Source organism: Vibrio sp. McD22-P3 (genome assembly GCF_021568915.1).
Classification (GTDB): domain Bacteria; phylum Pseudomonadota; class Gammaproteobacteria; order Enterobacterales; family Vibrionaceae; genus Vibrio; species Vibrio mediterranei.
The window spans coordinates 1-57,671 of record NZ_JAKGTN010000003.1; the positions used below are offsets into that span (position 1 = coordinate 1).

General features: G+C 44.6%; 51 protein-coding genes, 3 tRNA genes and 1 riboswitch (1 of these 55 running past the window's edge). Of the genes, 25 read left to right on the top strand and 29 right to left on the bottom strand.

Features of this window, described 5'->3' with window-relative positions; genetic code table 11:
- Positions 1-5: 5 nt before the first annotated feature.
- From L2W36_RS03980 to L2W36_RS03995, 4 genes are all read right to left on the bottom strand, one after another.
- A tRNA-Ser gene (locus L2W36_RS03980) sits at positions 6-96 on the bottom strand.
- 161 nt (positions 97-257) lie between these two features.
- Positions 258-334, bottom strand: a tRNA-Pro gene (locus tag L2W36_RS03985).
- A 63-nt stretch (positions 335-397) separates the two neighbouring features.
- Positions 398-2,221, bottom strand: coding sequence for a DUF3413 domain-containing protein (locus L2W36_RS03990; RefSeq protein WP_236109397.1), 1,824 nt, complete (start codon positions 2,219-2,221; stop codon positions 398-400).
- 26 nt (positions 2,222-2,247) lie between these two features.
- Positions 2,248-2,475: a YejL family protein gene (locus L2W36_RS03995; RefSeq protein ID WP_006070060.1), complete on the bottom strand. Its 228-nt coding sequence runs from the start codon at positions 2,473-2,475 to the stop codon at positions 2,248-2,250.
- An 84-nt stretch (positions 2,476-2,559) separates the two neighbouring features.
- Between L2W36_RS03995 and yejK the strand changes: the two genes are divergently transcribed.
- The 4 genes from yejK (at position 2,560) to asd (ending at position 7,604) form a co-directional block, all read left to right on the top strand.
- Entirely contained in the window at positions 2,560-3,558 is a 999-nt protein-coding gene (yejK, locus tag L2W36_RS04000) for a nucleoid-associated protein YejK (protein WP_031494007.1), read from the top strand.
- A gap of 66 nt (positions 3,559-3,624) precedes the next feature.
- Positions 3,625-4,932 (top strand): Hpt domain-containing protein, encoded by a 1,308-nt coding sequence (locus L2W36_RS04005; RefSeq protein ID WP_236109398.1) that lies wholly within the window; start codon positions 3,625-3,627, stop codon positions 4,930-4,932.
- 177 nt (positions 4,933-5,109) lie between these two features.
- Positions 5,110-6,312, top strand: a complete 1,203-nt coding sequence (locus tag L2W36_RS04010; RefSeq protein WP_198558090.1) for a chemotaxis protein — start codon at positions 5,110-5,112, stop codon at positions 6,310-6,312.
- Positions 6,313-6,485: 173 nt separating this feature from the next.
- Positions 6,486-7,604: an aspartate-semialdehyde dehydrogenase gene (gene asd / locus L2W36_RS04015; protein ID WP_006070064.1), complete on the top strand. Its 1,119-nt coding sequence runs from the start codon at positions 6,486-6,488 to the stop codon at positions 7,602-7,604.
- 65 nt (positions 7,605-7,669) lie between these two features.
- On the opposite strand, the gene L2W36_RS04020 is transcribed toward asd, so the two are convergent.
- Positions 7,670-8,515, bottom strand: a complete 846-nt coding sequence (locus tag L2W36_RS04020) for an ion transporter (protein ID WP_006070065.1) — start codon at positions 8,513-8,515, stop codon at positions 7,670-7,672.
- Between the two features lie 143 nt (positions 8,516-8,658).
- Positions 8,659-9,297: a YchE family NAAT transporter gene (locus L2W36_RS04025; protein WP_006070066.1), complete on the bottom strand. Its 639-nt coding sequence runs from the start codon at positions 9,295-9,297 to the stop codon at positions 8,659-8,661.
- A gap of 659 nt (positions 9,298-9,956) precedes the next feature.
- Between L2W36_RS04025 and adhE the strand changes: the two genes are divergently transcribed.
- Positions 9,957-12,656, top strand: coding sequence for a bifunctional acetaldehyde-CoA/alcohol dehydrogenase (adhE, locus tag L2W36_RS04030; RefSeq protein ID WP_062457764.1), 2,700 nt, complete (start codon positions 9,957-9,959; stop codon positions 12,654-12,656).
- Positions 12,657-12,789: 133 nt separating this feature from the next.
- Here adhE and L2W36_RS04035 read toward each other — a convergent pair whose 3' ends face one another.
- From L2W36_RS04035 to sodB, 3 genes are all read right to left on the bottom strand, one after another.
- Complete coding sequence (locus L2W36_RS04035) at positions 12,790-13,464, bottom strand: SDR family oxidoreductase (protein WP_038229491.1); 675 nt, start codon at positions 13,462-13,464, stop codon at positions 12,790-12,792.
- A gap of 209 nt (positions 13,465-13,673) precedes the next feature.
- Positions 13,674-14,177, bottom strand: a complete 504-nt coding sequence (locus L2W36_RS04040) for a VC2046/SO_2500 family protein (protein WP_236109399.1) — start codon at positions 14,175-14,177, stop codon at positions 13,674-13,676.
- A gap of 122 nt (positions 14,178-14,299) precedes the next feature.
- Positions 14,300-14,884, bottom strand: coding sequence for a superoxide dismutase [Fe] (gene sodB / locus L2W36_RS04045; RefSeq protein WP_031493433.1), 585 nt, complete (start codon positions 14,882-14,884; stop codon positions 14,300-14,302).
- Positions 14,885-15,184: 300 nt separating this feature from the next.
- Here sodB and L2W36_RS04050 point away from each other — a divergent pair, with 300 nt between their 5' ends.
- Positions 15,185-15,523 (top strand): Grx4 family monothiol glutaredoxin, encoded by a 339-nt coding sequence (locus L2W36_RS04050; protein ID WP_031493434.1) that lies wholly within the window; start codon positions 15,185-15,187, stop codon positions 15,521-15,523.
- Positions 15,524-15,614: 91 nt separating this feature from the next.
- Here the strand turns inward: L2W36_RS04050 and L2W36_RS04055 are convergent, their stop codons facing one another.
- Positions 15,615-16,940 (bottom strand): Na+/H+ antiporter family protein, encoded by a 1,326-nt coding sequence (locus L2W36_RS04055; protein ID WP_038229495.1) that lies wholly within the window; start codon positions 16,938-16,940, stop codon positions 15,615-15,617.
- 25 nt (positions 16,941-16,965) lie between these two features.
- Positions 16,966-17,619 carry a ribonuclease T gene (gene rnt / locus L2W36_RS04060; RefSeq protein WP_236109531.1) on the bottom strand — a complete coding sequence of 218 codons (654 nt, stop codon included), beginning with the start codon at positions 17,617-17,619 and terminating at the stop codon, positions 16,966-16,968.
- A 342-nt stretch (positions 17,620-17,961) separates the two neighbouring features.
- Between rnt and motY the strand changes: the two genes are divergently transcribed.
- Positions 17,962-18,804 carry a flagellar protein MotY gene (gene motY / locus L2W36_RS04065; protein WP_370736765.1) on the top strand — a complete coding sequence of 281 codons (843 nt, stop codon included), beginning with the start codon at positions 17,962-17,964 and terminating at the stop codon, positions 18,802-18,804.
- Positions 18,805-18,873: 69 nt separating this feature from the next.
- Here the strand turns inward: motY and gloA are convergent, their stop codons facing one another.
- From gloA to L2W36_RS04110, 9 genes are all read right to left on the bottom strand, one after another.
- On the bottom strand, positions 18,874-19,290 hold the full coding sequence (gene gloA, locus L2W36_RS04070; RefSeq protein ID WP_038229500.1) for a lactoylglutathione lyase: 417 nt from the start codon (positions 19,288-19,290) through the stop codon (positions 18,874-18,876).
- An 18-nt stretch (positions 19,291-19,308) separates the two neighbouring features.
- Positions 19,309-19,950, bottom strand: a complete 642-nt coding sequence (gene nth / locus L2W36_RS04075) for an endonuclease III (RefSeq protein ID WP_006072937.1) — start codon at positions 19,948-19,950, stop codon at positions 19,309-19,311.
- 91 nt (positions 19,951-20,041) lie between these two features.
- Positions 20,042-20,731 (bottom strand): electron transport complex subunit E, encoded by a 690-nt coding sequence (locus L2W36_RS04080; RefSeq protein WP_171393971.1) that lies wholly within the window; start codon positions 20,729-20,731, stop codon positions 20,042-20,044.
- On the bottom strand, positions 20,728-21,360 hold the full coding sequence (gene rsxG, locus L2W36_RS04085; RefSeq protein WP_038229505.1) for an electron transport complex subunit RsxG: 633 nt from the start codon (positions 21,358-21,360) through the stop codon (positions 20,728-20,730). Before rsxG ends, L2W36_RS04080 begins: the two co-directional genes overlap by 4 nt.
- 5 nt (positions 21,361-21,365) lie before the next feature.
- A complete protein-coding gene (gene rsxD, locus L2W36_RS04090; RefSeq protein ID WP_038229508.1) occupies positions 21,366-22,412 on the bottom strand; it encodes an electron transport complex subunit RsxD in 1,047 nt (348 codons plus the stop codon).
- Entirely contained in the window at positions 22,412-25,015 is a 2,604-nt protein-coding gene (rsxC, locus tag L2W36_RS04095) for an electron transport complex subunit RsxC (protein WP_236109400.1), read from the bottom strand. Before rsxC ends, rsxD begins: the two co-directional genes overlap by 1 nt.
- A gap of 8 nt (positions 25,016-25,023) precedes the next feature.
- Positions 25,024-25,605 carry an electron transport complex subunit RsxB gene (gene rsxB / locus L2W36_RS04100; protein ID WP_236109401.1) on the bottom strand — a complete coding sequence of 194 codons (582 nt, stop codon included), beginning with the start codon at positions 25,603-25,605 and terminating at the stop codon, positions 25,024-25,026.
- Complete coding sequence (rsxA, locus tag L2W36_RS04105; RefSeq protein ID WP_006072943.1) at positions 25,605-26,186, bottom strand: electron transport complex subunit RsxA; 582 nt, start codon at positions 26,184-26,186, stop codon at positions 25,605-25,607. Before rsxA ends, rsxB begins: the two co-directional genes overlap by 1 nt.
- A gap of 429 nt (positions 26,187-26,615) precedes the next feature.
- A tRNA-Asn gene (locus tag L2W36_RS04110) sits at positions 26,616-26,691 on the bottom strand.
- Positions 26,692-27,176: 485 nt separating this feature from the next.
- Here L2W36_RS04110 and uvrB point away from each other — a divergent pair.
- The 3 genes from uvrB (at position 27,177) to luxU (ending at position 31,081) form a co-directional block, all read left to right on the top strand.
- Positions 27,177-29,207: an excinuclease ABC subunit UvrB gene (gene uvrB, locus L2W36_RS04115; protein WP_236109402.1), complete on the top strand. Its 2,031-nt coding sequence runs from the start codon at positions 27,177-27,179 to the stop codon at positions 29,205-29,207.
- A gap of 132 nt (positions 29,208-29,339) precedes the next feature.
- Positions 29,340-30,737 (top strand): quorum-sensing sigma-54 dependent transcriptional regulator LuxO, encoded by a 1,398-nt coding sequence (gene luxO, locus L2W36_RS04120; RefSeq protein WP_062462808.1) that lies wholly within the window; start codon positions 29,340-29,342, stop codon positions 30,735-30,737.
- Entirely contained in the window at positions 30,734-31,081 is a 348-nt protein-coding gene (gene luxU, locus L2W36_RS04125) for a quorum-sensing phosphorelay protein LuxU (RefSeq protein WP_006072947.1), read from the top strand. The genes luxO and luxU overlap by 4 nt, the downstream gene beginning before the upstream one ends.
- A gap of 63 nt (positions 31,082-31,144) precedes the next feature.
- Here luxU and L2W36_RS04130 read toward each other — a convergent pair whose 3' ends face one another.
- The gene (locus L2W36_RS04130) at positions 31,145-32,029 is read right to left on the bottom strand and encodes a YvcK family protein (RefSeq protein ID WP_038229524.1); all 885 of its coding nucleotides are present in this window, start codon (positions 32,027-32,029) and stop codon (positions 31,145-31,147) included.
- A gap of 171 nt (positions 32,030-32,200) precedes the next feature.
- Positions 32,201-32,338: riboswitch (molybdenum cofactor riboswitch) on the top strand.
- Here L2W36_RS04130 and moaA point away from each other — a divergent pair.
- From moaA to moaE, 5 genes are all read left to right on the top strand, one after another.
- Positions 32,327-33,316: a GTP 3',8-cyclase MoaA gene (gene moaA, locus L2W36_RS04135; RefSeq protein WP_236109403.1), complete on the top strand. Its 990-nt coding sequence runs from the start codon at positions 32,327-32,329 to the stop codon at positions 33,314-33,316. It overlaps the preceding riboswitch by 12 nt.
- 44 nt (positions 33,317-33,360) lie before the next feature.
- The gene (gene moaB, locus L2W36_RS04140) at positions 33,361-33,873 is read left to right on the top strand and encodes a molybdenum cofactor biosynthesis protein B (RefSeq protein WP_006072950.1); all 513 of its coding nucleotides are present in this window, start codon (positions 33,361-33,363) and stop codon (positions 33,871-33,873) included.
- Between the two features lie 16 nt (positions 33,874-33,889).
- Positions 33,890-34,369 carry a cyclic pyranopterin monophosphate synthase MoaC gene (gene moaC / locus L2W36_RS04145; RefSeq protein ID WP_006072951.1) on the top strand — a complete coding sequence of 160 codons (480 nt, stop codon included), beginning with the start codon at positions 33,890-33,892 and terminating at the stop codon, positions 34,367-34,369.
- A complete protein-coding gene (gene moaD / locus L2W36_RS04150; protein WP_006072952.1) occupies positions 34,366-34,611 on the top strand; it encodes a molybdopterin synthase sulfur carrier subunit in 246 nt (81 codons plus the stop codon). Before moaC ends, moaD begins: the two co-directional genes overlap by 4 nt.
- 1 nt (position 34,612) lies before the next feature.
- On the top strand, positions 34,613-35,071 hold the full coding sequence (gene moaE / locus L2W36_RS04155; RefSeq protein WP_006072953.1) for a molybdopterin synthase catalytic subunit MoaE: 459 nt from the start codon (positions 34,613-34,615) through the stop codon (positions 35,069-35,071).
- 41 nt (positions 35,072-35,112) lie between these two features.
- Here moaE and L2W36_RS04160 read toward each other — a convergent pair whose 3' ends face one another.
- The 3 genes from L2W36_RS04160 to L2W36_RS04170 form a co-directional block, all read right to left on the bottom strand.
- On the bottom strand, positions 35,113-35,916 hold the full coding sequence (locus L2W36_RS04160) for an HAD family hydrolase (RefSeq protein WP_236109404.1): 804 nt from the start codon (positions 35,914-35,916) through the stop codon (positions 35,113-35,115).
- A 169-nt stretch (positions 35,917-36,085) separates the two neighbouring features.
- The gene (locus tag L2W36_RS04165) at positions 36,086-36,670 is read right to left on the bottom strand and encodes a family 16 glycosylhydrolase (RefSeq protein ID WP_236109405.1); all 585 of its coding nucleotides are present in this window, start codon (positions 36,668-36,670) and stop codon (positions 36,086-36,088) included.
- A gap of 33 nt (positions 36,671-36,703) precedes the next feature.
- On the bottom strand, positions 36,704-36,856 hold the full coding sequence (locus L2W36_RS04170; protein WP_236109406.1) for a hypothetical protein: 153 nt from the start codon (positions 36,854-36,856) through the stop codon (positions 36,704-36,706).
- 434 nt (positions 36,857-37,290) lie between these two features.
- Here L2W36_RS04170 and L2W36_RS04175 point away from each other — a divergent pair, with 434 nt between their 5' ends.
- Positions 37,291-38,277, top strand: a complete 987-nt coding sequence (locus L2W36_RS04175; protein WP_236109407.1) for a glycosyl transferase family protein — start codon at positions 37,291-37,293, stop codon at positions 38,275-38,277.
- A 49-nt stretch (positions 38,278-38,326) separates the two neighbouring features.
- Here L2W36_RS04175 and L2W36_RS04180 read toward each other — a convergent pair whose 3' ends face one another.
- From L2W36_RS04180 to L2W36_RS04190, 3 genes are all read right to left on the bottom strand, one after another.
- The gene (locus L2W36_RS04180) at positions 38,327-39,694 is read right to left on the bottom strand and encodes a TrkH family potassium uptake protein (RefSeq protein WP_236109408.1); all 1,368 of its coding nucleotides are present in this window, start codon (positions 39,692-39,694) and stop codon (positions 38,327-38,329) included.
- On the bottom strand, positions 39,691-40,353 hold the full coding sequence (locus L2W36_RS04185; RefSeq protein WP_006072958.1) for a potassium channel family protein: 663 nt from the start codon (positions 40,351-40,353) through the stop codon (positions 39,691-39,693). The genes L2W36_RS04180 and L2W36_RS04185 overlap by 4 nt, the downstream gene beginning before the upstream one ends.
- A 193-nt stretch (positions 40,354-40,546) precedes the next feature.
- The gene (locus L2W36_RS04190) at positions 40,547-43,036 is read right to left on the bottom strand and encodes a molybdopterin oxidoreductase family protein (RefSeq protein WP_236109409.1); all 2,490 of its coding nucleotides are present in this window, start codon (positions 43,034-43,036) and stop codon (positions 40,547-40,549) included.
- A 427-nt stretch (positions 43,037-43,463) separates the two neighbouring features.
- On the opposite strand from L2W36_RS04190, the gene cobA reads away from it, so the two are divergent.
- The 5 genes from cobA (at position 43,464) to L2W36_RS04215 (ending at position 50,603) form a co-directional block, all read left to right on the top strand.
- Positions 43,464-44,270, top strand: coding sequence for a uroporphyrinogen-III C-methyltransferase (gene cobA, locus L2W36_RS04195; RefSeq protein WP_236109410.1), 807 nt, complete (start codon positions 43,464-43,466; stop codon positions 44,268-44,270).
- A 17-nt stretch (positions 44,271-44,287) separates the two neighbouring features.
- Positions 44,288-46,843, top strand: a complete 2,556-nt coding sequence (gene nirB / locus L2W36_RS04200) for a nitrite reductase large subunit NirB (protein WP_236109411.1) — start codon at positions 44,288-44,290, stop codon at positions 46,841-46,843.
- Between the two features lie 51 nt (positions 46,844-46,894).
- Positions 46,895-47,233 carry a nitrite reductase small subunit NirD gene (nirD, locus tag L2W36_RS04205; protein WP_006072963.1) on the top strand — a complete coding sequence of 113 codons (339 nt, stop codon included), beginning with the start codon at positions 46,895-46,897 and terminating at the stop codon, positions 47,231-47,233.
- A 55-nt stretch (positions 47,234-47,288) separates the two neighbouring features.
- Positions 47,289-48,758 carry a NarK family nitrate/nitrite MFS transporter gene (locus L2W36_RS04210; protein WP_124939997.1) on the top strand — a complete coding sequence of 490 codons (1,470 nt, stop codon included), beginning with the start codon at positions 47,289-47,291 and terminating at the stop codon, positions 48,756-48,758.
- 96 nt (positions 48,759-48,854) lie between these two features.
- Positions 48,855-50,603: a bifunctional protein-serine/threonine kinase/phosphatase gene (locus tag L2W36_RS04215; RefSeq protein WP_031494726.1), complete on the top strand. Its 1,749-nt coding sequence runs from the start codon at positions 48,855-48,857 to the stop codon at positions 50,601-50,603.
- 4 nt (positions 50,604-50,607) lie between these two features.
- On the opposite strand, the gene L2W36_RS04220 is transcribed toward L2W36_RS04215, so the two are convergent.
- A complete protein-coding gene (locus L2W36_RS04220; RefSeq protein ID WP_006072966.1) occupies positions 50,608-50,865 on the bottom strand; it encodes a hypothetical protein in 258 nt (85 codons plus the stop codon).
- A 253-nt stretch (positions 50,866-51,118) separates the two neighbouring features.
- Between L2W36_RS04220 and L2W36_RS04225 the strand changes: the two genes are divergently transcribed.
- The 4 genes from L2W36_RS04225 to udp all read left to right on the top strand — a co-directional run bounded on the left by L2W36_RS04225 (position 51,119) and on the right by udp (position 56,468).
- Positions 51,119-51,535 carry a CBS domain-containing protein gene (locus L2W36_RS04225; protein WP_006072967.1) on the top strand — a complete coding sequence of 139 codons (417 nt, stop codon included), beginning with the start codon at positions 51,119-51,121 and terminating at the stop codon, positions 51,533-51,535.
- Positions 51,536-51,606: 71 nt separating this feature from the next.
- The gene (locus L2W36_RS04230; protein ID WP_236109412.1) at positions 51,607-53,073 is read left to right on the top strand and encodes an MATE family efflux transporter; all 1,467 of its coding nucleotides are present in this window, start codon (positions 51,607-51,609) and stop codon (positions 53,071-53,073) included.
- A 70-nt stretch (positions 53,074-53,143) separates the two neighbouring features.
- Positions 53,144-55,456, top strand: coding sequence for a zinc/cadmium/mercury/lead-transporting ATPase (locus tag L2W36_RS04235; protein ID WP_006072969.1), 2,313 nt, complete (start codon positions 53,144-53,146; stop codon positions 55,454-55,456).
- Between the two features lie 253 nt (positions 55,457-55,709).
- Complete coding sequence (gene udp, locus L2W36_RS04240) at positions 55,710-56,468, top strand: uridine phosphorylase (RefSeq protein ID WP_006072970.1); 759 nt, start codon at positions 55,710-55,712, stop codon at positions 56,466-56,468.
- Between the two features lie 66 nt (positions 56,469-56,534).
- Here udp and L2W36_RS04245 read toward each other — a convergent pair whose 3' ends face one another.
- Positions 56,535-57,671, bottom strand: partial view of an MFS transporter gene (locus L2W36_RS04245; RefSeq protein ID WP_236109413.1) — the 3' portion only. Its footprint extends 120 nt past the window's final position; 1,137 of the gene's 1,257 nt are visible here — the last part of the coding sequence; its start codon lies off the right edge, out of view — the gene reads right to left on this strand; it ends in the stop codon at positions 56,535-56,537.

Below are 57,671 nucleotides of genomic sequence, written 5' to 3' on the forward strand. Positions count from 1 at the left end.
AAAAGTGGCGGAGAGATAGGGATTTGAACCCTAGATACGCTATTAACGTATGCCGGTTTTCAAGACCGGTGCTTTCAACCACTCAGCCATCTCTCCGTTGTTGATGCGCATAATAATAGGCATCTTACTGTTTGTAAACCCTTATTTTAACTGTTTGCTGCAATTATAAGCACTTGAATTAAAAAATAGGTCTGGGTGTCTATAAACTAAACATTTCTCTAGTAAAAAGCCCTTAGTTTTCACTAGGGGCTTGAATATGGTCGGACTGACTGGATTTGAACCAGCGACCCCCGACACCCCATGACGGTGCGCTACCAAGCTGCGCTACAGTCCGATGGGATTAATCTAAACCAGAGGATTTTCTAGGTCAAGAGTCTAGAGTTATTAAATCCTTGATTTACTGACTTTTTGCGTAGAAACGTTGTAGTTCTGTGAAGCCTTGCATCAGTATCGGCAGCTTCGGATTCTTATCGTCTAGTTTACGATAGTTGTGATCGTATAAGCTGTAGTTACCAAATTTATCGACAACAGTAGTATCTGTCGGCGTAATTAATGCGAGCTCTCTAGTGTCCCCTGCGATAATCCATTTACGTTTACGTTCATCAAACAAGTTACGACCACTGCTGTAGTTTTTCACATTCGTGGACACGCCACTTAAGTCTTGCATGATGGTTGCTGAGAGATCAAGGTGACTGGTCATATGGGTATAGTCTGCAGCCAGTTTTCCAGGCCAATGGACTACCATAGGAACGCGAAGTTGATATTGACTGTAGTTGGTATTAGAGCCCCAACTGCGCGTCTTCGTTTCGTTGAATTCAGTGCCATGATTAGACGTAAGAATAATCACGGTGTTGTTCATCAACCCTTGGTCAGCGATTGTTTGCAATATTTTAGCAAACTCACCATCCGCTGCTGTCGCTGCAGCAGAATAAGCAGCAATAAACTGCTGTTCCGGTGATAAGTCAGTGCCTTGTGGTTGATAGGCGTCGAAGTTATCAACGGTCGTAAGTTCTATGTAGCTGAACCAAGGTTTTCCGGCCCCTGATTTAATATCAGCTTGCCAACGTTTGATGGCAGTGAGGTCAGAGACGACAGGTGGGTTCGTTTCACCTTCTTGCTGAACGGTTAGGTCTACCATAGGGAATTTGCGGAATATGGTGTCTCTATAAATATCATCTTCAAAATTATCACCGCTATAGAGTTTGAAACTATAGCCTTGGTCGCGAAGAATTGACATAAACAGAGGCGCAGTCCCTTGAGCTTTGATGCTACTTGCGTAGCTACTTGGCAGACCATACATCAAACCAAATACACCAAAGTCGTCATTGCTAGAACTATAGTGATTAGTGAAATTCTGGTTGTTTAGAGCAAAGCCATAACTAACAGGCATGGTCTCCGCAGTTAACATATCGCTGCGTAAGTTATTAATGCTTACGACAAGTACGTTTAAATTTTCTGAGCGACGATTGAACTCTATCTCTGTTAATGGGTAGCTAACAAGGTCTACCGCACCTTCATTCTCTTTCAATTTTTGAAGGTATTCTTCTCTATCCAATAGACCATGCTTTTCCATGAATGACTTGGCTGTCATTGGGTAAGAAAGCGGGAAGTTCGCTTTTTGAATGGTAATTGGATTATAGAAATAAGCATCTGCCCAGATAAAAATCAGGTGGCTAGAAATAAAGCACAAGAAGAACAGCGCCGTGAGTGGGCGTCCGACATGCTTGTGGGAGAGTTTACGTTGTTTCTTCCAAACCCACTCTGAAAGTGCCAACTGCGCTAAGAATATTGGCGGTAGCACAATAAATAGATGTTGTAGGTCCGAACTTATCGGGCTACTTTCGTCATTGAACAGTAGCTCCCATACCACCGGAGAAAGGTGTAAGTTGATTGACTGGTATGCTTGAGTATCAATGAGTAGGACTGTGAGTCCGAACGTTGCGAAACAAACGGCAAGCAGCCTAAAGAGCTTGCGCGAAGGAACAATAAACGTTAGCGGAAATAACACTAAAAGATACAAGGCAAATACTAAAAAGCCAAAATGCCCAATCCACGAGGTCAGCAGATAGATCTGCCCCAACAGTGTATCTGGCCATGGCGACGCGGCGATATAACGCGTGCCAACCAACATAGCTGCGATAATATTGAAGAACGCAAACCAGTGTCCCCAACCGACTAGTCGTGAGACTCGTTCACCATATGAATTTTCGCTATCTACCATCTGCCGTTTTTTCTGTCCGTAGTTGATTAGTGTTGGTCTTTAGTTTCTAGAGAAGAAATCAGAGCCTTAGAGAATTTTTCCGCAATTGCTTGGCGTTGTGAAGGAGCAACGTTCTGATTTAAGACATTGGTTGCGATATTGCCTGCAATCATAAGTGAAAGTTCTGCACTTGCGCCATGCTTATCAAGCACTGCTGCAACTTCAGAAAGGATATCTTCAACTTGTTGATCGGTATATTTAGATGTAATTGGCATAAAGACTCTGCTAATGATAATGAAAGCGGCTTATGATACCCTACTCTGCATCACAAACGAAACAGCAACGATAATAATTTCACTATGAGTTTGAACCTATCTAACGTTATTTTACACCAGTTGGCGATAAATGAGCAGGAAGAACTGGTTGTTCATTACCGTGAGGCCCTTTTACCAAACGATAATTCAACCGAGAGCCTTGTTGCTGAGCTTCATCGCGTATTTAATTCGAAAGCAGGAAAAGGATTTGGTTCCTTCACTCAAGAAAGTGACTTCCAAGTTTGGCTGGGTGAGCTGCTAAAAGGTGATAAAGACTTTTACGCATTCTCGCAAGACAGCGCCGAGCGACTAAAAACTGAGTTAGCTAAATACCCATTTGCAGAAGCGGGTACCTTGGTAATGGCACAGTATCAGTCTTTAGCAACCGACTATCTGTTCATCGGTTTGCTGCCTTCATACAATAGCTTGCAAATAACCGAAGGGTTGAACATCGGTTCAATTGATTATCTCGATATCGCCAAGATGGACATTGCAGCACGCATTGACCTAACCAGTTATGACTTAGATAAAAGCTCTAACCGTTATCTCACCTACATCAAAGGTAGGGTAGGTCGCAAAGTAGCAGACTTCTTCCTCGACTTTTTGCAGGCACAGGTGGGGCTGGATACTAAACAGCAAAATACCATTTTGATGCAAGCGGTAGAGGATTATTGTGCGGATGCTCAGCTTGATAAAGATGAAACCGTTAGTTACAAGAAGCAGGTCTTTGATTACTGCAGTGATCAGTTGAAGACTGGTGATGAAGTTCAAATAAAAGAACTGTCCGGAGAGTTACCTAGTAATGAAGGCGCGAGCTTTTTAGATTACACTCAAGAACAAGGCTATGATCTTGAAGACAGTTTTCCAGCAGATCGCTCCACAGTTCGCAAGCTAACAAAATTTGTTGGTGCAGGTGGTGGACTGAACTTAAGCTTTGATAGTCTATTACTGGGTGAGCGCGTATTTTACGATCCAGAAACTGATACATTGACGATCAAGGGGACACCTCCTAATCTCAGAGATCAGTTGACTCGGAACCGATAAAATAACGAAAGCGCTGCCTTGTGTAGCGCTTTTTAGATCGCAAGAACCAAGGAAGGGGAACGGTTGTTGAATTCTTATAAACGTCTTTTTACTGTCGTTGCCATTATTGGCATGATGTGGGCGCTGGCCATTTCGGTTGTCGTTTACCTGACTTCTAAAGAAGATCAAATTAACCATTTAATGGATGAGATATCCATTAGTATCAATAAGCTGCAGCAGACTCTCTTTCTCCCTCAACCTTATCGCTCTAAGTTTTCGGAACAGATAGAGCTTGATATTCAGTTAATACATGCGCAAGCGATTCAACTTAAATCTCTAACCAGCTCAGATCTACTTTCCGACGTATCACACACTGTATATTTGCTAGAACGGTTTGTTGAGCAGGCAGAATTGCTTGCAAGTGATGAAACTCGTCTTGATGAGTTTATCGCGCGAGTTAGCGAGCAAACGCCAACATTTAGTGCAAGTGCAAAAGCGCTAAGTAATCAATTGTCTTATGTAGTATTGGACACATTGTTTAATGAATCTATCGAGCCAAGACAAGTCTATCTGCGTCTAGAAGAAATTCAGCGTGCGGCGTATCAACTACCAGAAGAGGATAGGTTGGAGCTATTAGCTCTGAACTCTCAAGCATCGGTACTACTCTCACAATCTGCGAATACTGAGTTCCTAATCGAACGAGTTGTAAATCACCCGGTGATGCGCGAGCTTTCTCAAAGAACGGATCAATCTAAGCTTATCGTTAATCATCAAATATTAATGATAGTAATGCTAAGTATTGTCGCGATGGCTCTAATCATCCTAATTGCGATCCGGACAATGCGTGTCGCTCAGGATAGTCAATTGCAGCCTACTACCCAGTCATTGGCGACGGAAAGCTCGGTTGAGCAGGAGCTGCACATCTCAGAACCTGAATTAGCACTCGCTGTGGAAATTGAATCACAAGCCGTGCCTAATCAACCCAAAACCGCGCTGAATGTGGAGACTGAGGTAGAAACTGAGCAGCAAGCTCCAGTTCAAAGGAAGGAGCTTTCTGAGGCGATAGATTTCTCAAAGATGTTGAACACTCTTGACGGTGACCGAGAGTCTATGTTGTTGCTATTGGGGGTATTTGTTTCAGAGCACGCGCAAGATGCAGAAAGATTACAACAACATTTAACCGACGACATTGAACAAGCCACGCGTATTGCTCATACGTTGAAAGGCGTTTCTGGAAGTATTTTTGCTGATGAACTTCGTAATGTTGCGACAGTAGCGGAAAAAAGCTTGAAAGAGAGTCAAACACTATCTGAAACAGTGCTCGCTGAGCTGGACAATAATTTACAGCAAGCGATAGTGTCAGCTCAGGCCTACATTGCGAAATCGACGACCTAGTACTTTTAATTAGCGAAAACAGCCTAAGGCTCTCACGCATTTAGGTTAAAGGCTGAAAATGCACCTTGAAAAGAGTTTGTCAAAATCACTCAAAAATACTGACACTTAGCGAGAACTTTGTGTTTTAGAAGTATAATGGATGTGTTGTACATTTATTCACGATCAGAGGCTTTTTTGATGAACGCATTGCGCGCCACTCGCAATTTTCTTTTACTACTGCTCATGGTAGCTCTCTCTGGCTGCTCACTTCTCGAGGTTCAACTCGATAGCCAAACGACCCCGCTGACGAAGCAAGAATTGAATATGCGCTTGATGACGCGAGAATACAGTCGTGAGTTTTTTAGCCAAGTTGAATCAACAGCGGACTCACTTGCGGCTCAGTATCCTGAAAATGACGTGATGAACCAATCGTACGTGTTACTTTGGAAAATCCATGCAGAAGAGGGCCTACAACAAGCTGCTTATCAAGTTTCGCCGACTGCAGGGTTGATCGATTCGTGGGTGTTTACGATCCAGATGAATAACTTTTTCAACCAAGGTAATGGTCAAGCTCTGTTTACAAGTGATGACGCTAAACAAGTGTCTCAGCAACTTAGCAGCGAAATTGATCAGTTAGCAAAATCGTTGTTCAAAGGCGATAGCTACGCAACTAGCAAAGAGTTTGTCGAGAAATTTGCCGCGTTACACCCTTTTGAAAATCTAACTTTTTCTAGAACACCGGCTTATCGTGAGTGGTTAAAAGCGCAGGGGATTGACGAAAGTGAAGTTACAACAACGCTTGGAACCATGCCAGAAGCACTATCGGATGTCTCGGACCGTTTATCTCTTATGTCGGAACAAACACCAAAGCTAATGACGTGGAAAGCGCAGCTGATTGCATTAAATAGCAACGTAAATGGTGATGACATTCGAGGAGCTATCCAGAGCTTCCAATTAAGTGCAGACGCGTTTCAGGACTTTGTTAACAATAATCCAGAGTACATGAGAGATCTAGCGCAGAAGATGGCGATTGAATTGCAGCCACTACTCAATGATCTGGATGCTAAGACTCAAGATAAGTTGACGCAGTTAAGCGCGGAAAGACAAGCCCTTGATGATATGGTGGCGAGAGAGCGTGAAGAGTTAATTAAAATGGTTGAACGTGAACGGAAGGAAATTGCGCTTATCGTTAATCAAGAGAGAGAACTGTTTGCTCAAGACCTCGACAAGATTTCTCAAGATGTCGTAACGTTAGCTGTAGAAAAACTTATCCAACTGATTAAGAGCACTATTGTTTACTTTATCTTGTTTATTTTGGTGATCTTTTTTGCGCCTCTCGGGCTTGGTTACATCCTTGGTAAGAAGGTTCAAGCAAGAAAAGAAAGTAAAACAAGCGCGTAAATTTATAGAAGCCCCGTATTGGGGCTTTTTTACAACTTAATCTTCTCAAATTAGCAAAACTGGTAGGGTTAGTTAAAAAAAGACACACTTATTGTTACTTTGCTCTTGTGTTATGGCTCGGAAAATTTTATAGATGGAGTAGCCTTTTTTAAATTCACACGGAGAGTAATTCAATGAGAGTAGGTTTAGTTGGTTGGCGCGGCATGGTTGGTTCGGTATTGATGCAGCGTATGGTCGAAGAAAAAGACTTCGACGTTATCGAACCAGTATTCTACAGTACCTCTCAAGTAGGTATCCCTGCCCCTAACTTCGGCAAAGATGCCGGTATGCTTCAAGATGCTTTTGATATCGAAAGCTTGAAACAACTTGATGCAGTCATTACCTGTCAAGGTGGTAGCTACACAGAAAAAGTCTATCCTGCATTACGTCAAGCTGGTTGGAAAGGCTATTGGATTGATGCAGCTTCTACTCTCCGTATGGACAAAGACTCTATCATTACTTTAGACCCAGTGAACTTAGGTCAGATTCAAGATGGTCTAATTAAAGGCACAAACACTTTTGTTGGCGGTAACTGTACCGTGAGCTTGATGTTGCTTGGTTTAGGTGGCCTGTATGAAAAAGGCATGGTCGAATGGATGAGTGCCATGACGTACCAAGCGGCTTCTGGTGCCGGTGCCAAAAACATGCGTGAGCTTATTTCACAAATGGGTGTAGTTAATGATGCTGTCTCTTCAGAGCTTGCAAACCCAGCTAGTTCGATTCTAGACATCGACCGTAAAGTGGCTGAGACTATTCGTTCGTCTTCTTTCCCAACGGATCAATTTGGTGTGCCTTTGGCTGGCTCTCTCATTCCATGGATCGACGTAAAACGCGATAACGGTCAAAGTAAAGAAGAGTGGAAAGCTGGCGTTGAAGCCAACAAGATCCTTGGTACGGATGGCAACCCAATTGCTATCGATGGTACTTGTGTTCGTATCGGCGCGATGCGTTGTCATGCTCAAGCACTCACAATCAAGCTTAAGCAAGATGTACCAATGGATGAAATCGAAGAGATCATCGCCACTCATAATGACTGGGTTAAAGTTATCCCGAATGAGCGTGACATTACCGCTCAAGAACTAACTCCGGCGAAAGTTACCGGCACGATGTCTATCCCTGTTGGTCGTCTAAGAAAGATGGCGATGGGTAATGACTTCTTGAATGCGTTCACTGTAGGTGACCAGTTACTTTGGGGGGCTGCGGAACCGCTACGCCGTACACTGCGCATTATTCTTGCAGAAAAAGCATCGTAATCAATGCATTGAACAATAAAAAAGCCCTCTAGATGAGGGCTTTTTTGGTATTGGGGGGGCGGAAATTATTCTTCTGAACTGGCAGTCACACGCTCGTCTGGTGGAGCAAGTTCACTGCCACAGTGCTTGCAGTGCAAAGCATCACTTTCGTGTCCCGCCTTTGAGCAATTTGGACACTTTACCAGGTTCCTATGTGTCTTCATTTCTTGATTTAGCTCCGCCGTAATAATACCAGTAGGCACTGCAAGAATAGAGTAACCGAGTAGCATGGTTAATGATGCCAGCGCTTTGCCAAGAGGTGTACTTGGCACCAAATCGCCGTAGCCAACCGTCGTTATAGTGACGATCGCCCAGTAAATACTTTGTGGGATGCTAGTAAAACCATTCTCGGGGCCTTCTATAACGAAGATTAAAGCACCAAATATGGTGACTAGAATTGCTACTGTGCTGAAGAATACAAAGATTTTACGTCTCGACATGAGTAGAGAACGCAACAAAATATTTGAATCTTGAAGATAGCGCACGAGCTTTAAGATTCGGAATATTCTCATGACTCGAAGCAGCCTGATTACCCCCATAAACGAAGCCGATGGAAAAAGAAGGGCTAGGTAGGTCGGTAAAATGGCAAGGAGGTCAACCACACCGTAAAAACTTGTGGCGTACGCTTTGGGTTTTGGAGAACAATACAGCCGGAGTATATATTCCACTGTAAATAATGCAGTAAAGAAGTACTCGAGTAGTTGAAATTCTTGATCCCATTCTGTCGCAAGCCCTTCGATTGAGTGAAGGATTAACACTGTGAGCGAAAGAAGAATGGCAATAATGAGCGCAATATCAAACGCTCGTCCCGCTCGGGTATTATGGCCAAATATGATGACGTAAAGCTGATGCTTTAACCGATTGTTTTCCATAGCAAGTACATTTCGTTAACGACTAAAAACTAGTATATACCTAAGTGAGGTGTAGGGGCAGGGGACTTAGTTTCGGAGAGCGGAGATTAAGGGCAGACGGCAAGGTAGCCCCACCTTTATTAAAGTGGGGCTTGAAAGATTATTTAAGCCAAACCAGGGAACAAAGCTTTAAGGCCATTTGCCATAAACTCAATACCCAATGCACCGAGAATCAACCCCATGATACGGGTGATTACGTTAATTCCTGTCTGCCCTAAGAAACGCACGATTAAAGGCGCTGAGCGATAAAGTAGCCACGAACACAGAGCAAAAGCGATAATGGTAATGATGATACCCGTTGTTTCCAGCATTCCTGGGTAGCGAGCGCCATAGACAATAGTAGAGCTTATCGCACCAGGCCCCGCCATTAATGGCATTGCCAGTGGAACGACGCCGATTTGCTCTTTGCTGACATATTCCGATTTTTCTTGTTTATTCTGCTTATCTTCACCGAGCTTACCCGACATCATTGAAAACGCGATGCTCAGTAGCAGCAAACCACCTGCAACGCGGAATGAGTCTAGCGAGATACTAAACATATCAAGAAGTACTTGGCCTGCTAACAACGAGGTGATCAAGATGATAGCGACAGCAATATTGGCTGTCGCTGCGGTTTTGTTTTTATCTTCGAGCGACATATGTCCAGTTAGCGACACAAAAACCGGCATGATTCCTACAGGGTTCACTGCGGCAACTAGACCTAAGAAGAACTGCAAATAAATAGCGAATTCGATACTACTCATTTCTCGATACTCTATGTGAAAGAGGTGGATAACATGGGCTTGGAGTCCCCAATTTTAGGACGCTAATGTACGCTAACATTTGTCGATAAGCGAATGAAAAAATCTAACGATATGTCACTCAATAACCACAAAAAATCTAATGGCAAATGATGCTGGTCGCATTTATGAATAGAATGTGAAAATAAATTTCAATACCAGTAGCAAACTGAATTGAAGCTTGTTTCGTATTTGTTATCGCGAGCACGTTTTTGATAAAAAAATGTGATGTCGGTGGTTTTAGAGGTGGCTGCGGATATACTTGCTGTAGCACGTGCAGGGTGGTTTACTTGATTTATCTGTACAAAAATGAAACTTTTTTACAGAAATTTGTAGTTTATTTAAAAAAATCATTCGATTGCTGTAATTTTGAGCTAAGTATTTTACTCAATATAATTATTATAAAACAATTACTTACCTTGCATTACCCTTAATGGTTACTACTAAGTAGGTAAATTACTTTTCAGAACTGATCTGAGTCAATTTTTTTCACGTCCTGAAATATTATACTCAGCCATGAAAGCAATTTACTAAGTAGAGTTGAGTTACCTAAGAGTAACTATTGATGGCAAACAGCTAACTTACTAAAAAGTTTTTAGTTTTTTTATTTTAGGAGATTCATTATGCCTGTAACAAATATGGCTGAACTAGATGCAATGGTTGCACGCGTTAAAGCGGCACAAGCAGAATTTGCAACTTACTCTCAAGAGCAAGTTGACAAGATTTTCCGCGCAGCATCTTTAGCAGCTAACCAAGCTCGTATCCCTCTTGCACAACAAGCGGTAGAAGAGTCTGGTATGGGTATCGTTGAAGATAAAGTTATCAAGAACCACTTTGCGTCTGAGTTCATCTACAACAAATACAAAGACGAGAAAACTTGTGGCATTCTTGAAGAAGACGACAACCTAGGCACCATGACTATCGCTGAGCCTGTAGGCATCATCTGCGGTATCGTACCAACAACTAACCCTACTTCTACTGCAATCTTCAAATCTCTAATCTCTTTGAAGACTCGTAACGGTATCATCTTCTCACCACACCCACGTGCGAAGAACTCTACTAACGACGCAGCTAAACTGGTTCTAGATGCAGCAGTAGCAGCAGGTGCACCAAAAGACATCATCGGTTGGATCGACCAACCGTCTGTAGAGCTTTCTAACGCTCTTATGAAGCACGACGACATCGCTCTTATCCTTGCAACTGGTGGTCCAGGCATGGTTAAAGCAGCTTACTCTTCTGGTAAGCCAGCAATCGGTGTAGGCGCAGGTAACGTTCCTGTAGTTATCGACGAAACTGCTGACGTTAAACGTGCAGTTGCTTCTATCCTTATGTCTAAAACGTTCGATAACGGCGTAGTTTGTGCTTCTGAGCAGGCTGCAATCGTTGTTGACTCTGTATACGACGAAGTTAAAGAGCGTTTCGCTTCTCACAAAGCATACGTTCTAAGCAAAGCTGAAGCTGAGAAAGTACGTAAAGTACTTCTAATCGACGGTAACCTTAACGCTAAGATCGTAGGTCAACCAGCTCCAGCTATCGCTGAAATGGCAGGCGTTAAAGTTCCAGCTGACACTAAAGTTCTAGTTGGTGAAGGTCTAGGTAAAGTTTCTTACGACGACGCATTTGCTCACGAGAAACTATCTCCAACTCTGGGTCTATTCCGCGCTGACGATTTCGAAGACGCAGTTGCTCAAGCAGTAACTATGGTTGAAATCGGTGGTATCGGTCACACATCTGGTCTGTACACAAACCAAGACGTTAACGCTGACCGCATCCGTTACTTCGGTGACAAGATGAAGACTGCACGTATCCTTGTAAACATCCCAACTACTCACGGTGGTATCGGTGACCTTTACAACTTCAACGTTGCACCTTCTCTAACTCTAGGTTGTGGTTCTTGGGGTGGTAACTCTATCTCTGAGAACGTAGGTCCTAAACACCTAATCAACAAGAAAACTGTAGCGAAGCGAGCTGAAAACATGTTGTGGCACAAACTACCTAAGTCTATCTACTTCCGTCGTGGTAGCCTTCCAATCGCTCTTAGCGACCTAGAAGGTAAGAAGCGCGTATTCCTAGTAACTGACCGTTTCCTATTCAACAACGGTTACAGTGATGAAGTAGTGAAGCTTCTTAAAGCTCAAGGCATGGAAGTTCAAACTTTCTTCGACGTAGAAGCGGATCCAACGCTATCTGTTGTTAAGAAAGGTGCAGAAGCAATGCAAAGCTTCCAACCAGACGTAATCATCGCTCTAGGTGGTGGTTCTCCGATGGATGCTGCTAAGATCATGTGGGTAATGTACGAGCACCCAGAAACTCACTTCGAAGAGCTTGCAATGCGCTTTATGGACATCCGTAAACGTATCTACAAGTTTCCTAAAATGGGTCAAAAAGCTGAGCTTGTATGTATCACTACAACATCTGGTACTGGTTCTGAAGTTACTCCATTCGCAGTTGTTACTGACGACGAGACTGGTGCTAAGTACCCACTAGCTGACTACGAACTAACTCCTAACATGGCTATCGTTGACGCGAACCTTGTTATGAACATGCCTAAGTCTCTAACAGCATTCGGTGGTTACGACGCAGTAACTCACGCTCTAGAAGCTTACGTATCAGTTCTAGCGAACGAATACTCTGACGGTCAGGCTCTACAAGCACTTAAGATGCTTAAAGAGTACCTACCTTCAAGCTATGCGAACGGTGCAAATGACCCAATCGCTCGTGAAAAAGTACACAACGCGGCAACTATCGCTGGTGTAGCATTTGCGAACGCTTTCCTAGGTGTTTGTCACTCAATGGCTCACAAGATTGGTGCTGAGTTCCACCTACCACACGGTCTGGCGAACGCACTACTAATCTCTAACGTTGTTCGTTACAACGCTAATGACAACCCAACTAAGCAAACTGCGTTCTCTCAGTACGACCGTCCACAAGCACGTCGTCGTTACGCTGAAGTAGCTGACCACCTAGGCCTAAGCCAAGCTGGTGACCGTACTGCTCAGAAGATTGAACGTCTGCTAGCATGGATGGAAGAGCTTAAGCAAGACCTAGACATCCCAGCTTCTATTCAAGCTGCAGGTGTAGCTGAGTCTGACTTCCTAGCGAAGCTTGACGAGCTAGCGGTTGAAGCGTTCGATGACCAATGTACTGGTGCGAACCCACGCTACCCTCTAATCTCTGAGCTTAAAGAAGTTCTGAAAGCGGCATACTACGGTAAAGCATTCGTTGAAGGTGAAACTTTCGAAGGTACGACTGTTATCAAGAAGAAAGCAGACCAAGAAGCTAAGCCAGCAGCTAAAGCTAAAAAAGAGAAAGCTGAAGCTTAATTCAGTTGTAGATTTTCGCTAGCACGAAATCTAAATCGGGAAAAATGATAAAGCCCCTTCAGAAATGAAGGGGCTTTTTTTATCCGGTTTTCAAAGAGTCCCTACTTATGGCGTTACTCGAACCTGTGCACGGTTATGCTTCAGTGCTTACAACTCGACCACTGAAATAATCATTACTCACTATGTATTCCGTTGTTCTCGTTAGCTCGTCCTGCACTTCTGACCAATTTGTGGCAATGTGATAGTTATGCGTTGTGACCGGAATGACACCTCCAACACGTACATTGTGTGCTTTTAGTTCTTTCGCCCAACTTTTGGTAAACCCGGTCACCATCGACGTCGTGTTATCCAAATCACTATGATGCTGATCTGGCTCTTGCGCGACCACATTGACTATCACACCAGATTGGTGAATAGCCATGCGCTCCGCTGCCACTTGTCCAAACATAAATAGACTGGAGGCGAGCATAGAGAATTTTTGAATAAAGCTTGAGTTTGATGAACTTCCTGTTAAGGATTGTTGTGGGAGTGACGTCCAATGATTAACCAGGACATCAGGAGATCGACCAGTTTTTGACTCAATCACATTGAACAGAGATTCTACCGAATCTAACGATATATCCTCAATCTCAACCATATCGACAAGCTCGGTAAGTTCGAGGCAACGCCGGTAAGTAGCCAGTAATGAAGATGGATTCACATCGCACAGAACAATACGGGCACCAAGTTTAGCAAAGTGCAACGCAATCATTGCTCCCAAGCTAGTCCCTGCGGATGTGATAAGTACAACTGAATTTTTAATGATCATAGTTACCCCGAAAGTGTCGGTTTCGGATAGATTTAGCCAAAAAGGCATTCCCCTGAATTAATAACTTGGTAGAAAAACTGTGAATCAAATGTGAATAACTTCAAACTTTTCTAGAAAAGTGCTAAACGAAAGGGTTATTTCTGCCACATATCACATTGTGTACGGAAAAAGTGGACAAGATTACATTGGTAACCACTTATAAAGTGTGGTTAAGCTTGGATGGCTAACGTATCTTTACGGTAGGCGGTGGAAAGGTGGTTATATAAGTAATCTATATTTGGGGTAGTAACAGACCCTTGAGCCAACTGTCGGCGCGTATGTCCTGACAGATTTTGATAGACTTCTTCACTGAGACCTTTGGTATCTGTTGGCTGGTAGTTTAGCGGTTCAGGTGTGCTGTAATGCTGAAGTTTTGCGCTTGCCAGGCCACCTTGGTGGAATTGATTAGCAATTGCCGCTGAGGTTTGATAATCATCCAAATCCCCCTGAAGTTTCTGAGCAGTAGGGACATTGAAGCATTGGCGCAATACTGTTTCGTCCGCTATAGCAGTATCGATATCCTCAATGACGCTGGTTTCACGGCAGTCATGACTGAACATAGATAGCATTAATGCGAAGTCAGCGCGTCTACCTTGTTCTACGGCACGGCAAAGCGACGTACCACATTGTAGTTCGTTGATTAAATTCGCTTTGTCTAAGCTATGAATTTGCATATATACCCCTCATGACTCTTTCTTTATCGGCATGAGAACAGGGGGCTTTAGCAATAATTGGCGGTTACCATAAAAAAAGACCTGCGAAAGCAGGCCTTTAGAGTAATCAGTTATCGATCCGATTATTTAGCTAGGTTTTCTTCTACGAATGCCCAGTTAACTAGAGCCCAGAAACCATTCATGTAGTCTGGACGAAGGTTACGGTAATCGATGTAGTAAGCGTGTTCCCACAGGTCTACAGTTAGTAGTGGAGTCACACCTTCTTCTGTTAGTGGAGTCGCTGCGTTTGAAGTGTTCACGATATCTAGAGAACCGTCAGCTTTCTTAACTAACCAAGTCCATGAAGAACCGAAGTTGTTGATTGCCGAATCAGTGAACTTAGCTTTGAACTCTTCGAACGAGCCGAATGCAGCGTTGATTGCATCAGCAACCGCACCTGTTGGTTCGCCGCCAGCGTTTGGCGCTAGGCAGTGCCAGTAGAACGTGTGGTTCCAAATCTGAGCTGCGTTATTGAAAACACCGCCAGTTGAAGTCTTAACGATCTCTTCTAGTGTTTTACCTTCAAACTCAGTACCTGGAATTAGGCCGTTTAGTTTAACAACGTAAGTGTTGTGGTGCTTACCGTGATGGTAGTCCAGAGTTTCTGCTGAGATATGTGGTTCTAGAGCATCTTTTGCGTAAGGAAGTGCTGGTAGTTCGAATGCCATTGCTCGCTTCTCCATTGATTATTAGCGGGTTTTTACCCTGATTGCTTCCAAGATATTTATTATTGAGTCGGGTGTTGACTGACTGCTTGCTATTTTAGCAAGTTTTTACTTTATTAAAAGAGTTCTCAAGAAAATTTATTGTTATGACTTATTAAAAACCAAACTCAGGTAGCTAAGATTAGAGTCGGTTGCATCACATCTTAGCTACAATAGTATAACCACATAATTATTGTGCTTTTTATTCTGTGGCGATTCGCTAGAATGTGACCATATCCGCAGTAAAAGCATTTCGAGGAAGCAATGGAAACTATCGATAAAATCAAACAGCAAATTGAAGAAAACGCAATTCTTCTTTACATGAAGGGTTCACCTAAATTGCCTAGCTGTGGCTTTTCTTCTCAAGCTGCTCAAGCACTAATGGGTTGTGGTGAAAAATTTGCCTACGTAGACATTCTACAAAACCCAGATATTCGCGCTGAACTGCCTAAGTACGCACAATGGCCAACGTTCCCACAACTATGGGTTGAAGGTGAACTAATTGGTGGCTGTGACATCATTATGGAAATGTTCCAAAAGGGTGAACTACAACCACTAATTAAAGAAGCGGCTGCACGTAACGCTGGTGAAGAAGAAGCGTAACGCGTTATCTTCAATCATTTCTCTTTATTGAGTGATGACAGAAATAAAAAAGGCTTGGTCAATGACCAAGCCTTTTTCGTATCTGATGTTGTTACAGAACCATGGCTGCAATCCAACCGAAAATAATCAGTGGGATGTTGTAGTGAATAAAGGTTGGAACAACAGTTTCCCAAATGTGTTCGTGTTGGCCGTCGGCATTCAATCCCGAGGTTGGACCTAGGGTTGAGTCAGAAGCTGGAGAGCCTGCATCACCAAGGGCCGCAGCGGTACCAACTAGAGCAATTGTTGCCATTGGTGAGAAGCCAAATGCCAGTGCCAGAGGCACATAGATAGTAGCGATAATTGGGATGGTTGAGAATGAAGAACCGATACCCATAGTAACTAGCAAACCGACGATAAGCATAAGCAAAGCAGCTAGTGGCTTATTGTCGCCAATACTTGTTGATAGCGCTGCCACTAAAGATTCTACGCCGCCCGTTTGTTTCATTACTGCGGCAAATCCAGCAGCTGAAATCATGATGAAGCCAATCATTGCCATCATGTGAACACCCTTAGTGAACACATCTTGGGTTTCTTTCCAAGCGATAACACCACCAAACGTGAACACCATGAAACCTGCAAGTGCCCCAATGATCATAGAACCAGACGTTAACTGAACAGCAAGCGCTGCGACGATACCAGCAATGGCTACAGCTATGTTTTTCTTATTAATATGTGTTGGCTCTTCATCGATTTGAGTCATCTCTGTTTCAGCATACTCACGAGGTTTTCTATAACTAAAGAAAATAGCAAATAGAAGGCCAGTGATCATACCGGCAGCAGGAAGAAGCATTGCCATTGGTACTTGTGCCGCTGTCACTGATTCCAAACCGTTGTCATGAAGGTTCTTTAGCAAAATGTTGTTTAGGAAAATGCCACCGAAACCAACAGGTAACACCATATAAGGAGTCACCAAACCAAAAGTTAACACACATGCTACCAGTCGGCGGTCGAGCTTTAACTTAGCAAAAACGCCCAATAGAGGTGGAATTAAAATTGGGATAAAGGCGATGTGAACAGGAATAATGTTCTGCGAAGACATGGTAACGAGAATGAGTGCTGCAAGTACCGCATATTTTAGGCCAGTAGTTGAAGCAGAGCTTTCTTTGCCGTGAATACGCTTAATAACACTTTGAGCTAACAGGTCAGTAATACCAGACTTTGAAATAGCCACGGCAAAGGTACCAAGCATCGCGTAGCTTAGCGCGATGGTTGCACCACCACCCAAGCCACCTTCAAAGGCGCTCACAGCTTCAGTTAATGACATACCAGACACGACACCGCCAACAATGGCACTGAATGTTAACGCAACGACAACGTTAACTCGCATCAGGGCCAAAACCAGCATGATGCAAACGGAAATAACGACAGGATTCATATTAATCTCTAAAAGTTGTGTTTATTTATTTTTGGGCTTGTTCATCAACAATAGGCCAGCCACCAAGCGCTTTCCATTTGTTGACGATTCGACAAAATAGCTCAGCCGTCTTTTGAGTGTCATAAAGGGCGGAGTGAGCCTCTCTATTGTCAAACTCCATACCTGCGGCTTTACAAGCTTTTGCCAATACCGTTTGACCATAAGCTAAACCACTTAAAGTGGCTGTATCGAAAGTGGCAAACGGGTGGAAGGGAACGCGCTTAAGTTTAGCGCGGTCATTCGCTGCACTAACAAAACTATGATCAAAATTAGCATTGTGAGCCACCATGATAGCTCGGCTGCAATCATGTTGCTTTTGCTCTTTTCGAATGACTTTGTAGATTTCTTTAAGTGCTTCCTGTTCAGGCACAGCACCTCGAAGCGGACTAAATGGGTCGCGAATTCCTGTAAATTCCAGTGCTTCTTTCTCTAGGTTAGCGCCTTCAAATGGTTCTATGTGAAAGTGCAAGACGGAAGCAGGCTGCAAGTTTCCTTGGTCGTCCATGGTTAAAGTGATTGCGCAAATCTCCAATAACGCATCGGTCTTAGCATTGAAACCTGCGGTCTCAACGTCAACGACGACGGGAAAATAGCCACGGAATCGCTTTTTTAGGGTGAGTGCTTCGTTTTCTACGGTCATTTCAGAGTTTTCTAGTGTGACGAAGGCAGCATTATTGCAGATTATCCAACTATAAAAAACCAGACGAGTCATTTAATTTTCGCAGACAAAGTTTGAAAAATCATGCTTGGCTAAGATTCATGACTATTTATCAAACCATGAAAGGGAACAAGTTGAACAAAGACGCAGAGGAAACGTATGTTGGTGAATTGAGCTGATAACATGGCGAGGTTTTTGCAGTAACTGATGTGGAGATCCATCTAGCACGTAGAGCGGCAAAACTGTGCCGTCGCGTATATTGCAAAAGAGTTACTTAACTGTATGAAATTAAAAGCCTTACTAACACTATCACTGTTGCCTATTATGACTGCTACTGCGGCCAATGCGGCAATTGAGAAACGTTATGTGGCAACACCAACACAGTCACAATGGGAAATGGTCAGTAATTCTCCGCTAGAATGCCGACTTGTTCATCCGATTCCTAATTTCGGTGACGCTGAGTTCATCGCACGTGCAAGCAAGAAGATGAATCTGGATTTTGAATTAAAAATGCGCCGCTCTATGGGCGAAACTCGAAATGTGAGTTTGGTGTCTTTGCCACCTCCATGGAGACCGGGTGACAGTGCCGACAGAATTACTAACCTACAGTTCTTTAAGCAGTTTGATGGGTATGTCGGTGGACAGGCTGCTTGGAGTATATTGAGTGAGCTAGAAAAAGGACGCTATCCAACTTTCAGTTATCAAGATTGGCAAAGTAGAGATGAGCGAATCGAGGTCTCGTTGTCTTCGGTTTTATTCCAAGCCAAATACAATGTCTTTAGTGACTGTATTGCCAATCTATTACCTTACAGCTTCGAAGACATTTCATTCACGATTTTACATTATGACCGCAATAGTGAACAGCTGAATAAGACTTCCCAACATAGGCTTGAGCAAATCGCCGAGTACGTTCGATACAATCAAGATATCGATTTGGTTCTTGTCTCGACCTATACGGATTCTTCGGATTCCAAAGGTGAGAGCCAACAACTTTCTGATAAACGCGCATCGATTCTGCAAGACTATTTCCAGTCACTGGGACTACCTAAAGACCGTATTCAAGTTCAAGGCTATGGGAAACGTCGTCCTGTTGCCGACAATTCTTCTCCAATAGGTAAAGCGAAGAATCAGCGCGTGGTGATTTCTTTCGGGCGTACCGAAGTTTAGTTTTGATAGGAAAAAAACGCCAGCGAACTAAGCTGGCGTTTTACTAGAGGCATGGTGAAAGAGTAGAGGTTATCCCTCTAAACCTGCACTTGCTTGTTTGTTCTGAATAAGCTCAATCATGTAGCCATCAGGGTCTTTTACAAATGCAATTTGAGTGGTACCACCTTTCACAGGACCTGGCTCACGAGTGACGTTACCGCCTGCTGCTTTAATCGCATCACAAGTACTGTAGATATCATCGACACCAATAGCGATATGACCGTAAGCGCTGCCCAGATCGTATTCAGTCACGCCCCAGTTGTAGGTTAACTCAATTACTGCGCCTTCTGACTCGTCACCAAACCCTAAAAACGCTAAAGTGTATTTATACTCAGTATTTTCGTTTTTACGTAGCAACTTCATTCCAATAACGTCGGTATAGAAAGAAATTGACTTGTCTAAATCACCCACGCGTAGCATGGTGTGAAGGATACGACCGTTAGACATAACATTGCTCCTTTGTTTTTAATTCTCTGGATAGACTTTTTCTTTAAACTCACAAAGATCTTCAATAATGCAGCTACCACATCTCGGTTTTCGAGCGACACATGTGTAACGTCCGTGAAGGATCAGCCAGTGGTGAACGTCTAGTTTAAACTCTTTTGGTACAACTTTTAGCAACTTGTGTTCTACATCATCCACCGTTTTGCCCATCGCAAATTTGGTTCGATTTGAGACACGATAAATGTGGGTGTCTACAGCAATGGTAGGCCAGCCAAACGCAGTGTTTAGTACCACATTAGCGGTCTTACGCCCAACACCTGGCAGAGCTTCTAGCGCTTCGCGGTTTTCTGGGACTTCGCTATTGTGTTGGTCAACTAGGATTTGGCAAGTCTTGATGACATTCTCTGCTTTAGAGTTAAACAAGCCGATAGTTTTAATGTATTCCTTTACGCCATCCACACCCAATTCGAGCATTGCTTCAGGTGTATTAGCGACGGGATAGAGCTTATCGGTCGCTTTATTGACGCTAACATCGGTTGCTTGAGCAGAGAGTAAAACAGCGATAAGTAGCTCAAATGGGGAGTTCCAATTGAGCTCAGTCTCTGGCTTTGGGTTGTTTTCTCGAAGTCGTTCGAGGATTTCTCTTCTTTTTATATTATTCATTGGCTGACTTAGCTCTTCCCAAAAGTAGTGGGTTCTTCCGGTGATTAAAAGCCCAAGATTAGCAAAGTCTTGGGCTTGTTATGGTTGGTGATTAGTTCGTTACACGAGCGCGTTCTATCTGCTGTTTTTCTTGTTTCGGTTGACGAAGCTCTATTTGCTTATCAATAACATTTTTCAGAGCTATGAGAAAGCCAACCCCGATAAATGCGCCTGGTGGTAATAAGGCGAGTAAGAACTGGCTATCAAATTGGAATACTTCGATACGAAGCGCCGCCGCCCAAGGCCCCAATAACAAATCAGCACCATCAAATAGAGTACCGTTGCCGATAAGTTCGCGCATAGCACCAAGAACGACCAGTACTGAAGTCATGCCTAGCCCCATCCACAAACCGTCAAGTGCCGCTGGTAGCACCGCATTCTTTGAGGCAAACGCTTCTGCTCGTCCAATAATAATGCAGTTGGTCACAATAAGAGGGATGAAAATACCGAGGGATAGATACAGTCCATAAGCGTACGCGTTCATTAATAGCTGAACGCAGGTAACTAGCGCGGCAATGATCATTACAAAGACAGGGATTCGAACTTCTTTGGGGACGTAGTCTCTGATCAGAGAAACGGTCACGTTAGAGCCTACTAGCACCGCTAAGGTCGCAAGGCCAAGGCCCAATGCGTTCGTCACTGTAGATGACACTGCAAGAAGAGGGCATAAGCCAAGCAGTTGAACTAGCGCTGGGTTATTACTCCATAGACCATTTTTTAACAACTCTTTAGAAGTACTCACTCTTCACCTCCACAATTTAGTGGTTGGTTTAATATCTTATCGCGATGGGTGTTCACGTAGTTTACTGTATTCTTCACAGCCTTAACGACGGCACGTGGTGTAATAGTAGCGCCAGTGAAAGAATCGAATTGACCACCGTCTTTTCGCACGGCCCACTGTGACTGATTAGCTTCTGTGACTTGCTTGCCTGTAAAGCCAAGCACCCAGTCGGTAATTCTTAGGTCGATTTTATCGCCTAGTCCAGGTGTTTCTTGGTGAGCCAGAACGCGTGTACCTAGGATCGTGCCTTCGATATCCATACCAACAATGATCTTAATTGCGCCATTGTAGCCATCAGGTGCTATTGCCTCAATAGCCATGGCTTTGGGTTCATTATTAATGGTCGCGATATAGACCGGCTGTGGCTGTGTTGTTCCAAGAGCCGGATCACTCACCAAAGTACAAGATGCGTAAAGTTCATTATCATGCAGTTCATGCGGGATAACTTCATTAAGCGTCGCTTGAAGTTGTGCTCTCTCTTGGCGAACGATCTGATCTTTGGTTAGATACTGCGTAACAGCGACTACCCCTGTTGAAGCACAGGCAAAGATAGCCAAAGTTAAGCCATTTTTTCTAATTGCATTCAACATGGTGATTAATGTCCATAAGTTCTTGGTTTAGTGTAATAGTCTATGAGCGGAACGCACATATTCGCTAGCAAAACAGCGAAGGCGACACCGTCAGGGAAGCCGCCCCAAGTACGGATCACGAAGATCATCACGCCGATAAATGCACCAAATATCAATCGGCCTTTTACTGTTGTTGAGGCTGATACTGGGTCAGTAGCAATAAAGAATGCCCCAAGCATGGTTGCACCAGATAACAGGTGTAATATTGGTGATGCCGTCGCGCCTGGTGTAAACAGCATGAATAGACCACTAATTACGGTTAACGAGGCAAGAATAGCAACAGGAATGTGCCACTGAATGATTCGTAGCTTAAGTAAGATAAGGCCACCCGCCAAATAAGCAAGGTTCACCCACTCCCAACCAATACCTGCTAGACCGCCAAATATAGGCTGCTGAACGACTTCCGCGATAGTATTGCCATTTTTAATACCCGTTTTGAAAGCATCAAGTGGTGTCGCCATGGTAATACCATCAATACCAGTACGAATTTGCTGTAATGAATACCCGTCAGCATCAAAACCCGAGAAAATGAGCGAGAATGCATCGGTGAAAGTAACAGGTTCACTGGAGAGTGAATGAGGCGTAATCCAACTAGTCATTTCAACCGGGAAGGAAATCAGAAGAACAACATAGGCTACCATCGCTGGGTTGAACGGGTTTTGTCCTATGCCGCCATATAAATGCTTAGCAATTATAATGGCAAATACTAAGCCGATGACTAACACCCACCAAGGAGAGAGTGGCGGTATCGCAATTGCCAATAACCAAGCCGTGACGAGCGCACTGTAGTCACGAAGAGCAGAGATTGGAGAGCGCTTACGAAACAGCATTACGATCGCTTCGAGCATCAAGCCGACGATGATCGCTAAACACAGTTGAATAGCGGTGCCCCAACCAAAAAAGTATGTTTGCGCTATCAGACCTGGCAACGCACAAAGCGCCACACCTTTCATTAGATCTGGAGTGCGTTTACGACTGTGCGCATGTGGAGAGCTAGCAATAAAGAAAGACACTAGTTGTTCTCCTTGTTATTTTGTTCTTTTTCAATTTTTCTCGCTTTTGCGCGTGCAATTGCGGCTGCAACTGCCGCTTTTTTGGGGTCATCCACAGCAGGCTCGTCCTCACTTTGAACCTCAGGCTCTGTTCCGGTAGCGGCTTGCTTACGCGCTTTAGCACGAGCGATAGCGGCAGCAACGGCAGCTTTTTTCGGATCGTCTTCAGTAGGTGCGTCGGCGTCTTGAGCCTCTAGCTCGGTTTCGACAGCGGCTTGCTTACGCGCTTTAGCACGAGCAATAGCGGCAGCAACGGCAGCTTTTTTCGGATCGTCTTCAGTAGGTGCGTCGGCGTCTTGAGTTTCAAGTTCTGTTCCGGCAGCGGCTTGCTTACGCGCTTTAGCACGAGCAATAGCGGCAGCAACGGCAGCTTTTTTCGGATCGTCTTCAGCAGGCGCATCGGTGTTTTGAGTTTCTGGCTCGGTTTCGACAGCGGCTTGCTTACGCGCTTTAGCACGAGCAATAGCGGCAGCAACGGCAGCTTTTTTTGGATCTTCTTCAGTAGGTGCGTCGGCGTCCTGAGCCTCTGGCTCAGTTTCTACTGTGGCTTGCTTACGCGCTTTAGCACGAGCAATAGCGGCAGCAACGGCAGCTTTTTTCGGATCGTCTTCAGCAGGCGCATCGGTATCTTGAGTTTCCGGCTCGGCTTCAGTTGCGGCTTGTTTCCTTGCTTTAGCACGTGCAATTGCAGCGGCAACAGCGTCTTTTTTCGACGTCTGAGACTCTTCACCTGATGATTCTTCAGCTTGTAACTGTTGAGCTGCTTTCTTCGCTTTTGCTCTTGCTAATGCAGCGGCAATAGCCGCTTTTTTAGGGTCTTGCTCAGTATTGTCTAAGTTTTGTACATTATCCGCTTCAGCTGGCTTATTTGCTTTTCGCTCTCTAGCCAAGCGTTTACGCTCTTCTCGCAACTTGGCCATTTCGGAATTGTCTGGATCTGTTTGTCCTTGTTTAGCGGCTTCCGCTTGTTTAGCCTTGGCTCGAGCTATGGCTGCGGCAACTGCAGGCTTAACTTCATTCGTTGCAGAAGTGGACTTCTGTGCTTTTACGCGTTCAATCGCAGCAGCGATGGCATCATCGCCGCCAGATGATTTCATCTGTTTGCGGCGGTCGTCAGCGGCTTTCTTGAAGCGGTTTTCTCGATCAGCTTTATCACGCTCTAGACGTGCTTTCTTCTCTTCAAATCGAACTTTGGCTCGTTCTGCTGCCTCAGACTCTTGTTTTCGAGTACGAATTTCGGCTTTAGCTTGGCGATAGTAATGAACTAAAGGGATCTCACTTGGACAAACAAAAGCACACGCTCCACATTCGATACAATCTTTGAGGTTTAACTCTTCACACTTATCGTATTCTTGAGATTTCGCGTACCACTGTAACTGCTGAGGTAACAAGGACGCAGGACAAGCTTCTGCGCATTGACTACAACGAATGCATGACATTTCATGTGAACGAGGATCAATCTCTCGATAAGTCGGAGCTAGAATACAGTTCGCTGTTTTAGTAATTGGCACATTCGCATGAGGCAATGTGAAGCCCATCATAGGGCCGCCCATAATTAAGCGTGGAGATTTTTTATCGGCTTTGTAACCAAATTGATCCAATAAAGATTGCACAGGAGTGCCGATCAATGCCCAAACATTACGTGGTTGTTTAAAGGTTTTCCCTGTTAAAGTAACAACGCGCTCAATCAAAGGCTCACCATCGCAAACAGCACGTTTGATTGCGTAAGCCGAGCCAACATTTTGCACCATCAAACCAATATCAGCAGGAATACCGCCTACAGGGACTTCCAGGTTGGTAAGTATTTTAATGAGCTGCTTTTCGCCACCAGATGGATATTTAGTTGGAATGACTCGAATGACGATATCTTCATCTGTCGCTGCTTGCTCCAGAGCTTTAATGGCTTCAGGCTTATTGTCTTCAATACCAATGATTGTCAGCTTTGGTTTGAGAATGTGATTGAGGATCTTAATACCTTCAATGACTTCCTGCGCCTTATCTTGCATCAAGCGGTCATCAGCAGTGATATAGGGCTCACATTCGGCCGCGTTGAGAATTAGAATCTCAGTGCGTTGTAAGCCAGACTGGATTTTTCTTGCAGTTGGAAAACCTGCGCCGCCCATACCAGAAATACCCGCTAAGCGGATTCGCTCTATCAAGGACTCTGGTAGCTCATCAAGATAACTATCACATGGGTTGAGATCGAACCATTCGTCTTGTTGATCAGCTTCGATAACAATGCATAGGTCGCTCAAACCTGAAGGATGTGCAATAGTGCGCGGTTCAATGGCCTTTATCGTTCCAGATGTTGGCGCGTGAATCGGCAGCATAAATGCTGCATTGACTTGGCTGAGAGGTTGTCCTTTCAAGACACGCTCACCCACAGTTACTAATATATCGCCTGGTTTACCAATATGCTGTTTGAGTGGAATCACTAACTCATTTGGAATATTTGCCTTGGCGATAGAGCTTTGGTTGGATTGTTTCTTGTTTTCTTGTGGGTGTACGCCACCGGGGAAATCCCAAAGAGAACCAGATTTGATTTGTTCAATAAGTGATAACATGACGCTCCCTACTCACCGCTAGCTTGTGTTTGAGTTTCGGAAATATTGACAACAGGAATAGCATCAAGCTGCCATTTCCAAGTATCAGCGGTTGTTTCTACAGGAATCATTTCAATACAGTCAGTAGGGCATGGGGCAACGCATAGGTCACAGCCAGTACATTCGTCTTTGATAACGGTGTGTAGTGCTTTTGTTCCGCCAACGATAGCGTCTACTGGGCAGGCTTGGATGCATTTTGTACAACCAATACACATATCTTCATGGATAAAAGCCACTTTCTTTATCGACTTTTCTGCGTCATGAGCGGAGTCTTCGACTTCAACACCCATTAAGTCAGCAAGCTTCTCAATAGTTGCTTGGCCACCGGGAGGACACTTGTTAATAGCGTCGCCGTTTGCGATAGCTTCCGCATAAGGGCGGCAGCCAGGGTAGCCACATTGTCCGCATTGTGTTTGAGGCAGAATACCGTCGATTTGGTCAACAATTGGATCGGCTTCTACTTTAAACTTAATCGAAGCAAAACCGAGAACGGCCCCAAAAACGGCCGCTAAGATAACAAGAGCAATAATTGCAATAAGAATTGTCGTCATTACAGTTTCACCAACCCAGTGAAGCCCATAAATGCAAGAGACATTAGTCCCGCTGTTATCATGGCAATCGAGGCTCCTTTAAAGGGAGCTGGCACATCAGCTGCGGCAATACGCTCACGCATTGAAGCAAACAAGATAAGAACTAAAGAGAAACCTACAGCCGCTCCGAAGCCATAGATAATGGATTCGATAAAATTGTGGTTTTCGTTGATGTTTAGTAATGCTACGCCTAAAACTGCACAGTTAGTGGTGATCAAGGGTAGGAAAATACCTAGCAAACGATAAAGCGTTGGACTGGTTTTATGAACTACCATCTCAGTGAACTGCACGACAACGGCGATAACCAAGATAAAACTCATGGTTCGTAAATATTGAATGCCTAAAGGTACTAAGACGTAAGTTTCTACTAAGTACGCGCACACTGACGCAAGTGTCAGCACGAATGTCGTGGCTAACCCCATGCCAATTGCAGTCTCGAGTTTTTTAGAAACGCCCATGAAAGGGCATAACCCAAGGAATTTTACCAGTACGAAATTGTTGACGAGGACAGTTCCCACCAACAATAAGAAATATTCGGTCATAATAATAAGTGTAAAGAGCTCCGATCCCGTTATTATCCTGCTTTGCGTAGCGAATAACAACCAGTGAAACATAAGGTTTTGTCTGTTTGTACGAAAAGTATAGGTATTAAGCCTAAAATCAGGAAAGGGAAGTTTTAGGTTTCTGAAACGCAACAAGCATTTCTTGCGACACGACCTCTTTGGAATTTGGCTCCCCCTGCGGGACTCGGACTCGGACGCGGGCGGTGAGCTCTGCGACATAAAGCTCGGTACGAGTTTCGTCGCATTGAAATGTAAAACGCCGCGTCTTTCGACACGGCTTTTCTGGAATTTGGCTCCCCCTGCGGGACTCGGACGCGGGCGGCGAGCTCTGCGACATAAAGCTCGGTACGAGTTTCGTCGCATTGAAACGTAAAAAGCCGCGTCTTTCGACACGGCTTTTTTGGAATTTGGCTCCCCCTGCGGGACTCGAACCTGCGACATACGGATTAACAGTCCGCCGTTCTACCAACTGAACTAAGGGGGAATTGCTTTAAGCGGGGCGAATGTTAGCTATCTCACCAGATAGAGTCAATATTTTTCTGCAAAAAAAAGCAGAAAAAAACCGAAGAAAAAACTTTACTTTTCTGTATGCCTTGCTGGGTATAAGGCTATTTTACTTATCCACCAAATTTGTGGATAAATGTGTTAATTACACTGTATCAAATTAGAAGTAGGTGAAATGCTAGAACAAGAGGTTGTGAATAAGTTTTAAGCTTTGATGGTAACTTGCTGAATCTTCTGGAATTAAACGGAAAGGTAAAATTAATGTCAGAATTGAGAATTGTGTGAATAAGACACTTTTATCGATTGATTGGGGAAAAGTCGTGGATTAATTAACAATAATTATTTGGCTGTGACGCCGAGCAGGGCGAATACAATATCAAAAAGTCTGCCCGATAGCGAGCTTTAGGTTGCAAATTCTGTCGGCTAGGGGTGAAATACTAGGTTCGTTAACAAAGGAATCGCATTATGGCAAAACACTTCGAATTGGTTTCGGATTATCAACCTTCTGGAGATCAACCTACCGCCATCGCGCAGCTAGTCGATGGGCTGGATTCTGGTTTAGCACACCAAACATTGCTCGGCGTGACCGGATCAGGTAAGACGTTCACGCTTGCCAATGTGATTGCGCAATCTCAGCGACCAGCGATTCTGTTAGCACCAAACAAAACTCTTGCGGCTCAGCTGTATGGTGAAATGAAAGGCTTCTTTCCAAATAATGCGGTTGAGTATTTTGTCTCTTATTATGACTACTACCAGCCTGAAGCTTATGTACCTACCACCGATACCTTCATTGAGAAAGATGCGTCAGTCAATGCACATATTGAGCAAATGCGTTTATCTGCGACTAAGGCATTACTAGAGAGAAAAGATGCCATCATTGTGGCTTCAGTATCAGCGATTTATGGTTTGGGTGACCCAGACTCTTACCTGAAGATGATGTTGCATGTTACTCGAGGTGCGGTTATTGACCAGCGGGATATTCTATTGCGTCTGGCCGAACTGCAATATTCTCGAAATGATGTGGCCTTTGAGCGTGGTCAGTTCCGAGTTAGAGGGGAGGTCATTGATATCTTCCCAGCGGAATCCGATCAAGAAGCGGTTCGATTGGAAATGTTTGACGATGAAATCGACTGCATCAGTCTCTTTGATCCTCTTACCGGAGTGATTACTGAGCGAGATATTGCTCGCTATACGATTTACCCGAAAACTCACTATGTGACGCCTAGAGATCGTATTTTAGATGCTATTGAGAATATCAAAGTAGAGTTAGCAGCTAGACAGATGTATCTAAAAGATAATAACAAGCTACTTGAAGAACAGCGTATTTCGCAACGGACTCAATTTGATATTGAGATGATGAACGAACTTGGCTTCTGTTCTGGTATCGAAAACTACTCACGTTATCTCAGCGGAAGAAGTGAGGGAGAGCCGCCTCCGACACTGTTTGACTATCTCCCTGCTGACGGTTTATTGATTATCGATGAATCTCACGTCACCGTGCCTCAAATTGGAGCCATGTACAAAGGGGACCGTTCAAGAAAAGAGACGCTGGTGGAGTATGGATTCCGATTACCTTCAGCGTTAGACAATCGCCCCCTCAAGTTTGATGAATTTGAGATGATTGCACCACAGACTATTTTTGTTTCGGCAACACCTAGTACTTATGAGCTGGAAAAATCGGATGGCGATGTCGCTGACCAAGTTGTTCGTCCGACTGGTTTGCTTGACCCAGAAATTGAAGTACGTCCTGTAGCAACTCAGGTTGATGATCTGCTATCTGAAGTACGCGCTCGAGCCGCGATAGATGAGCGTGTGTTAGTAACTACACTAACCAAACGTATGGCCGAGGACCTCACTGAGTATTTGAGTGAACATGGCGTCAAAGTGCGTTACTTGCACTCAGATATTGATACCGTGGAGCGGACTGAAATCATACGCGACTTACGATTGGGTGAATTTGACGTGTTAGTAGGTATTAACTTACTACGAGAAGGTCTAGATATGCCTGAGGTGTCATTGGTAGCTATACTTGACGCTGACAAAGAAGGTTTCTTGCGCTCTGAGCGCTCCCTGATTCAGACCATAGGTCGAGCTGCACGTAACCTAAAAGGTAAGGCGATTCTTTACGGTGACCGCATTACCAATTCCATGCAAAAAGCCATCAATGAAACCAACCGCCGTCGTGAAAAGCAGCATGCTTATAACGTTGAAAACGGTATGGTCCCGATGGCCTTGAAACGTAATATCAAAGATATTATGGAGATTGGCAGCGTGGCCAAGGGTGGTAAGCCCAAGAAAGGAAAACAAGTACCGTTATCGAAAGTGGCTGAGCCTTCTCAAGCGTATGTGGCACTATCACCTCAAGATCTAGAAAAACAAATTCTAAAATTAGAAGCAGAGATGTACCAGCATGCTCAGAACCTAGAATTTGAACTAGCCGCAGAAAAACGTGATGAAATAGAAAAACTTAGACAGCATTTTATTGCTAATAGTTAAAAGTTTTGGTTGAGTTTGATAGGCTGTTTCAAATATAAACAGCAAAATAAAAATGGTCTTTATTGGATAAAAATTGCAAAATGCGAATATTCTTATAAAGACCAAATTATAATCAACAGTTAGCTAGGAACTATGCAACAACTATTCGACGAGCCCAAGTCTCGCTATCTACTTATGGTAGAAGACACGGCTTCCGTTGCTGCGCTGTATCGCTCATATCTATCTCCATTGGGTATAGATATCAATATCGTTGGAAACGGTAGAGATGCAATTCAAAGTTTAGCGCACCGGACGCCTGACCTCATTCTACTGGATTTACGACTTCCCGACATGACGGGTATGGATGTATTGGACGCTGTAAAAGAGTTCAATCCCGATGTTCCAGTCATCTTTATGACAGCTCATGGTTCTATCGACATTGCGGTAGACGCTATGCAGCATGGCGCGCAGGACTTTTTAATCAAACCGTGCGAAGCCGATCGACTTCGCGTGACGGTAACCAACGCCATCCGCAAAGCTTCTAAGCTACGTAATGAGATTAATGATTCTAGTAGCCAAAACTACCAAGGATTCATTGGCAGCAGCCAACCCATGCAGGCGGTTTACCGCACTATTGACTCTGCCGCTTCCAGTAAGGCTAGTATCTTTATTACTGGAGAAAGTGGTACAGGTAAGGAAGTGTGCGCAGAGGCGATCCACGCTGCGAGTAAACGAGGCGATAAGCCATTTATTGCGATCAACTGTGCCGCCATACCAAAAGATCTTATTGAGAGTGAGCTGTTTGGTCATGTCAAAGGTGCCTTTACGGGGGCGGCAAGTGACCGACAAGGTGCGGCAGAGCTCGCTGATGGCGGCACGCTGTTTCTTGATGAGCTCTGTGAAATGGATCTTGATCTACAAACTAAACTACTGCGCTTTATTCAAACGGGTACCTTCCAAAAAGTGGGGTCTTCACGTATGAAGAAAGTGGATGTACGTTTCGTATGTGCGACCAACCGAGATCCTTGGAAAGAAGTACAAGAAGGGCGATTTAGAGAAGATTTATACTACCGACTTTATGTTATCCCTCTTCATTTGCCACCGCTTCGAGAGCGTGAAGAAGATGTGATTGAAATTGCCTACTCGTTATTAGGCTTTATGTCGCATGAAGAAGGTAAGAGTTTTGTGCGCTTTGCTCAAGACGTCATTGACCGCTTCATTCAGTACGAGTGGCCAGGTAATGTCCGCCAATTGCAGAATGTATTGCGCAATGTGGTGGTATTGAATCAGGGTAAAGAAATAGAGTTAAGTATGTTGCCGCCGCCTTTGAATGAGCCAGCGGTTAAGCCCGCAAACTCAAGTAATGTGGTATCAGTATCATTTGGGCCACAGGACATCCAACCTTTGTGGAAAACTGAAAAAACCACCATAGAGCAAGCGATAGAAGCGTGTGACGGTAACATTCCACAAGCAGCGAAACACTTGGACGTGAGTCCCTCGACAATCTACCGCAAAATACAGGCATGGAATGCAAGCGAGAAGAAAGCATGAAGTTTATGAATCGAGAAAAAGTAGAGCAGCTCACTCGCGAGATTGGTCAAGATAACATTCCTATTCTTCTAGGGATTTTCACCGGAGAGTTGGTGACTTATCAGGCGCAGTTAAGTGAAGGTGACTTAACCGAAAAAATGTCGCACATGAAGGAAATCTGCCATGCGCTTAAGAGCAGTGCAGCTAGCTTCGGAGCTGAGTCACTGTGTGAGTTTGCTATTGATATCGACGCTCAAGTGAAAGGTGGCAAATTACGAGAAGATCAAGCCCAGGTCGACAGTATGCTGGCGAATCTTTCGGAAACACACTCTTGCTATATAGAATTCTTAGAGTCGATTAAATAATGTCATCACCGAGTTGCAAAACGGGGGCACCATTTGGCGCCCCCGTTTCTTTTGCATCAATTATTAAAGCAGTGACTCGATAGCATGCTTTAGTTTTACTCGGTCATGACGCCAATCTCTATTTGGCGATGCCAGAGGAAGGGTAACGCAGTTCCATTGACTGCAAATATCAGAGTGTGCTTCTTCACCTAAAACAACGTCCAGTTTTCTGCCTTGAAGTGCACGTTCACACCACACCAGCTTCTGCTCTAATGTCATGCGGCCGGCTGGGCCATATTCGGGTGATAAGTTTTCGACAAATACGACTTTAGCAGTTTGATTCTGGCAGATAGCTTGGCTCAAATCAGCGAGAAGCAGCGGTGGCATAATACTGGTTAAGAAACTGCCCGGTCCGAGAATAATACAATCGGCTTGAGTAATCGCCTCTACCGCCTCTTTGGTGGCGGGCACGACGGGGTCGAGATCCAATCTTTGTAAATCTTGTTCCATCTCATCAACGGATGTCTCACCAGTCACCCACTTACCATCGACTGAAAGTGCTGTTAGGTCAGATGGATGCTCTGACATTGGAATGATATTGACATCAACCGCGAGAAGCTTGCGGATTAAATGTATGGCTTCAAGTGGACGAACGGACAAGTTATCTAGCGCAGTGAGCATTAAGTTGCCAAGGTTGTGACCGTTGAGATCGCCGGAACCTTTAAAGCGGTACTCAAACATCATGGAGCCAATAGACGGGTCGGTAATAAGCTGATTAATACAGTTACGAGTATCACCCCAAGCGATGCCGCCTTGACATTCTCGGATGCGCCCAGTAGATCCACCATTATCTGTAGTAGCTACGATACCTGTAGCATTCCCGCCAAATTCCTTCAAAGCCGCCAACATACGACCTAGCCCATGACCACCACCAATGGCCACGACTTTCTTTGATGAATATATGCTCATCTTATACTTCTTTTGAGTTATCTGAACTTTGTAACATAGGTTAAATTGTTCATTTGAGATACTCAACTATAATAAAAATGACGAATATGTAAGGTTTTTTGACATGAAGGCTGGAAAACCATACCGTTATTGAGTATTTTACTCAAAAGCTGTTACCGACTCATTATGCGGTAACTGCCATAACTCCGAGCTCTACGCGCTAAGTCGAACCAAAGATAAGCTTCTAGAGCCAGTGACAATTTGTCACAAGGGCATAATTGGAAATGATTGTGCCTCCCGTGTTTGGAAAGGTGTTCCGTGGCGCAACAATTCGAAGATAAATTTAATCGCAAGTTCTATTACTTGCGTCTTTCGGTTACAGATGTCTGTAACTTCAAGTGTACATATTGCCTCCCTGATGGCTACAAACCGCCTGGTCACAAAAGACCAGCCTTTTTGACGCTTCCAGAAATCAAACGCGTGGTTACCGCGTTTGCAGATTGTGGTACTTCCAAAGTACGAATCACTGGTGGTGAGCCGAGCTTGCGCAAAGATTTCCCTCAGATCATTGAAACGGTAGCGAATACACCGGGTATTACGAAGGTAGCAACGACGACCAATGGTTATCGAATGGCTAAACAAGTTGATACATGGCGTCAAGCTGGCCTTACCAATATCAATGTAAGTGTAGATAGTCTCGATCCAAGAATGTTCCACCAGATCACCGGTGAAAACAAATTTACTGAAGTGATGTCTGGCATCGACCGAGCGTTTGAAGTCGGCTATGAGCAGGTCAAAGTCAACGTGGTATTGATGAAAGATCTCAATGCCAAAGAGCTTCCTGCCTTCCTCAACTGGATCAAAGATCGTCCGATTCAATTGCGTTTCATCGAGTTGATGCAAACTGGTGAAATGGACGAGCTATTTAACAAGCATCATGTCTCCGGCACTGACATTCGTAATCAACTGATTGCCAACGGTTGGATCTTGAAAGCTCGAAGTCAAAATGATGGCCCAGCTCAAGTTTTTGTTCATGCGGACTACCAAGGTGAGATCGGCCTTATCATGCCATACGAGAAAAACTTCTGTGAAAGTTGTAATCGTCTACGTGTGTCGGCAATGGGCAAACTGCACCTCTGTCTATTTGGTGACCATGGTATAGAGCTACGCGACTTACTTCAAGAAGACGCTCAAGAGAGCGCTCTGATCGAACGAATTCAAGCACAATTACAGACCAAATCAGTCAGTCATTTCCTGCATGACGGTAATTCAGGGATGACGCCGCATTTGGCATCTATCGGCGGCTAATAGACCGCGAAAAAATACGTAAAAATTTTATAGGGTGAATAATCATGGGTCACGCAGAAAGCAAGTTCGTGCCTGCAAATATCGCAGTGCTAACCGTATCGGATACACGTACCGAAGAAAATGACACGTCAGGTCGCTTTTTAGTCGAGAATCTACAAGAAGCAGGCCACACACTGGCGGATAAGCAAATCGTTATTGACGATATCTATCAAATTCGCGCAGTGGTGTCGAAATGGATCGCTGATGAGAGTGTGCAAGCGGTAATGATCACTGGCGGTACGGGGTTTACTTCTCGTGACAGCACGCCTGAAGCACTCGTTCCACTATTCGACAAACAAGTGGAAGGCTTTGGTGAGCTATTCCGTGCAGTTTCTTACGAGGAAATTGGCACATCAACTATCCAATCTCGTGCAATCGCAGGTTTTGCAAACCACACGGTTATCTTTGCGATGCCAGGCTCGACTGGAGCATGTCGCACAGGTTGGACAAAGATCATCAAGCAGCAACTTGATGCTAGCCACCGCCCATGTAACTTCATGCCTCATCTAAGTAAGTAATCATCTAGGGAAAGTCATGTCCGAATTTACCCATATCAACGCCTCTGGCGAAGCAAACATGGTCGATGTGTCGGCCAAAGCCGAGACGGTGCGTGAAGCAAGGGCCGAAGCTTTTGTTCACATGGCACCAGAAACTCTGCAGATGATTACTTCAGGCAACCATCACAAAGGTGATGTGTTTGCTACTGCACGTATCGCAGGTATTCAAGCGGCTAAGAAAACATGGGATCTTATTCCTTTGTGCCATCCGTTGTTACTGTCTAAAGTGGAAGTACAGCTGGAAGCTATCGAAGCGGAAAACAAAGTACGTATCGAGTCTGTTTGTAAGCTAGCAGGTAAAACTGGCGTAGAAATGGAAGCGTTAACAGCTGCGTCTGTGGCGGCTTTGACTATTTACGATATGTGTAAAGCGGTACAAAAAGACATGGTTATTGAAAACGTTCGTCTACTCGAAAAAACGGGTGGAAAATCAGGACACTTCAAGGTGGAATCATGATTAAAGTACTTTTCTTTGCACAAACTCGTGAGCTGATTGGTCAAGACAGTGTGGAGCTTGCTGCTGAGTTTGCCACAATCGAAGATATTCGAGCCCATCTTGCCGCTCAGCAAGGTAAGTGGGAACTAGCTCTTGAAAGTGGTAAGTTGCTTGCTGCTCTTAATCAAAATATTGTTGCTCTGGATGAGAAAGTTCAAGACGGCGATGAAGTGGCTTTCTTTCCACCGGTAACGGGAGGTTAACATGACCTTAAGAGTATCCGTTCAACACGAAGACTTTTCAGTGGGCGCTGAATACGATGCGTTGGCTGAAGGTACAGCGTCGGGTGCAATTGTCACGTTTACCGGCAAAGTTCGCGATATGAACTTAGGCGACAATGTTACCGGTTTATCACTAGAACACTATCCGGGAATGACAGAACGTTCGCTGGAAAAGATCTGTGATGAAGCAGAAGAGCGTTGGATGTTAAATGGTATTCGTGTAATTCATCGCGTGGGTGATATGGATGCCGGTGACCAAATCGTATTCGTTGGAGTATCTAGTGCTCATCGTGGATCTGCGTTTGAAGCTTGCGAATTCATAATGGATTACCTTAAAACCAAAGCTCCGTTTTGGAAAAAAGAGCGAACGACAGAGTCGACGCGTTGGGTTGAGTCACGAGACTCCGACGCCGAAGCGGCTGCACGCTGGCAAGAAAAATAATCTAAATCAAAAGAGCATGTCGATGACATGCTCTTTTTGTATCACTCGACGGTGGCTAAGTATTTATCTACCACTTTCAAGACGCCTGCTTCATTGTTGCTTGGAGCAATAAAGCGACTCAGTTTTTTTATCTCAGGATGTGCATTGTCCATAGCGTAAGAGTGGTAGCTCTCTTTTAACATTTCAACGTCATTGAAGTAGTCACCGAAGCTCATTGTTTCTTCAAACTTAAACCCTAAATGCTGTTGCAAGAAACGAATAGCAGCCCCTTTTGAGGCTTCTTTATTCATGACATCCAACCATATTTTTGCGCTTACCACCACTTGATACTCATTGCCAAAAAGATCATTGATGGTTGGGAAGACATGTTGCTCAGCCCCCTCAAAGTTGCAGATCGCGACCTTGATAAAATCGTCTTCGACAGAGAGTAGGTCTTCGACATACTCGCATCGATGATAGTATTTACGGATTTCTTCAAGCGCTCTAGGATCCTGAGTTTCAATATAGGCTGAGTGCTTACCGCATAGAACCATATAAGTGTTATCTATAGATCGGGCAGTTTTGATGATCTCTTTTGCGGCGGCCGTATCTAATGTGCAGCTGTAAAGCTCCTCATCGTTTTGCATGACCAGCGTGCCGTTTTCTGCGATAAAAATCAGCTCATCTTGAATAGAAGAGAACATGTCTTTAAGGCTGTAGTACTGACGGCCGGAAGCTGGTGCAAAGTGAATACCTTGCTCTTTAATACGCTCGTAGAGAGGGAAAAAATCTGGAGTCAGTTGACCGTTTGGGTCGAGCAGTGTGCCATCCATGTCCGTTGCTATAAACTTGATTGTACTGTGCATATATTATCGCTGTTCAAATGGTAAGAGACGTGTGCAGTATACGTAAATCGACGCGATGGTGAAGTAAATAACTGGAATCTTAGTTAATGACTTGGTCACGTTGACGACAGACGGTTCAGTTGTTGGGTAAATAGGTTCTTATCACACTCAAAGTCACCTTAAGAGATAGCTAGTTATTGCATTTCGAACGTGTGAAACGGAAATTTCGATAGTGGGCCGAATGGTGAGCGCCAGTACTTTGATCGTACAACCCAGCCCAGTTTGAGAGCTCTGGCGCGGTGGCCCAGATATTCATCATCGCTCTTAGCTTCGTATCGGATTGGCTAGGAATAGGTTGTGCTTCAGTATTGCGCACTTTGTATACCAGTTCATCGTCGATGTACCATTTTATGGTGTTTCTATTCCATTCTATGGCGTACTTATGAAACTCATCTGCGGCGTCAAAATCTAGGTAGTGAATATATTCATTACGCTGCTCGTAGCTATCGTCGTTACTCCAAAAATTAAACTGTACCAAGTTGGTGTTCAGGCCAATAAATTCAATGTCAATTTCGTTATGGATTCCATTGCCACCTTCAGGCTGATCGTAGGGACCTGCAAACAGGAAGAACGCGCTCACGACACCTTCCGCTTTGACAGGCTTCATTTCTACCTCAAAACAGCCGTTCCCATAAAAGCCTTGAGTGCGTATCTCTCCTGATACGATATCTGGATAGCCATGATTGTCGATGATATTGGATAAGTTGAGTGCCAACCCCTGTGGACTAAATTCTGCGTGGTCGTGTTGCTATCGATTTAAAAACGGATAACCGTTCTCCCACCCCTCGGCGATAAACCAACGATTGGTGTCTAATGAGGTCAGCGGGTCGTCAAATGCTTTCCCAGCCTCGGCAGAAGTGGCAAGACACACCATAGCAAGTGTTGTAGTCGTTGTTTTCATTATCGAGTCCTTTCATTGGCTTAGAGCTTTCACCTCGGGCTGAAATCGCTGTTATGGCCCGCTCTTTATAGTAGTTGTGGACGACTGACAATCCATCAGAGCGTTGTAACAGTTTTGAGAAACAACAAAGTTAAGAATCACACTATTGGTGCAACTGCATGATGATAGATCACAGTAAGACGTGGTAAATACAAAGAAATAGATACAAGTTGTTGATATTTAGTGACTTTAATAACTGGCAATGTTCTTGCAGTGACATGAAGACTTCTAAATAAGAAGCGTGACATAAAGTGTCTCACTAATAATCAGTTGGCGACGGTGCGTTCTCATTCATTCGAGGCGCACCTTTTTTCTATTGAGTAAGGGATATGTTATGGCGATGGCTAATTCTTGGATTACAATGGGTGAGTCAGTACATATAAAAAGGATTAAGTTTGTCGATTATTAAAGAGTGTATTCGCACGGTTGGCCGTGGGTCTCGTGGACGTGGTCCGTTAACTCAGGAACAAGCTAAGCAAGTGATGGAAGAGTTTGTCGATGGACAGATTGGTGATGATCAAATGGCTATGTTGATGATGCTTATCCGCGTGCGCGACGAAACCCCGGAGGAAATCGCGGGCTTCGTGGAAGGTTTGAAACCTCATTACCCAGATATTAGCGCTGATTTCGACTGGCCATTATATGCGGGTAAAAGAGTAGGGCAGTCATCGGGAAAACCTTGGCATCTTATTGCTGCGAGCATTTTGGCGGAACATGGTGTACGGGTGGTGTTGCATGGTGACTTGGATAAAGAAAGTGATCGCTTACATGCAAAAGACTGTTTGGGTACACTGAATATTTCCAAAGCGGAAGATTTAGCTCATGCACAGCAACTTCTTGACCGCGATAATATTGCCTATTTACCGCTGAACCACTTTTGTCCACTCGCCAAGAAAATGTTGGATTGGAAGCATCGCTACGGTTTAAGAACACCGATCAATACCGTTATTCGAGCCCTGAATCCAGCGAATGCACCTTTTGGTATGCGAGGAAGTTTTCACCCGGGTTTCCAAGAACTGCACGCCAAAGTCGAACATCTTCTCGCTCGACATGGAAGAGACAACAATGACTATCAACGAATGCTATCGTTCAAGGGACAAGGTGGTGAAACGGAATACAATCCGAAAGTAAGCCAAACTGTGTGGTGGGTCGAATCCGATACGATTCATTCTGAGTACGTTGAAGAAAGTATGGCCGAGCTAGCGCTTCCACAACACTGTCCATTACAGACACCGCAAGAAGAAATGCAGTTGATGGCAAATACCGTTGTATCCACATTGACGGCAGCGCTGTTTTCAATTTCAGGGGATTGGCAACAAGCATCCGAGAAAGCAAACCAATACTGGAATGGTTATTGCGAGACTCCACACTCAAGTTGTTAGGAAATAAACAGGCGCAGCCATTGACCGCGCCGGTTTTAGTTTACCGTTATTAACCTGTCAGGACGTTGTCTTCAGGGTATTTTAGTAATGTCGGTTTTGGTCTGGCTAGCATGTAGGCTAAGGTTAGTGGTCCAACACGACCAATAATCATCACGACAATCATAATCCACTTACCTTCGGTATTGAGTTGAACAGTTAAACCTGCTGTTAGTCCGACGGTAGCAAATGCCGATATGGTTTCAAACAACACTTGTTCAAATTTTGCCTGTTGGGTGACCATAAGTAAGAACATGGCGATAGTCAAAATAGCGCCGCTCACCACTATGATTGCAAGCGACTTAGTGACGGTCTGCCAACTAACAGTGCGATTAAAGATCTCCACGTATTGTTTCTGCCTTAAGAATGCCCATGTGGCATAGAAGGCAACTGCGAATGTCGATACCTTAATACCACCACCTGTCGATGTAGAGCCTGCACCTATCAGCATTAAGATAATCATAATCAGTAGGGCAGGTTGCCCAAACTGAGCGATATCAACGCTATTAAAGCCAGCAGTACGAGCACTTGCCGACTGGAAGAATGCGGAGAGCCATTGTCCACCAAGAGGTAAAGCCCCTAAAGTTTCTGGGTTGGTGCGTTCCAGTAAGAAGAAAAACAGTGTGCCGCCCAACAACAAGATGGGTGTGGCAGTGAGCATGATTTTTGTATGTAGCCCTAGCCTAGAAAAGCCTTTCTTACCGTTGATCGCAAGATCACTGACCACGGTAAAGCCCAACCCGCCGAAGATGAATAACCCAGACAAAACAAGCAGAACGACTGGCTCTGATGCGAAACTCATCATACTATCTGAGAACAAAGCGAAGCCGGCGTTATTAAAGGCGGAAATCGCGTGAAATATCGAATAAAACACGCCTTGAGACAAGCCCATTTCGGGGATCCAACGCATAGCTAAAACGGCCGCACCGATAGCTTCGGCAATGAAGGCAAAAATGATGATTTTCTTCACTAACCCTTTAATATTGACCCGGCGATCTTGGCCAAGCGCTTCTTGGGCCAAAGCTTGTTGCTTTAGGCTTAATCTAACACCAAACATGTAGAGTAAAACCGCTGAAAGCGTCATTTGCCCAAGGCCGCCAATTTGCATCAACAGCATCAGTAACACTTTCCCTGAAGTCGTGAAATGCTGACCAGTATCGACCACACCGAGTCCAGTCACACTGATAGCGGATGTCGCCGTAAAGAAGGCGTCGCTAAAGCTCAATCCGGTAACCGAAAATACGGGTAGTGTCAGCAGCAAAGCAGAGGGTACTAAAACCGCCAAAAAGCTTGCTACTATAAGGTAAGGCTCTGACGGTACTGCTGATTTCCTAGTGAGTTTAATCGGGTAAATCAGACCTTTTTGGAAACGACGATTCATGACAGTCTGATCTTTTCGTGCAGGTCTTTTTCTGGGCCAGCAACAATGATCATGTCACCAATTTCAAGTGTTTGACTCATTTTTGGGTTGGCGTCCAGCTCAGGACCGCGTTTGAATCCCAGTACTTTAACATTGCTAGCTTGGCAAATGGCGACGTCAGCCAAGGTTTTGCCCATTAACTTATTGCCAACGACGATTTCGGTTAGCGCTAAGCCACTTCCTAGTTCATTGAAAGCAATCACTCGGTTATCAAGCATACGCTGCGCTACTCGGATACCCATATCTCTTTCAGGCATGATGATTTTATCCGCCCCTATCTTTTGCAAGATTTTGTACTGGAACTTGTCATTCGCTTTAACCCACACTTTCTTCACTTTGGCTTCTTTAAGCACCAGTGTGGTGAGAATACTGGCATTGATGTCATTCCCTATGGATACCATCACCATGTCGAACTCATTCAGTCTGAGTTCTTCAACGGTTTCTTCTATCGTACAGTTGGCAATGATGCCTTGTGCGACGATTTTAGATACTTCCTTTACACGATCTTCATTGATGTCGATAGCAAGAACTTGAGCACCGGCTTCAGATAACTCTTTACAGATACTCATTCCAAAACGCCCTAAACCAATCACGGCGTATTGTTTGGTCACTGCTTTCATAATATCTACCTGCTTACTTTGTTTTTATGCATTCGGAGCTTAACGCTAGGTGGCTGTTGTTTAAATATAGTATTAATTATCGGATAAAAATTTCAGTGTTATCTGACAATAACAGCGGTTCACGTAAATATACATTAAGCGCCTAAAACGTAGACAGGTCAATGCTCTATTCGATTCGGCTATATCGAGGAGATTAGGCTCTACTCATAAACTGGCTTTCCAGATGGTCGTTGGCTGATTGCTCAAACAAAGATGTCAACCAGTCTAGGTCATGTTCTTGTATCGTGGTTTTTACTATAAAGGCTCGTTGCATAACATTGGCGCTAATGACTGCTTTGCGATGTTCCAAATCCGTAATACCTCCATCAAATGACAGTGTTTTGTTGTTCTTTACAGCAATGATGTTTGTGAGCTGTACGATGAGCGACATGGCATCACATTTCGAGGCTATACGATACAAGTAGCCGGATTCAACCTTCTGTTTCACCCAGTAATCCATGTCAATGAGGCTTAACGGAGTGCGGCTGATGAGCAACGCTTCACACTGTTTTGGCCAAAGCTCTATTGATACTGGGGTATGTTTGAATTCGGGTTGGCCAGAAAAAGGGTCAGTATTGGGCGAGATAAGTTGACACGCTTTGGCATTACTGGCGGTTGCCAAGTTCCAGTGAATGGGTACGAAGGCGTGCTCAGCAGTCACGCCGGAATCTACCGCCACCCGCATGTGAATATTGGCGTGTGGGTTGGAGAGCTCTGCGATGTCTCCGGATTTAAGTCCCCACATGAGCGCCGTATCAGGGTGCAGGTTTACAAACGGTTCTGGAGTATGAGAGGCCAGATTAGGTGACAATCCAGTGCGGCTCATGGTGTGCCAATGATCTCGCGTCCGGCCAGTGTTAAGCAAGATAGGCAGCGCATTGCTTGCTGTTTGTTGCGGGGCTTCATAACCCGTGGCGACAAAGTGTGCTTTTTGGTCAGCAGTATAAAACTGATGTTGGTTAAACAGCCGCTGGTTGACGATATCGGTTTGTAACGTTAACACTGGCCATTGTTGCGGAACCAGCGTGTTATAGCCTTTGTCATCCAACTGAGCTAACCCACTTAATGTCAGATCACGCTGTTGACCGCCCTCATTACCTAAGGTCGTCATGCGAGCATACTCGTTGAAGATTTGCCCCTCATGTAAATAATTAAAAGCGTTGGTGAAACCCATTTTCATTGCCACTTTGCTTACTATCCACCAATCAGGTTTAGCCATGCCAGGGCTGGGAAGCAATCGACGTTGTCTTGAAATACGGCGCTCAGAATTGGTGACTGTGCCCGATTTCTCGCTCCAACCTTGTGCGGGTAAAAGCACGTCAGCTAGTTGGGCTGTTTCGGTTTCCTTAATGCAATCTGAGACCACCACAAACGGGCATTTTTGTAGCGCTGATTTTATTTTTTCTGAGTTAGGTAGACTCACCATGGGGTTAGTTGCCATGATCCAAATCGCTTTGATTTTTCCTGCTTCGACTGCGTCAAATAGGTCGATCGCTTTAAGACCAGGCTTAGTGGCAAGAGTGGAGGTTTGCCAAAACTCACTAATTAATGAGTGATGCTGTGGATTATCAAACTCCATATGACTTGCTAATGTGTTTGCCAGTGCACCTACCTCTCTTCCTCCCATTGCATTAGGTTGCCCTGTGACAGAGAAGGGCCCCATTCCTGGCTGTCCAACTCTGCCTGTAGCGAGATGGCAATTTAGAATGCTGTTGACTTTGTTCGAGCCACTGCTGGATTGATTAATGCCTTGCGAATAGATGGTGACGGTTTTTGGGGTGTTAGCAAATATAGTGTAAAACTCTTCAAGTTGCGATTGAGTTAGCCCTGTGATGGAACCAACGTCGACCGTCTGCTTCGCAACGGCCAACGCGTCATCAAACCCTTGCGTATGGTGTTCTATGTAGTTTGCGTTGAGCTGTCCCGTCAGTGAGAGATGATTCAATAGTCCGTTGAACAGAGCAACATCACTGCCAGATTGAATGGCGAGGTGTAGATCGGCAAGCTCACAAGTTGCGGTTTGACGAGGGTCAATTACCACCACTTTCATATTTGGATTATTCTGCTTAGCAGTCTTTAAGCGTTGAAAAAGGACCGGATGACACCACGCCAAGTTAGAACCAGTAATGACAACCAAGTCAGCCAGTTCGACATCTTCATAGACCACGGGGACAGTATCGCTGCCGAAAGCACGTTTATGGCCTACGACGCTCGAGGCCATACATAACCTGGAATTACTATCGATATTGCCGCTGCCAATAAAGCCCTTCATGAGTTTGTTGGCGACATAGTAATCCTCAGTGAGCAACTGACCTGATACATAGAATGCGACAGAGTCAGGACCATGTTGTTGAATGGCCTTCTGGAATTGCTCAGCGACAAGAGACGTCGCCTCATCCCAAGTCATAGACTTTTCCTCTAAAGCATCAATGCTGCGAGTGCGATGGATCGGTGATAAAAGGCGACCGTCGGTAATGACCGTATCCCCAAGTGCGATACCTTTGGTACACAGTTTGCCATAATTGGAGGGATGCTGTTTGTCGCCTCTTATTTCCAGAAGACCGTTTGCTTTTGGTCTCGCTTCAACACCGCAACCGACTCCGCAATAGGCACATGTTGTCTTAATCCAGCCTTCTTTAGTCATAACCTTTATCCTTGCTGATAATTTCCGTTAATTGTTGTTGAAAGCAAAACGCGCGCCATTGGGGCGTTGTTGGGTTAAATATGTATTTATCCCTAATATAGTCAATTAATACAAATGGTTAGTCTATATACCACTAAAGTGGTATATAGGCTTTTTTGACAAAATATCAGTTATTTATTGTTTATTTGCACTGTTTTGGGATTTATCGCACTAAAAATGCTCAAAATCTTCTCTAATTGGATTTTTGTGGGTGTTGTTTTTGTGTTTCTAAATCAAAGGCTGAAATTATATTTCATTGTTTTTAAAGAGTTTATTCAAAAAATAACGAGACTATTATCATCGCTGGCATCCTTATTGCCTCTAAGTTGGCAAGCGAATAAAAAAATTTCGCCTGTCTATAAGGAGAAATGCCATGCAAGGAAATAGTATGAGAAGTAATCATATCTCATTGGTGGGTGCTGGACCGGGCGATCCTGATTTGCTCACGGTTAAGGCTCTTCGAGCAATCCAATCTGCTGATGTCATTATCTTTGACAATCTCGTTAGCCAAGAGATCAAGGCACTTTTTCCATCCAACAGCGTGCAGGTTTATGTTGGCAAAGCTAAGGGTTGCCATAGCTATACCCAGCAGCAAATTAACCAAACCTTAATCGACTATGCCCATCGAGGTGGACGAGTTTGCCGAGTTAAAGGGGGCGATGCCTTTATATTCGGTCGTGGCGGAGAAGAAATGCTACTACTCAAAAAACAAGGCTTTGATGTTGATGTTATTCCTGGCATTACGGCTGCTTCGGGGTGCACCACATACTCTGATATCCCGCTTACTCATCGCGGTTTAGCTCAAGGGTGTACTTTTATCACCGCCCATGCCGAAAAGGAATTGGACATACATTGGAAAGCACTGGCTGACCTGAATCAAACTCTCGTTATCTACATGGGATTAAGCAAAGCGGAGATGATTGCGAGCTCTCTTATAGACGCAGGTTTATCGGCGTCTACCCCTGTAGCGTTAATTGAAAACGGCTGTTGCCCAGCACAAAGAACGGTGCTGGGCAGTTTGGATGAGCTTGTCGAGTTAAGAGATAGTCATCAAATTCAGTCGCCTGCTCTCATTGTAATTGGCCAAGTGGTTAAAGTGGCCGAGCAAATGCAGTGGCTGTCGCAGCTCAACGAACGAGTATTGATGGAATCACCAAAACAAAATCAACAACACAAATTACAGCTGACAGCGTAATTATGAAAGGAAGCATTATGAAAACACAAAGGATTGTGGTGGTCGGCAATGGGATGGTAGGCCACAAGTTCATTGATAGCGTGATTGCTGCAAACGATGAGTCTGCGCAAATTATCACGTTTTCAGAAGAGTCGCGACTTGCTTATGACCGCGTGCAGCTTACCAGCTATTTTGATGACGACAAAGGTGCTGAGTATCTTGCGCTAACCGATGAAACTTACTATCAGAATCATGGGGTTAACTATGTCTTAAACGACAAAGTTGTCTCGATTGATACAGACCAAAAGCAGGTGACAACCGAAAGTGGGCGTCAGGAGAGTTACGATAAGTTGGTACTTGCCACGGGTTCATTTCCTTTTGTACCGCCCATTTCTGGTAATGACCAAGAACACTGTTATGTTTATCGCACCATTGAAGACCTAGATGCCATCGAGTCGGGCAGTAAAGTCAGTAAAACAGGCGTCGTTGTCGGAGGTGGATTACTCGGCTTGGAGGCCGCTAACGCGATTAAAAACCTTGGTTTAGATACACATGTGGTGGAGTTTGCCCCGCGTCTTATGGCGGTGCAGCTTGATGAAGGTGGCGGCGCATTACTGCGCAGGAAAATTGAAAATTTAGGTGTATCGGTGCACACCGATAAAGCGACTACTGAAATTATTGCAGGTGAGCAGGCTCGCTATCGAATGAATTTTGCTGATGGTACTTACCTTGAGACCGACCTTATTGTCTTCTCGGCTGGCATTCGTCCTCAAGATGAGTTAGCGCGTCAAGCGGATATTGAGATAGGGCCGCGCGGCGGAATAGTGATTGATGACCAATGCCGTACCAGCGTCGAGGATATCTATGCAATTGGCGAATGTGCTTTGTGGCAAAATCAGATCTTCGGGCTTGTTGCTCCGGGTTATCAAATGGCAAAAGTCGCAGCTAGCCAAATTGTCGATTCATTGGAGCCACTGGCATTTACTGGTGCCGATATGAGCACCAAACTTAAATTGTTGGGCGTTGATGTTGCGAGTATCGGTGAGGTTCACGGAAAGACAGTTGGTGCGCAGTCATACACCTACAATGACGAAATTGAGCAAGTCTACAAGCGGCTAATTGTGTCTGAGGATGGCAGTAAAATTGTAGGTGCTGTTTTGGTAGGGGATGCTGACGCCTACGGCAGCTTATTGCAACTCAAACAAAACGAAATAGCTCTCCCAGACAGCCCTTCGGTATTAATTCTGCCTAACGTGGCTGACGATAGCTCAGCAGGACTCGGTGTAGAGGCTCTGCCTGACTCTGCGGTGATCTGCTCCTGTTTTGATGTGACAAAGGGTGATATCAAACAAGCGGTGGCGAGCGGTTGTAACACGATGGCTGCGCTAAAAGATACCACTAATGCATCGACAGGTTGTGGTGGCTGTTCAGCGTTAGCAAAACAAGTACTCGATAGTGAGTTGATGAACCTCGGCGTTGAAGTGAACAACGATATTTGTGAGCACTTTGCCTATTCCCGTCAAGAACTCAGCGACATTATTCGCGTTAACCAAATTAAGACGTTCGATGAATTACTATCTAGCCATGGCTCTGGGTTGGGCTGTGAGATTTGCAAGCCAACAGTGGGCTCAATTTTAGCGTCGTTTTGGAATGACTATATTCTGGAAGAGCAACACATGGAGCTCCAAGATACCAACGATATCTATTTGGGTAATATGCAAAAAGATGGAACATATTCGGTGGTTCCTCGTATCGCTGGTGGTGAAATCACACCAGATAAATTGATTGTACTTGGTCAGGTAGCTAAAGATTTCGACCTGTACACCAAGATTACCGGAGGTCAACGCGTTGACTTGTTTGGGGCACAACTCAATGAGTTGCCTTTGATTTGGAAACGATTGGTGGAAGCTGGATTTGAAACCGGACACGCTTATGGCAAATCGGTACGAACGGTGAAATCGTGTGTCGGGAGCACATGGTGCCGCTATGGTGTCGGTGACAGTGTAGGTTTAGCTATCGACATTGAAAATCGTTACAAAGGACTAAGATCGCCTCACAAACTGAAGTTCGCTGTCTCAGGCTGTACTCGTGAGTGTGCAGAAGCTCAGTCGAAAGACATTGGTGTGATTGCCTCCGATAAAGGTTGGAACTTGTATGTGTGTGGTAATGGTGGAATGCGTCCTCGTCACGCCGACTTGCTAGCCACTGATCTTGATGAACAAACACTGATTCGCTATATCGACCGTATATTAATGTTTTACGTCCGCACTGCAGACCGTTTACAACGAACTTCTGTGTGGCTTGAAAACCTAGAAGGTGGCATTGAATACCTCAAACAAGTAATTGTCGATGACAAATTGAAACTCGCCGATGAGCTGGAAAAAGACATGGCTACCAATGTCGGTAAGTATCAGTGTGAGTGGAAAACCACACTCGAAAATCCAGAGAAACTAAAACGATTCCAACACTTTATTAATACCGATGAGCTGGATGGTAACCTTCAGTTTGTCAATATTCGCCAACAAAGATTCCCAACTAATAATAAGAAACAAGCGCTTGTTTTGGAGCAACGTATTGATGTTGTTGAAGTTTAACGACGTTGCCTCGCTATAGGCGAATGAAATTTGATAGTTAAGGAGAAGAATATGAGTCAGTGGTTAACTGTTTGCTCAACTGATGACTTAGTACCCCATACCGGAGTGTGTGCTAAAGTCGAAGATAAACAGGTCGCTATTTTCTATTGTCAGCGTAGCGACCAACTGTACGCGCTTTGCAATTACGATCCTTTTGGCCATGCCTATGTGATGTCTCGCGGCATTATGGGCTCGCTAGATGGCCAACCTTGTGTGGCTTCACCGCTTTACAAGCAGCACTTTAACTTACAAACGGGTGTCTGCATTGAAGAGCCAGAGGTCCAACTGACTCGGTTTGATGTACGAGTCAGTGGTAATGATGTTCAACTCAAGTTGCCACTTGCAGCTTAACTCTTCGTGTACAAGGAAACTTGATCAACAAATTGATCAGTAAAAGGAATTTGTTATGGAAAGCACTAAATTTAATTTGTTTTCGTTTTCTGGGAAGATGAAAACACTGCACTTAAGCTGGATGGCCTTTTTTATTACCTTTGTGGTTTGGTTTAACTTTGCACCATTACTTCAAATGGTAAAAACGTCATTGGGCTTATCAACACAAGAGATCAAAACCTTACTTATCCTCAACGTGGCGCTGACGATACCAGCGAGGGTAATCATTGGTATGTTGACCGACAAATATGGTCCACGTCTGGTCTACTCCGCATTGTTGGCAATATGTTCTATTCCATGTTTTGTTTTTGCGTTGTCAGATTCATTTATTCAAGCGGCTATCGCTCGTTTCCTATTAGGTTTTATTGGTGCAGGGTTTGTTATTGGTATTCGTTTAGTATCTGAGTGGTTCCCACATGATGAACTGGGTACTGCGGAAGGTATTTATGGTGGTTGGGGCAACTTTGGCTCAGCGGCGGCGGCTTTCACTTTACCAACCTTGGCTCTGATGTTTGGTGGTGACGACGGATGGCGCTATGCCGTTGGTGTGACGGGCCTAATGAGCTTGGTGTTCTCAGTCATTTTTTATCGTAACGTTCAAGATACGCCAAAAGGATCGACTTACTTTAAACCTAAACATTTAGCTGCGATGGAAGTGACATCGAAAGGGGACTTTTTCTTCCTGTTGATCATGAAGATCCCTATGTATGCTGCACTTGCGCTACTCGCTTGGAAACTTGCGCCATCGAATATTGGTATGTTGAGTGACACAGTGGTTAACACCTTCTATGTGGGCTTAGTAGTCCTATACGGATACGAAGTTTCTCAAGTATGGAAGGTCAACAAATCTATCTTCTCTAAGCCAGTTCCGGAGATGCATCAATATAAGTTTAAGCAAGTAGCGGTTTTGAACGTGTTGTATTTTGCCACGTTCGGCTCGGAGTTGGCGGTGGTCTCGATGTTACCTCTGTTCTTCTCTGAAACGTTTGAACTGACGCCTGTTTTAGCAGGTATGGTGGCTTCAGCTTATGCCTTTATGAACTTAATGTCGCGTCCTGGTGGCGGTTGGATCTCAGATAAATTTGGTCGTAAATCGACATTGTTAATTCTAACAGCAGGTTTGGCTGTGGGTTATTTTATGATGGGCCAGGTCAACAGTGAGTGGCCGTTGTGGCTTGCAGTATGCGCAGCCATGGTTTGTTCATTCTTTGTTCAAGCAGGTGAGGGGGCGGTGTTTGCGACAGTGCCATTAATCAAGCGCCGCATGACAGGTCAAATCGCTGGAATGACAGGCGCTTACGGAAATGTCGGTGCTGTGGTTTACTTGACGGTTCTGTCGTTTGTTGACTATCAAACCTTCTTCTATGTTATCGCGGGTACAGCGGTTCTTGGTTTCGCAACTTTGATGTTTATGGAAGAACCCAGTGGTCAAATAGCAGAGGTAAACGAAGATGGTAGCGTAACGTTAATCAACGTATCTCATTAATGGTAATCGGGGAGTGAGCACTTAGCGTGCTCACTCGTTCAAAAGCTCTGCTTGCACAGAGCTTTTGTTCTCCGAAGGTTTAATTAGGGAATGATTATGGGATTACCGCTTAACCATCCACAAACGCTGACGACATCATACGGCGGCGTGTCTTCTGCTGGTACTCGAAGCGAAAACCAAGATGCGTTTGTAGTTCGAGAGCCAGGACTACAAAGTGAGTTGGAAACCAAGGGTATGCTTGCTTGCATTGCCGATGGTGTGAGTTGCAGTGAACACGGGCAGAAAGCCAGTCACACCAGTGTGATGCAGTTTGTCGCCGATTATTATGCAACGCCAGAAAGTTGGAGCGTTCGGCGTTCGGCCATTCAGGTATTGACGTCATTGAATACTTGGCTATATGAACAGAGTCTAAAGCAACCGCTGAAGCATAATGGACTGGTTACCACCTTTAGTGCCGTTGTCGTCAAATCCAATACGGCGTATCTATTTCATGTGGGTGATAGCCGAATCTATTTGCTTAGACAAGGCAAACTCCGTTTGTTAACCAGAGATCATCAGCGGACCAACATCGGTAAAGCGGCGTACCTAACTCGCGCTTTAGGCATGGATAGCAAATTGGAGGTCGATTTTCAGACCGTAGCCGTCGAAACTGGCGATCTTTTCTTGCTCTCAACCGACGGGGTACATGATTTCATCACTGAGAAACAGTTGGTCAACGTTATCCAAAATCACCTCCAAGGCTTTGAGACACGAAGCCAAGCATTGACGGATCTTGCCATAGAAAATGGTAGCCAAGACAATGTCACCAGCTTATTGGTTTCTATCGATCATGTTCCCAACCTAACATTGCATGAGTTTCAACAACAATCACTTAACCAAGTGGTGCCACCCCCGCTTAAAGTGAACAACAGAATTGATAGTTACACGGTGACAAAAGTACTTCATGCTGGAACTCGAAGCCATGTTTATGAGGTGAGGCAGGAACAGACGGATCAGAAGTATATTCTCAAAGCGCCTTCTTTACTGCATGTGGAAGATAAACAGGCTCTACTCGACATAAGTAATGAGTATTGGGTGGGAACGCATGTGAATAGCCATCGAATCATGCGTACTTATCCACGACCTGCTAATTCTCCCTTTCTCTACTTACTATGTGAGCCGATAGAAGGGATCACGTTGAGGCAGTGGATGCTTGATAATCCGACGCCGAGCTTAGACTCTGTGAGGAGTATTGTTTCTGAGATAGTAAAAGCGGTGCGAGTGTTGCAACGGTTAGATATGGTACATCGCGACTTAAAGCCGGAAAATGTGATGATATCAGAGTCGCTGCAAGTGACCTTGATTGATTTGGGGTCTGTTTCGGTAAAGGGCTTAGATGAAGCAAGACAAGAACAATGTGCTCAAATGCCTAAAGGCGCGGCGAATTATATTGCCCCTGAGTATTTGAATGGCAACGAAGCGACAACCGTATCCGATTTATTTTCTGTTGCGGTAATGACGTATGAAATGCTGTCTGGCACGCTTCCCTATAAAGCGGCGATTGCACGTAGTGTCGACAGTGCACGCCATCAACAGTGGAAGTATCAGAGTATTCAAATCACCAATCCTGAACTCCCGCTATGGTTGGATATGGCCTTAAAGAAGGCTTGTCATCACAATCCGCAACATCGTCATCAAGCGTTGGGAGAGTTCTTATTGGATTTGAGCCAGCCGAATAAAGCGTTAATGAAACAATATGAGACGAGCCCGCTCATTAAAAAGCACCCATTGCTCTTTTGGAAGGGAGCGACAGCATTGCTTGCATTATTGGCCGCCATCGAGTTGATGCTATTAATGATTCAATAGCTGTTTATTTGACGCGCATAAGCTGGTGTTTAGTGCGACCAAGTTCAAACACTAAGATTTGTGAGCGCTTCATGCTCTCGACTTTACTCAGCATCTCTTGATCGTAGCCTTTGCCTTTCATCCAAGACAACGGAGACGAGAACTGATCTTCATTGACCACATATGACTGGTCTTTGAGTATGGACTCGGAAACATGGACTACCCAAATGCGAGAGCGAAATTCGACCGCATTCGCAAGAGAATTGAGAAGTTTTTTTAGCATGAAAATGACTCAGTGCATTGAGTTAACAGACAATAAGGCGACCGATTGTTACAAAAATCTTAACAATAAGATAGGCAAAACAAGAAAATTCGTCTTACGCTTAATTTAAACGGGACAAACAATTCTTACTTAACATCATGGATTGATAGGTAATGTCTATTACAAGAATCGTAGAATCCCATTTAGCAATATTGAAAATTTGGACAACAATAAACTTATCAAGATTAAGTTATTGGGGCTGAAGGAGATCGCCATGGAATCGCTAAAAGTTAAAGACTACATGACTCAAAGAACGGTGACCTTTACACAAGACATGTCATTGAGTGCTGCGCTTGATAAAGTCATGCAATCTAACCACCTTGGTGGTCCAGTTATTAATGAACGTGAACAAGTTATTGGCTTTATTTCGGAACAAGACTTGCTCGACAAGTTGGTTAAAGTTAGCTATCACTGTCAAGACACGCATACTGTTGGAGATTGTATGCATCAAGAGGTGCTGTCAGTGACACCTGAAACGTCCATCATTGAACTCGCAGATATGATGAAGGTCGGTAAACCGAAAGTCTATCCTGTTATCGACAATGGAAGATTGGTAGGGACGATTACTCGCCGCGATGTACTTCGAGCCATCGGCAAAAATATTGAAGCGTGCTTCAAACATCCTGTGTAAACTAAACAATATTCCCCTATGGGCGCTTCGGCGCCCTTTATTGTTTGTTGCATGTAAATAAAAGGACTGATATGGCGGACCAATCGGCTAAATTCGTTGAAGGATCAACCATGAGGCATATCCTGGTGATGTCAGGAACCTCAACTGTCGGAATCATGGCGATATTCATTGTCGATTTACTCGATATGCTGTTCATCAGTATGTTGGGGCAAGCCGAACTGGCTGCTGCGGTTGGGTTCGCTGGTACGTTAACCTTTTTTGCAACCTCCGTTTCTATAGGAACTTCCATCGCTATGGGTGCATTAATGTCCAAAGCGATTGGAGCTAAGAACGTAGATTATGCAAGGCAGATAGGCTCTAGTGTTCTTGTCATAGCATTTATCATTAGCGCGATTGTAACGGCAATAATGTGTGCCTACATTCCAGAACTGCTGACGGCTATCGGTGCAGAAGGGAGAGCACACGAGAGGGCAGAAGCCTACCTTTGGATCTTATTACCGAGTACGCCTCTGATTGCTTTAGGTATGGCTAGTGGTGCAGGTTTGCGAGCTGCGGGTGATGCGAAACGGTCGATGTGGGCAACGCTTGCGGGTGGGATCGTTAACGCTATATTGGATCCTATTTTCATTTTCGGTTTTAACTGGAATGTGGAAGGGGCCGCCGCCGCTTCGGTGGTCGCCCGATTTGCTGTGTTCTATTTCTCGTTTGCACCGTTATTACGTGTTCACAAATTACTAGCCAAACCTACATATTCGAATGTCATTAATGATGCCAGAGTGATGTTGGCGATCGCTATTCCTGCCATTATTACTAATACCGCAACGCCTATTGGTAATGCTATTGTGACCACTGCTATTGCCCAGTATGGTGAGGATTTTGTTGCTGGGTTTGCGGTAATAGGTCGTCTGACGCCAGTTTGTTTTGCCTTTATCTTTGCGCTGTCGGGGGCTGTTGGGCCTATCGTGGGGCAAAACTATGGAGCGGTAAGAATTGATCGTGTGGAGGAAACGCTAAAGAACTCACTCATCGTGACGACCATCTACACATTAGTGGTTTGCGCTTTATTGTATCTTCTCCAACAGCCGATTATTAACATGTTCTCGTTAACCGGTGATGCAGCGCTGATCGTGGCGGCATTTGCGACTTATGTAGCGATTACCTTTGTGTTTAATGGTGTGCTGTTTGTTGCGAATACGTCGTTCAATAATTTGGGTAAGCCACTGTATTCTACCGCACTTAATCTGAGTAAGGCGACTTTAGGTACTTTGCCATTTGTGTACTTAGGCTCATTATGGTTTGGTGCGTTGGGCGTCTTGTATGGACAAGCGGTGGGTAATATCGTGTTTGGGGTGTTAGGTTACATTGTTCTTAAATTCCATATCTCTGAACTGCGTAAGACTGGCGAATGTCAAAGTACAGAAGAAGACCCAAGTTTGGTTTGTGTTAACTCTCAACCATTCAGTACAACAGATCCGGTTATGATTAATGATGTGTCGAAAGTTGAGGAGCAGTTAGAGTCGCCAACACTATCAGGGTAAAATTCTTCTTGACCTTGGAGCTAGCTCCAAGGTTTACACTTGGGATGTAGGATAAGCAAAGGAGAATCCCATGTGTACAAAACATAAAGCGTGCAGCTCACAATCTATCAACGCTATTCGTCCCGCGGGTGATGCGTGCAACGCGCCAAAAATCGCACAAGTAACGGCCATTTCTAGCGAGCAATCTGCGGATTGTTGCGACTCAGAGAGCAGTTGCTGTGCGTCAGAACCTGATGAACCTGCCGCCTCGGGTGGGAAAAGTGAATCTGATTCTGGACTATTAAAATCTTGGAAAGTTGTCGGGATGGACTGTCCTGCATGCGCCAGAAAAGTGGAATCAGCAACCAATAAGTTAGCTGGTGTGGTGAGTTCTAAAGTTCTGTTTGCCACTGAAAAGTTGGTGGTTCGAGTTAATGATGCTGCGTTATTTACTCAAGTTGAAGCAGCCGTTGTTGATGCTGGCTTTACTCTGAACGCTCTAGATGGCAGTACCAATGGAGCGCCGCAAGACCAACTAACAGGCTGGAAAAAAACCTTAAAAGACAACTTTCATATCCTTGCTATCTCTACCGGTATGGCGATCGCTGCTGCGTTTAAAGGCAGCTTGCCGCAGTTAAGCGAATGGCTATTCACGCTTACATGTATTCTTGGTCTTATCCCTATTGCCTCAAAGGCATTGAAACTTGCCAAATCTGGTACTCCTTTTGCCATTGAAACACTAATGAGTGTGGCGGCGATTGGTGCTCTGTATCTCGGTGAAACGGTAGAAGCTGCAATGGTTCTGTTACTGTTTCTTATCGGTGAGCGATTGGAAGCGTTTGCTGCTTCTAGAGCGCGCAGTGGTGTCCAAGCGTTAATGTCCTTGGTTCCAGAAGAAGCTACAGTGATTGTAGATGGTGTGCGTCAAACCAAGAGTGCATCGGCACTTGTGCCCGGTGACATTATCGAAGTTGCACCTGGTGATCGTATGCCAGCCGACGGTTCGTTATTGGATGCTAACGCCAGCTTTGATGAAAGTGCATTGACAGGCGAATCGCTCCCTGTCGAACGCCATATCGGTGAGACCGTTATGGCGGGTGCGGTCCTTGCAGACAAAGTTGTGCGACTCACGGTTACGTCCAAACAAGGTGAAAACGCCATTGACCGCATTCTCCACCTCATAGAAGAAGCGGAATCGAGAAAAGCACCAATCGAGCGATTCTTGGACAAATTCAGTCGTTGGTACACACCATTAATGATGTTGGTATCGCTACTAGTAATTATCACGCCGCCTCTTATGTTTGCACAGCCATGGGAAACCTGGGTGTATCGTGGTTTAGCGTTACTGCTAATCGCTTGTCCTTGTGCGCTTGTGATTTCAACACCAGCAGCGATTACGTCAGGTCTTGCCGCGGCAACAAGACGTGGTGCACTGATTAAAGGCGGAGCAGCGTTAGAGCAGTTAGGCAACGTTCAAGCTATTGCATTTGATAAAACGGGTACACTGACGTTAGGCAAACCTCATGTTACTGACGTAGTAGTGACAGCAGATTTGGATACTGAGCAAGTATTGGCGCTATCTGGCGCGATTGAACAAGGTTCAAATCACCCTTTAGCAACGTCATTGATTAAGCACGTAGAGCAGCGTGGCATTACTATTCCAGAAGCCCAAGAGAAAAAAGCGCTGGTTGGTGTTGGTATCGAAGGTATTGTTGATGGTAGTAAGTGGATATTAAGCGCACCATCTAAAGTGACTTTTGACATTGCTGATGAGGTGATGGATAAAGTAGTTGAGCTGGAAAATGGCGGTAAAACGGTGGTGGTACTGGCAACAGAAAACACGGTGAAAGGTATCATTGCATGGCAGGATGAAGTTAGAGCGGATACCGCAGAAGCGGTGGAAAAACTCGCTAAACTCGGTATCGATACCATCATGTTGACAGGTGATAATGAGCGAAGCGCACATGCGATAGCAACGCCTCTGGGTATGGATTATAAAGCAAGCTTGTTGCCCGCAGATAAAGTCACCTTTGTAAATGAGTTAGCTCAAGGTCGTCGTGTCGCTATGGTCGGCGATGGCATCAACGATGCACCTGCGATGAAAGCGGCCAATATTGGTATTGCTATGGGTGGGGGGACTGATGTTGCGCTGGAAACGGCTGATGCAGCTTTGACTCATAACCGCTTGAGTGAGCTTCCTGTGATGATCGAACTCTCAAGAGCAACACTCAGTAACATTAAGCAAAATGTTACGTTAGCATTGGGTTTAAAAGGCGTATTCTTAGTCACTAGTCTTTTAGGTATTACAGGGTTATGGGTTGCTGTCTTGGCAGATAGTGGCGCTACCGCCATCGTGACCCTCAACGCACTGAGATTACTGCGTCATAAATCTAAATTTGATTGAATGTAGTACTCAGCTTCGCTGTATTTATAAATAATTCCATCAATAAACCGCCCCTCTGTAGGGCGGTTTTTTTGTGAACAGCAAAGAGTTATTCGTGTAATTTATAGACCGATATGACAATAAAGTGTGATGCAAACCGTTTTTATTTGAAATGTTGATGCTGTTACATTAGTAAAGTGTGATCTGTGTACGTTTATGTTTGGCGTGATCTTATAAGCTTTACCACATATCCAAGAGACAAAAGGAGTCCCCCATGTCCCAAGCTGTTTTCCATCTCGGAGTAAATAAAGAAGATCTACAAGGCGCTACACTAGCGATTATTCCAGGTGACCCAGCTCGAGTTCAAAAGATCGCTGAGTTAATGGATGAGCCAGAGTTTTTGGCTAGTCAACGTGAATACACAGTATACCGTGCAAAACTAGACGGTAAGACGGTTGTTGTTTGTTCGACAGGTATTGGTGGTCCATCAACTTCTATTGCTGTTGAAGAACTGGCTCAATTGGGCGTTCGCACTTTCTTGCGTGTTGGTACGACCGGTGCGATTCAATCTGACGTAAACGTTGGCGACATGATTGTCACCACTGGTTCTGTTCGTCTAGATGGTGCAAGCTTGCATTTTGCTCCTATGGAATTCCCTGCGGTAGCCGATTTCGATGTAGCAACGGCAATGAAAGAAGCAGCAATTGAAGCGGGTTCTACGGTTCATACTGGTGTAACGGCATCAAGTGACACTTTCTACCCTGGCCAAGAGCGCTACGACACCTTCTCAGGCCGTGTTGTTCGTCGTTTCCAAGGTTCTATGGAAGAGTGGCAACAAATGGGCGTACTGAACTTCGAAATGGAGTCGGCAACGCTACTGACTATGTGCGCAAGTTCTGGTCTAAAAGCTGGCTGTGTTGCGGGTGTTATCATCAACCGTACTCAGAAAGAAACGCCTGACCATGATACGTTGAAGCAAGCGGAAACTCGCTCTATCAAAGTGGTTGTAGAGGCTGCGCGTAAGCTTCTTTAAGCATTGATTCAATTAGAAAAGCCTCCTGTTATGGAGGCTTTTTTTAGTCAAAAATCGCCAAATTTGCTAAGCATGTTTTGTCGAGGTTTGGTGTTTTGCTTCTTTGTTGTCACGAGTGACGGCCCAAATACATACAAAAGCAACTGTTGTTAGTACACCAATGGCGACGGGTAATGCGCTCCAACTAAACGATTCGACAGTAAAGCCGCTGATCGCGCTGCCAGTTGCAAAACCGATGGAAATGAAGAACATCATAAGCCCTTGCGTATAACCTGCGCCAACTCTTGTTAAGCGGGAAGCGACGGCTGGAGAGCACATGTCTGTCACAGTAATACCTTGTAAATAAATGATGACTAACGCAACTGGGAAAATAATGGTTGGTATGAGTTGGAACTCAGCAATAAAGTAAAGTGCTGCAACAACCACAATGGACGCTACCGTACACAGTCTAAATAGTGCTGCTGGACCAAATTTAGCTGAGAAGCGCTCGGCCATAACGACGACGATTAACCCAAGCACTGCTGAAATTGATAGGCTGGTGGCGGATATTGCTTCAGATACCGAGAACGCATTTTTCATTAAGTTTGGGAATTGAGCTTGAAACGCGCCTTGACCTGCGCATAATGCTGCGACAGCAAAAAGGAATAGACCGAATTTAGAAAACAGCACACTCAACAGATTCACTTTTTGTTGAGACTCAACTTTAGCGGCCTCTTCGCGAGCTTTTGCGGTATCAAGTACTCGCTGACCAGCCTGTTTATTAGTCATAAAGGTGATCAAGGCTAAAACAGCGACGGTGCCCATCATAGTGTAAAAGCTTGTTTCATAGCCAAACCCTCCATCGGTTAAAGCTGCTAACACGCCACCGCCAATCAAAGTACCTATAATAGCGGCTTGTGCCATTCGACCCAGTTTGAGAGCTTCCGTTTTATTGTCATAACCGGCGAAAGCGATAAAGACGGGGTTTAACATTAATAATGTTGCAGAACCTAGACCAAAGAAAATAGAGCCAATCGCCATCATCGTAAAGTCACTGCCTGAAGCGATGTAGCAGAAACCGGCAATCATATACGCCACCATGCCTAAAAACTGAGCTAATCGATGTGCTTTATATTTGTCTGCTAATAAGCCAATAATAGGAGCTGCAAGACCCGCTACACCGAAGAAGCCCATCGCTAAGCCTGCATTGGCAAAACTGCCGGT

Excerpts from the sequence above, each read along its gene's own strand:
- L2W36_RS03990 (WP_236109397.1), bottom strand. The coding sequence starts at position 2,221 with ATGGTAGATAGCGAAAATTCATATGGTGAACGAGTCTCACGACTAGTC.
- L2W36_RS03995 (WP_006070060.1), bottom strand. The coding sequence starts at position 2,475 with ATGCCAATTACATCTAAATATACCGATCAACAAGTTGAAGATATCCTT.
- yejK (WP_031494007.1), top strand. The coding sequence starts at position 2,560 with ATGAGTTTGAACCTATCTAACGTTATTTTACACCAGTTGGCGATAAAT.
- L2W36_RS04010 (WP_198558090.1), top strand. The coding sequence starts at position 5,110 with ATGAACGCATTGCGCGCCACTCGCAATTTTCTTTTACTACTGCTCATG.
- asd (WP_006070064.1), top strand. The coding sequence starts at position 6,486 with ATGAGAGTAGGTTTAGTTGGTTGGCGCGGCATGGTTGGTTCGGTATTG.
- L2W36_RS04020 (WP_006070065.1), bottom strand. The coding sequence starts at position 8,515 with ATGGAAAACAATCGGTTAAAGCATCAGCTTTACGTCATCATATTTGGC.
- L2W36_RS04025 (WP_006070066.1), bottom strand. The coding sequence starts at position 9,297 with ATGAGTAGTATCGAATTCGCTATTTATTTGCAGTTCTTCTTAGGTCTA.
- adhE (WP_062457764.1), top strand. The coding sequence starts at position 9,957 with ATGCCTGTAACAAATATGGCTGAACTAGATGCAATGGTTGCACGCGTT.
- L2W36_RS04035 (WP_038229491.1), bottom strand. The coding sequence starts at position 13,464 with ATGATCATTAAAAATTCAGTTGTACTTATCACATCCGCAGGGACTAGC.
- L2W36_RS04040 (WP_236109399.1), bottom strand. The coding sequence starts at position 14,177 with ATGCAAATTCATAGCTTAGACAAAGCGAATTTAATCAACGAACTACAA.
- sodB (WP_031493433.1), bottom strand. The coding sequence starts at position 14,884 with ATGGCATTCGAACTACCAGCACTTCCTTACGCAAAAGATGCTCTAGAA.
- L2W36_RS04050 (WP_031493434.1), top strand. The coding sequence starts at position 15,185 with ATGGAAACTATCGATAAAATCAAACAGCAAATTGAAGAAAACGCAATT.
- L2W36_RS04055 (WP_038229495.1), bottom strand. The coding sequence starts at position 16,940 with ATGAATCCTGTCGTTATTTCCGTTTGCATCATGCTGGTTTTGGCCCTG.
- rnt (WP_236109531.1), bottom strand. The coding sequence starts at position 17,619 with ATGACCGTAGAAAACGAAGCACTCACCCTAAAAAAGCGATTCCGTGGC.
- motY (WP_370736765.1), top strand. The coding sequence starts at position 17,962 with ATGACTGCTACTGCGGCCAATGCGGCAATTGAGAAACGTTATGTGGCA.
- gloA (WP_038229500.1), bottom strand. The coding sequence starts at position 19,290 with ATGTCTAACGGTCGTATCCTTCACACCATGCTACGCGTGGGTGATTTA.
- nth (WP_006072937.1), bottom strand. The coding sequence starts at position 19,950 with ATGAATAATATAAAAAGAAGAGAAATCCTCGAACGACTTCGAGAAAAC.
- rsxG (WP_038229505.1), bottom strand. The coding sequence starts at position 21,360 with ATGTTGAATGCAATTAGAAAAAATGGCTTAACTTTGGCTATCTTTGCC.
- rsxC (WP_236109400.1), bottom strand. The coding sequence starts at position 25,015 with ATGTTATCACTTATTGAACAAATCAAATCTGGTTCTCTTTGGGATTTC.
- rsxB (WP_236109401.1), bottom strand. The coding sequence starts at position 25,605 with ATGACGACAATTCTTATTGCAATTATTGCTCTTGTTATCTTAGCGGCC.
- rsxA (WP_006072943.1), bottom strand. The coding sequence starts at position 26,186 with ATGACCGAATATTTCTTATTGTTGGTGGGAACTGTCCTCGTCAACAAT.
- uvrB (WP_236109402.1), top strand. The coding sequence starts at position 27,177 with ATGGCAAAACACTTCGAATTGGTTTCGGATTATCAACCTTCTGGAGAT.
- luxO (WP_062462808.1), top strand. The coding sequence starts at position 29,340 with ATGCAACAACTATTCGACGAGCCCAAGTCTCGCTATCTACTTATGGTA.
- luxU (WP_006072947.1), top strand. The coding sequence starts at position 30,734 with ATGAAGTTTATGAATCGAGAAAAAGTAGAGCAGCTCACTCGCGAGATT.
- L2W36_RS04130 (WP_038229524.1), bottom strand. The coding sequence starts at position 32,029 with ATGAGCATATATTCATCAAAGAAAGTCGTGGCCATTGGTGGTGGTCAT.
- moaB (WP_006072950.1), top strand. The coding sequence starts at position 33,361 with ATGGGTCACGCAGAAAGCAAGTTCGTGCCTGCAAATATCGCAGTGCTA.
- moaC (WP_006072951.1), top strand. The coding sequence starts at position 33,890 with ATGTCCGAATTTACCCATATCAACGCCTCTGGCGAAGCAAACATGGTC.
- moaD (WP_006072952.1), top strand. The coding sequence starts at position 34,366 with ATGATTAAAGTACTTTTCTTTGCACAAACTCGTGAGCTGATTGGTCAA.
- moaE (WP_006072953.1), top strand. The coding sequence starts at position 34,613 with ATGACCTTAAGAGTATCCGTTCAACACGAAGACTTTTCAGTGGGCGCT.
- L2W36_RS04160 (WP_236109404.1), bottom strand. The coding sequence starts at position 35,916 with ATGCACAGTACAATCAAGTTTATAGCAACGGACATGGATGGCACACTG.
- L2W36_RS04170 (WP_236109406.1), bottom strand. The coding sequence starts at position 36,856 with ATGAAAACAACGACTACAACACTTGCTATGGTGTGTCTTGCCACTTCT.
- L2W36_RS04180 (WP_236109408.1), bottom strand. The coding sequence starts at position 39,694 with ATGAATCGTCGTTTCCAAAAAGGTCTGATTTACCCGATTAAACTCACT.
- L2W36_RS04185 (WP_006072958.1), bottom strand. The coding sequence starts at position 40,353 with ATGAAAGCAGTGACCAAACAATACGCCGTGATTGGTTTAGGGCGTTTT.
- L2W36_RS04190 (WP_236109409.1), bottom strand. The coding sequence starts at position 43,036 with ATGACTAAAGAAGGCTGGATTAAGACAACATGTGCCTATTGCGGAGTC.
- cobA (WP_236109410.1), top strand. The coding sequence starts at position 43,464 with ATGAGAAGTAATCATATCTCATTGGTGGGTGCTGGACCGGGCGATCCT.
- nirB (WP_236109411.1), top strand. The coding sequence starts at position 44,288 with ATGAAAACACAAAGGATTGTGGTGGTCGGCAATGGGATGGTAGGCCAC.
- nirD (WP_006072963.1), top strand. The coding sequence starts at position 46,895 with ATGAGTCAGTGGTTAACTGTTTGCTCAACTGATGACTTAGTACCCCAT.
- L2W36_RS04210 (WP_124939997.1), top strand. The coding sequence starts at position 47,289 with ATGGAAAGCACTAAATTTAATTTGTTTTCGTTTTCTGGGAAGATGAAA.
- L2W36_RS04215 (WP_031494726.1), top strand. The coding sequence starts at position 48,855 with ATGGGATTACCGCTTAACCATCCACAAACGCTGACGACATCATACGGC.
- L2W36_RS04220 (WP_006072966.1), bottom strand. The coding sequence starts at position 50,865 with ATGCTAAAAAAACTTCTCAATTCTCTTGCGAATGCGGTCGAATTTCGC.
- L2W36_RS04225 (WP_006072967.1), top strand. The coding sequence starts at position 51,119 with ATGGAATCGCTAAAAGTTAAAGACTACATGACTCAAAGAACGGTGACC.
- L2W36_RS04230 (WP_236109412.1), top strand. The coding sequence starts at position 51,607 with ATGGCGGACCAATCGGCTAAATTCGTTGAAGGATCAACCATGAGGCAT.
- L2W36_RS04235 (WP_006072969.1), top strand. The coding sequence starts at position 53,144 with ATGTGTACAAAACATAAAGCGTGCAGCTCACAATCTATCAACGCTATT.
- udp (WP_006072970.1), top strand. The coding sequence starts at position 55,710 with ATGTCCCAAGCTGTTTTCCATCTCGGAGTAAATAAAGAAGATCTACAA.